Genomic DNA, 53706 nt, shown 5'->3' with positions numbered 1-53706 from the left:
GGCTCGCCGACCGGGTGTCCGTACTGGATGGCAGACTCTCCCTGTCCAGCCCCCGGGGCGGGCCGACCCTGCTACGTGTGGAGATCCCTTGCGAGTGGACCGAGCGCTCCGCGTAGTGCTGGCCGAGGACAGCGTCCTGCTGCGGGACGGGCTGACCGGCCTCCTCGACCGCTGCGGGCACGAGGTGGTGGCCGCCGTGGGCGACGCCGGCGCGCTGGTCACGGCCGTCGACGAGCACTCCCCCGACGTGGTGGTGACGGACGTCCGCATGCCGCCCGGATTCCAGGACGAGGGCCTGCGGGCCGCGGTGCTGCTGCGGCAGAAGCGGCCCACCCTGCCCGTCCTCGTCCTCAGTCAGTACGTGCAGCGCGCCTACGCCGCCGAGTTGCTGGACTCCGGCGACGGAACGGGCCTCGGATACCTGCTGAAGGACCGGGTCGGCCAGGTCGAGGAGTTCGTCGAGGCGCTGTGCGAGGTCGCCGCGGGCGGCACGGTCGTCGACCCCGAGGTCGTACGGCAGTTGCTGCGCCGCCGCCGCGATCCGCTGCAGCGGCTCACCCCGCGTGAACGGGAAGTGCTGGCGCTGGTCGCGGAGGGCAGGTCGAACGGCGCGATCGCGCGCCACCTTGTCGTCTCCGAGGCGGCCGTGGGCAAGCACATCGGCAGCATCCTCACCAAGCTCGACCTCCCCCCGGCCGACGAGACCCACCGCCGCGTCCTGGCCGTCCTGGCCTACCTGCGGGCCTGATCCATGCCGAACCCCCGCACCGGTCGCTCCGCGGGTCAGCCCGCCGCCGCATCGTGCCGCCGGCGGACCATCTCGGTGATCCAGACCGGCGCGAACGGGGACGTGCACCCCGGGGAGGTCGGGTAGTCCTTGAGCACCTCCAGGCGCTCGCCGATGTCGACGGCGCGGGCGCGGAGCTCGGGGTGCTCGATCCCGATCTGGGCCAGGCAGTGGTTCATCGCCCACTGCAGGCGGTCCGGGGCGTCCTTCATGTCCGCCTCGATGGCGTCGAGCAGCCCCGGGAGATCCAGGCCGTCGGGCTTCTTCGCCACGCGTTCGGTGGTCAGCGCCCATCCGGCGCTCGCCACCACGGGATCCGGGTCGGCCAGCCAGGCCACCCGCAGCTCTTCGGCGTGCGGGTTCTTCTTCACCACGTAGTTCACGAGCCAGTCGTGCACCTTGGGCGCGCGCGCCTCGCGCAGCATGACGTCCAGCTCGCCGCGCCCGAACGCCTTGGGGCGGCAGATCAGGGTCGCCAGCAGTCGCGCCGCGGTGTCGTCCCTCTCCCAGAGCCCGCACGCGAGTTCCTGCTGCGTCTTCAGCCGCTTCGCGAGGGCGCGCAGCTTGCCGAGGTTCACACCGTGGTCGTCGCCGTGCCTCTCGTTCACCGCGCGGGTCTTGGGGTCCTCCAGCGCGGCCAGCTCGGCCATCACCTCGGCCGGCGTCGTCTCGGCCACCTCGGTCTCCTGTCCCTCGCGAGCGGGGTTCAGCTTACGACGGTGCCACAGCCGGCCGGAGGCCGCGGCGGCCGGTCCCTACGCGGCTGAGGCGGCCACGTCCAGTTCGGCCCAGACGACCTTGCCGTCCACCGCCGAGCGGGATCCCCAGCGACGGGACATCTGGGCGACCAGGAAGAGGCCGCGGCCGTTCTCGTCCATGGAGTCCGCGCTGCGCAGGCGCGGGGCGCAGACGTCGGTGTCCGACACCTCGCAGGTCAGGGCCTGGTGCCGGATCAGGCGCAGGCCGATCGGGCCGGCGCCGTGGCGCACGGCGTTGGTGACCAGCTCGCTCACGAGGAGCTTCGTGGAGTGTTCGAGCCCGTCCAGGCCCCAGGCGGTCAGCTGGCCGGCGGCCAGCTTCCGGGCGCGGCGCACGGCGGTCTCGTCGGCGGGCAGCGTCCAGGAGGCGATGTGGGCCGAGTTGAGCGACCGGGTCCTGACCAGGAGCAGGGTGACGTCGTCGCACGGTACCTGCGCGGGGAGGGACTCCGTCGCGCGGGTGCAGAGCTCCTCCAGGGACCGGCCAGGTTCCCCGAGGGCGGCGCCCAGGCGGTCCATCCCTTCCTCGATGTCGCCGCCGCGGCTCTCGATCAGGCCGTCGGTGTAGAGGGCGATCAGGCTTCCCACGGGCAGTTCCAGCTCCACGGCCTCGAAGGGGTCCCCGAGGCCGATGCCCAGGGGCGCTCCGGTGGGCAGGTCGGGGAAGGTGACCCGGCCCTCGTGGTCGACGAGGGCGGGCGGGGGGTGCCCGGCCCGGGCCATGGTGCACACGCGGGTGGCCGGGTCGTAGACGGCGTACAGGCAGGTGGCGCCCACGACGGCGGGTGTCTGGTCCGCGGGGTCGGTGTCCTCCTCGACCAGTCTCTGGACCGTGTCGTCGAGGCGGGTCAGCAGTTCGGCGGGGGGCAGTTCCATGTCGGCCAGCGTGCGGACGGCGGCGCGGAGCGTGCCCATGGTCGCCGCGGCGTGCAGACCGTGACCGACGACGTCACCGACGACGAGGGCGACCCGGGCGCCCGACAGCGGGATGACGTCGAACCAGTCGCCACCCACCCCGTGGTCCATGTCGGCGGGCAGGTAGCGCGATGCCGCGTCGACGGCCATGCCGCCCCTCAGCCGGTGCGGGAGCAGGTTGCGCTGGAGGGTGAGGGCCGCGGTGTGCTCGCGTGCGTACTGGCGCGCGTTGTCCAGTGCCACGGCGGCACGCCCGACGAGTTCCTCGGCCAGCAGCAGGTCGACGTCCTGGAACGGCTCGGGGTCCGCGGTGCGGATGAACAGCGCCACACCCAGCAGTGCGCGCCGGGCGCGAATGGGGACGACCATCAGCGAGTGGACCCCGTTCTTGCGGATCCTCGCGGCCAGGGCCGGGTCCTGGTCGATCCAGATCCCCGGGGCGATGTCCAGGATCGGCTCCAGGTGGGACCTGCCCGTGCTCAGGACGTGGGCGAACGGTGAGCCGGGCGGCACGGTGACCGGTTCGCCGCGCACCCACGCGGATTCCGGGGCTCCCTGGTGGATCGTGGCCAGACCCGCACGTCGCAGAACGGGGAGGCGTTCGCCCGTCGGGTCGATGCGCACCGGCGGTCCCTCGCTGAACGGCACGGACTGCTCCAGGTCCACGGCGACGTAGTCCGCGAGCAGCGGCACGGCGAGCTCGGCCAGTTCCTGGCTGGTCTGCATCACGTCCAAGGTGCTGCCCAGACGCGTACTGGCCTCGCCGACGGCGGCGAGGCGCTCGCGCGCGAGCCGGCTCTCGACGACGTCGGCGCTGATGACGCAGACCCCCAGCGATTCCCCGTCGGCGCCCTGGAGGCAGTGGAACGACGCCGCGAACGGATGCTCCCGGCCCTTGCTCACCGGCAGCCAGGTCCGGTACTCGTGCACCTTGGTGGTGCCGCTCTTCAGGACCTGCCGCATCACGGCCTCGAGGGCGCCCGCCTTGGCGCCGGCCAGCACGTCGACGAACCGTCGTCCGAGTCGCTCGTCGCCGGGGATGCCGTCGTGGTCCTCCATGACGTCGTTGACGAAGACGCACCGCAGCTGCGGGTCGCGGATGACCACTCCGATGGGCGCGCGCGCGAGGAGCGGCCCCCACACCGATCCGCTCAGCGCGTCCCCGGACAGGACGCCGGTGTCGGTCAGGGTCGCGAGCCAGCGTGTCGTGCCGTTCCGGCCCCGCAGCATCGTGATCCGCAGGGTGACGTCGATCGTGCGCCCGTCCTGGTGGGACACGGCCGTCGTGCCCGGCCAGCCGTTCTCGGCACGGCACTGCTTGACGAAGTCCGACATCGACGGGGTCTCCACGAAGGACGGCAGCACCAGCGCGGCGGGCAGTCCGACCACGGCTCCGGCGGAATATCCGACCAGGCGCTCGGCGGCCGGCGTCCACGCGACGACCGTTCCCCGCTCGTCGAAGAGCGCGAACGCCGAGTCGGATATCCCGGGCGTGTTCACGTGCTTACCGAGTGTCACCGCGTCCGTGCAGGTCATCGAAGTCTCGTCCTCAGGCAGGCAGGGTGGGCGGAATGCCCGATTTGCGTCTTCCGGGGTTGTGACCGGACAGCATCCGGATCTGTGACAGACAGCCCCGCACCCGGCACTCCCCCGGCGCCGTCCGCGGCGCCGGCTCACCGCGCGCCGGCGTCGGTGGACGCCTCCGCGGCGGCTATGTCGCCGGTCTCCGCCCAGACGGTCGTCACGCCCTCCTCGTGCAGGGTGTGGAGGGGGACGGAGGTGTGCGACAGGATCGCGGGGATCTTCTCGTCGCCGGGCAGGACGAGGCCGTAGACCTCCTTCCACCCGGCGCCGACGGCACGGTGCCCGAGGTCGCGCAGCAGACGGCTGCCGAGCCCGCTGTTCTGCCACGCGTCCTCGACGAGCAGCGCCGCCTCCGCGTTCCCGCGGTCCGGCATCAGGTGGCCCACGGCCACGATGTCGCCGGCCGGCTGCTGCACGGCCAGGTGCACGGCTCCGGGCCTGGACAGCAGGGTGTGCAGGTAGGAACGAGGATCGCCCATCGCGCGGTGGTACCGGCTCCACAGGGTGCGGGCCGAGCACCTGAGGTGCATGGCCACGGTGCGTTCGAGGTCCTGGGGGCCGACCTCGACCACGTCGGGCCCCTGCCGCGCGGGCCTTGCGTTCCGCAGCCGGTCGCGAGCGAAGGGAATCACCGGCCCTCGCCTCCCGGGGCCGTCACGACGGGAACCACAGGTCGGCCTCCTCGGCCTCCTCCTTGCCGATGGCGAAGAGGGCGATGTCCTTCTTGCGGGACCGCTGCGGCGGCAACCGGGCCACGAAGGCGTGGTCCCCGTCGCCGACCAGCGGCCTGCCATGCCCACCGGAGCCCGAAGTGGGCCGGAAGTACTCGGCGTTGACCTCCCTGTAGCGCGCCCACTCCTGCGGGAGGTCGTCCTCGCGGAAGATCGCCTCGACCGGGCACACGGGCTCGCACGCACGGCAGTCCACGCACTCCACGGGGTTGATGTAGAGCGTCCGGCCGCCCTCGTAGATGCAGTCCACCGGACACTCGGCGACGCAGGCCCGGTCCTTGACGTCGACGCAGGGCTGCGCGATGACGTAGGCCACCTTCTGCTCCTCGGTCGCTACGGGGACGGACCGGTGGGCCGGCTGCCCCGGGCGTCCTTCGATCAGCTGTATGACCGGCACACCCCTGACGTCGTGACATGGCGCCCGCCCGGAGGCCGGGCGACACGACCGGCTGTGTCACACGACGGAGCGGCGAGCGGTCTGGTGGTTGACTCTCCGTACACGGTTCGCAGCATGCGACATCCGAGATGAGGTGCATTGTGTCCCCTGAGAACACTTTCGTGATCGTCGGAGGCGGTCTGGCCGCGGGCAAGGCGGCGGAGGCTCTGCGGGAGAACGGCTACGACGGCCGGCTCCTCCTCATCGGCGACGAACGGGACAGGCCCTACGTCCGCCCGCCGCTCTCGAAGGGCTATCTGCTCGGCAAGGAGACGCGCGACTCGATCTTCGTGCATCCCGACGAGTGGTACGACAAGCACGACGTCGACCTGATGCTCGGCACGACGGTGACCGGCCTCGACGCCGGCGCCAAGGAGGTGGAGCTCGACGGCGGGCGCCGCATGCCCTGGACGAAGCTGCTCCTGGCCACCGGTTCGACCCCGCGGCGCCTGCCCGTCCCCGGGGCGGAGCTGGACAACGTGCTCTACCTGCGCCGTGTGGGCGACAGCGAGCGGCTCAAGGAGGCGTTCACCGCGGGCGCGCGGATCGTCGTCATCGGCGCCGGGTGGATCGGCCTGGAGACCGCCGCCGCCGCCAAGCAGGCCGGGGCGGAGGTGACGGTGCTGGAGCACGAGGAGCTGCCGCTGCTCAGGGTCCTGGGGCGCGAGGCCGCCGAGGTCTTCGCGGGCCTGCACACCGAGCACGGCGTCGTGCTGCGCCACGGCGTGACGGTGGAACGCATCACCGGCACCGGCGGCCGCGCCGACGGGGTGCAGCTCGCCGACGGCACCCGCCTCCCCGCGGACGCCGTGGTCGTGGGCGTCGGCATCACCCCCAACGTCCAGCTCGCCGAGGCGGCCGGGCTGGAGGTGCGCAACGGCGTCGTCACCGACGCGCACCTGCGGACCTCGTCACCGGACGTCTTCGCCGCGGGCGACGTCGCCAACGCCTACCACCCGTTCCTCGACCGCCACATCCGCGTCGAGCACTGGGCCAACGCGCTCAACCAGCCGGCCACCGCCGCGCAGGCCATGCTCGGCAAGGACGCCGTCTACGACCGGCTGCCGTACTTCTACACCGACCAGTACGACCTGGGCATGGAGTACACCGGCTACGTGGAGCCCGGCGGCTACGACCGCGTCGTCTTCCGCGGGGACCGGGCGGCTCGGGAGTTCATCGCCTTCTGGATGTCGGGGAACCGCATCCTGGCCGGCATGAACGTCAACGTGTGGGACGTCGTCGAGCCGGTCCGCGACCTGATCACCTCGCGCGCCGCGGTCGACGACGCGCGCCTGGCCGACCCGGACGTGCCCCTGGACCGCGTCGTCGCCTGACGACCGGTCCCGTGGGCGTGGGACGGCCGGGTGATCCGGTCGTCCCACGCCCTTCCGGACGCCCCGCCACGCGGTCCGGGGGCGGGGACCGCTGTCACAGATGGCTTGACCGCCCGGTCGTATGGGGTGACAACCAAGTCGATCGGAGCAGACCGTGGCCCTCACTGAACGACACATTTCCACCATGGTGCTGGTGATCGGTACCGGAGGAGCAGGACTGCGAGCGGCGATCGAACTTGCGGAGGCCGGAGTCGACGTCCTCGCGGTCGGCAAGCGGCCCAAGGACGACGCCCACACGGCCCTGGCGGCCGGAGGCATCAACGCCGCGCTCGCCACGATGGACCCCGAGGACAGCTGGCAGCAGCACGCCGCGGACACGCTCAAGGAGAGCTACCTGCTGGCCGACCCCCGCACCGTGGAGATCGTCACCCAGGGTGCGGCCCTGGGCATCGACGACCTGGAGCGGTACGGCATGGCCTTCGCCAGGGAGGAGGACGGCCGGATCTCGCAGCGCTTCTTCGGCGCGCACAAATACCGCCGCACCGCCTTCGCCGGGGACTACACCGGCCTGGAGATCCAGCGCACGCTCGTGCGGCGGGCCGAGCAGCTCGACATCCCGGTGCTCGACGGCGTCTACATCACCCGCATCCTCGAGCACGACGGCGCCGTGTTCGGCGCGTACGGCTTCGACCTCACCGACGGCACGCGCTACCTCATCCACGCCGACGCCGTCATCCTCGCAGCCGGCGGCCACACCCGGATCTGGCGGCGCACCTCCTCCCGGCGCGACGAGAACACCGGTGACTCGTTCCGTCTGGCCGTGGAGGCCGGCGCGCGGCTGCGCGACGCCGAGCTCGTGCAGTTCCACCCCTCCGGCATCATCGAGCCGGAGAACGCGGCCGGCACGCTCGTCAGCGAGGCCGCCCGCGGTGAGGGCGGCATCCTGCGCAACGCCCTCGGGGAGCGGTTCATGAGCCGCTACGACCCCGAGCGGATGGAGCTGTCCACCCGCGACCGCGTCGCCCTCGCCTCGTACACGGAGATCAAGGAGGGCCGCGGCACCCCCAAGGGAGCCGTGTGGCTGGACGTCTCCCACCTGCCGCGGCAGACCATCATGAACCGGCTCCCCCGCGTCTACCAGACGCTGCTCGACCTGCAGATGCTGGACATCACCCGCGACCCGATCGAGATCGCGCCCACCGCGCACTACTCGATGGGCGGCGTCTGGGTGCGGCCCGAGGACCACAGCACCGACGTCCGCGGCCTGTACGCCATCGGCGAGGCGTCCAGCGGCCTGCACGGCGCGAACCGCCTGGGCGGCAACAGCCTCATCGAGCTGCTGGTCTTCGGTCGCATCACGGGTCAGGCGGCCGCCGCCTACTCGCTGGGACTGACCTCGCAGCCGCGGTCGGCGGCGGCGGTGGCGCAGGCCCGCGCCGAGGTCGACGACCTGGTGGCGGCGGACGGGCCCGAGAACGTCCGCGCCCTGCAGCGCGCCATCCGCAACACCATGACCGAGCACGCGGGCGTGGTGCGCGACGAGGAGGGCCTGCGGGCCGGTCTGACCGAACTCGACCTCATCGAGAAGCGGATGGAGTCCGTCGGTGTCCACCCCGACATCGCCGGCTTCCAGGACCTCGCGCACGCCTTCGACCTCAAGTCGGCGGCCCTGGCGGCGCGTGCCACGCTGGAATCGGCGCTGGAGCGGCGTGAGACCCGCGGCTGCCACAACCGCAGCGACTACCCTGAGCAGGATCCCGCGCTGCGGGTCAACCTCGTCTGGTCCCCCAAGACCGGCGTCACCCGGGAGAGCATCCCGGACATCCCCGAGGAGATCACCGCCCTGATGCAGGAGGTCTCCACCGAGGGCAAGCTCGTCGAGTGAGGACGCTCGCGTCCTGTGAGGGATCCGGGGGCCCGCCGAATCGGGCCCCTGTCACAAACGGCTCCGCTGCCCGGTCTTCCCAGCGAAGAGACACCGGCCGGTGCCGGTGGGGCGCCCCACCGCCCCTTGCGCGTCACGCACGAGAACATCCGAGAGGACTCCATCATGAAGGTCGTAGTCATCGGCGGAACCGGGCTGATCGGCTCGAAGGTCGTCAGCAAGCTCAACGAGCACGGGCACGAGGCCGTCGCGGCCTCCCCCAACACCGGCGTCAACACCCTGACCGGCGAGGGCCTCGCCGAGGTGCTGCAGGGCGCGCAGGTCGTGGTCGACGTCTCCAACTCGCCCTCGTGGGAGGACGAGGCCGTGATGAACTTCTTCCGCACCTGCACCGGCAACCTCATGGAGGCGAACGCCAAGGCGGGTGTCGTCCACCACGTCGCGCTCTCCATCGTCGGCACCGACCGGCTCCCGGACAACGGCTACTTCCGCGCCAAGCTGGCCCAGGAGGAGCTGATCAAGGCGTCGGGCATGCCCTACTCCATCGTGCACGCCACGCAGTTCTTCGAGTTCGTGAACGGTATCGCGGACGCGGGGACCGAGGGCGACACGGTGCGCATCGCGCCCGTGAAGTTCCAGCCCATCTACTCCGACGACGTGGCCACGGCCGTCGCCCGCACCGCGGCCGGCACGCCCCTGGGCGGCGTGGTGGAGATCGCCGGCCCGGACGTGTTCCGGTTCGACGAGCTGGTCCGTGACGTGCTCGCCGCCCAGAACGACCCCCGCAAGGTCGTCGCGGACCCGCAGGCCCCGTACTACGGGTCCGTGCTGCAGGAAGACTCGCTCGTCCCCGGCGCCGGCGCGCAGCTCGCCGCGACCCGCTTCGCCGACTGGTTCGCCCAGCAGCAGCGGTAACCCCCGCGGGTGGCCCCTGCCCCCGGTGGGGGCCACCGCGCCGTCCCCGACCCACCCGTACGAAGAGGTCGACCCGCCATGCCCAGGAATTGCGCGGAAACCACCGTCCCCGGCTCCCGTCCGCAGGAGGAACTGACCGGTGCGTACGTCATCGACCCGGTCCACAGCGCGGTCGGCTTCTCCGTCCGGCACGCCATGGTCGCCAACGTACGGGGCAGATTCACCGCGTTCGAGGGGTTCCTCCGGCTCGACGCGCTTCACCCGGCCCGTTCGGAGGCCCACGTGAGCGTGCAGACCGGCAGCCTGGACACCGGCGTCCGGGCGCGGGACTCCCACATCACCGGCCCCGACTTCCTGGACTCGGCGACGTTCCCCCTCATGGTCTTCCGCTCCACCGCGGTCGTCCCCCTGGACGAGGACCGCTTCCGCATGACGGGGAACCTCAGGATCAAGGACGTCGAGCTGCCGCTGCACATCGACCTCGACTACGGCGGCACCGCCCGCGACACCGACGGGCAGCGGCGGGTCGGCTTCGAGGGCTCGGCCGTCCTCCGGCGTTCGGACTGGGGCCTGAACTGGAACGTCCCCCTGGAGACCGGAGGCGTGCTGCTCAGCGACAAGGCGCGGCTCGAACTCAGCGTCTCCGCGCTGCAACTCGGCCCGGAGGCCCTGTGATGACCCGATCCGCCGACCACCAACCCGACACTTCGGCCACCGCCGCGGCACTCACCGCCCAGGCCGTGGCGCTGGAGCGGCGCGTCATGGAACTGCGCCGCGAACTTGCGGACGTCGCCGATCGCATGACCGCCGTCGCCGAGGCCCTGAGCGGCCTCCGCAGCTCCGGTCTCCTCCCCGACCAGGCCACGGGCGACGACCGCTGAGGGGCCCCGCGGTCAGGCGGGCTGCCACAGCTCGATGCGGTTGCCCTCGGGATCGGTGACCCAGCCGAACCGGCCGACGCCGTCCATGTCCTGCGTCTCCTCGGCCACGTCGGCGCCCTTGGCCCGCAGTTGCGCGAGCATGGCGTCCAGGTCGCGGACCCGGAAGTTGAGCATGGTCTGCTGGGTGCGGGACCCGAAGTAGTCGGTCCCGGACTCGAAGGTCGCGAACACCGTCGGCCCCGCCTCCTGACGCCACAGGCCGTGCTCATCGGCGTCCAGGCCCAGGCAGTCCCGGTACCACGCGTTCAGAGCCGCGGGGTCGGCCGCCCGCAGGAAGTAACCACCGATTCCCAGCACACGTTCCATGCCGCCCATCCTGCCAGGACGGCGATCAGGACGCGCGGCACCACACCATCGCCCGACGGGCCCCCGGGGCGGCACCCGGGGACTGTCTTCAGCGTCGGCCCCGCAGGACCGCTCCCAGGGCCAGACCGGTACCCAGGCCGATCAGGGTGCCGGACACGGCCCACCGCCGGCGCGGTCCCCGGGGAGCAGGGACGCCGGGCACCCGCGGGGTGCGCGCCGGGGGCCCGGCGGCGACGGCCCGGGCGAGTTCCTCGCCTACGACGCCCAGGAAACGACGGCCCGCACGGCTCCCGGACGAGCGGGCGATCCACGAGGCGCCGGCCCTGCTCCAGTAGTCGCGCCCCGCTTCCCCGGTGAACATCCCGGCCAGCATGTCCCGCAGCAGGCCCTCGGGGATCGTCCCGATCTCGTAGCCCATCCACGCGTAGTTCATCATCAGGTCGGCGTAGACGTGCCGTCTCCGTCCGTCCTGATCGGCGATGTCCGTCGCACCCCAGACGGGCTGGAACAGTGCCATGTCGTCGAGCTCCAGCCGGGCCAGCTCCAGGTAGTAGCCGCGGATCCCCTGGATCTGCTCGGCCCTGGCCTGCCGGTTCTGGACGATCAGCGACACCGCGACACCGGCCAGCGCGAGTGCCGAGACGATCGCCGACGTGAAGCCGTACGCGGCACCGACCTGGCCCAGCCGGTCCCAGTCCACCCCCCGCGAGCCGGAGATCCCCTCCAGCACGAACGGGGACAGCAGGACCGCCGCCAGCACGACCGCCGCGGCCGCCAGCAGCCCCAGGAACCCGGTGACACGTCGGGCCAATGAGCGCCTCCCCACCGGACGATGACGGACCATCACAGCGCACCCTCCCCCAAGCCGGGCCCTCCCGGTTGCCACGGGCTGATTGTGCCGTGCCGGCGCGGGGGCCGGGGTGTGACCCCGCTCGTAGGAGGCTGCGCTTACCAGTTGGGAGGGACGGGCTCGTGGAGCGGGCCGTCGCTTTTCTGAAACACTCGGCGCGCCGGACGACTCCGATCATGAAGGAATGCTGGACATGAGCCATCCATCGCCCGTGGACACGGTCCGGAGTTTCTGTGCGGAATTCGGACCCACCTACGACGATGCCGCGGCCACCTGTCACCGGTTCCTCCATCCCGACGTCAACTGGCAGTCCGTCATCATCAACGACCATCCCGTGGACGGCCTGGACGCTCTCCTCGACGACCTGCGCCGTGCCCTGGAGACCTTCCGCGCGAGCGGCTTCCGTATGGATGTACGTGACATCCAGGCCGACGGAGACGTCGTTTCCGTGCGCCGGACCGACGAACTCCTGGATGGGGAGGGACATTCCATGGAGGCACACGACATCGTGTCGACCGTCTGTCTCGAGGACGGCAAGATCCGGTGCGCGAGGGACCGCTTCTTCGATTCGAGCAGGTCCGCAGACGCGTGGGGCGACTGACGGCGGCGTCAACTCCTGGACCACCGCCGCGGTCTGCAGGCGAGCCGCGTCCTGGCCGGGCGGGGCGCCGAACATGCGGCGGTACTCGCGGCAGAACTGCGAGGGGCTGTCGTACCCGACGGCGTGACCGACCGCGGCGACGTCGTCCGGTGCCGCGATGAGCCGCAGCATGACGGCACGGGGCCGGGGCGTGATCGCCCCGGCCCCCGCCGCGCGTCAGGCGCCGACGTAGGAGGCCAGGTGCCGGCCGGTGAGGGTGGAGCGGGCGGCGACGAGGTCCGCCGGGGTGCCCTCGAAGACGATCTGCCCACCGTCGTGGCCTGCGCCGGGGCCGAGGTCGATGATCCAGTCGGCGTGCGCCATGACCGCCTGGTGGTGCTCGACGACGATGACGGACTTGCCGGAGTCGACGAGACGGTCCAGCAGACCGAGCAGTTGCTCGACGTCGGCGAGGTGCAGGCCGGCGGTCGGCTCGTCGAGGACGTAGACGCCGCCCTTGTCGCCCATGTGCGTGGCCAGCTTCAGCCGCTGCCGCTCACCGCCGGACAGCGTGGTGAGCGGCTGGCCGAGGCTGAGGTAGCCGAGTCCGACGTCGGCGAGCCGGCCGAGGATGCGGTGCGCGGCGGGCGTGTGCGCCTCACCGCCGCCGAAGAATTCCTCGGCGTCGGTGACCGACATCGCGAGCACCTCGCTGATGTCGCGGCCGCCGAGGTGGTACTCCAGCACCGAGGCCTGGAACCGCTTGCCCTCGCACTCCTCGCAGGTGCTGGCGACGCCCGCCATCATGGCCAGGTCCGTGTAGACCACGCCGGCTCCGTTGCAGGTGGGGCAGGCACCCTCGGAGTTGGCGCTGAACAGCGCGGGCTTCACGTCGTTGGCTTTGGCGAACGCCTTGCGGATCGGGTCGAGCAGTCCGGTGTACGTCGCCGGGTTGCTGCGGCGCGAGCCGCGGATGGGGCTCTGGTCGACGGACACGACCCCGGCACCGGCGGGGATCGACCCGTGCACGAGGGAGCTCTTGCCCGAGCCCGCGACGCCGGTGATGACGGTGAGCACCCCGAGCGGGACGTCGACGTCGACGTCGCGCAGGTTGTGCGCCGTGGCGCCGCGGACCTCCAGGTTGCCGGTGGGCTTGCGCACCGTCTCCTTCAGGGACGCGCGGTCGTCGAAGTGGCGCCCGGTGATGGTGCCGCTGCTCCGCAGCCCCTCGATGTCGCCCTCGAAGCAGACGGTGCCGCCGGCCGTGCCGGCGCCGGGGCCGAGGTCGACGACGTGGTCGGCGATGGCGATCGTCTCCGGTTTGTGCTCCACGACGAGCACCGTGTTGCCCTTGTCCCGCAGGCGCAGCAGCAGGCCGTTCATCCGCTGGATGTCGTGCGGGTGCAGACCGGTGGTGGGCTCGTCGAAGACGTAGGTGGTGTCGGTGAGCGAGGAGCCGAGGTGGCGGATCATCTTGACGCGCTGCGCCTCGCCGCCCGAGAGCGTGCCCGACGGCCGTTCGAGCGAGAGGTAGCCGAGTCCGATCTCCACGAACGACTCGAGGGTGTGCTGCAGCTTCGTGAGCAGCGGCGCGACCGAGGGCTCGTCCAGGGCGCGCACCCATGCGACCAGGTCGCTGATCTGCATCGCGCAGGCGTCGGCGATGCTGATCCCGGCGATCTTCGACTCCCGGGCGCCTTCGCTGAGCCGCGTGCCGTCGCACTCGGGGCAGGTGGTGAAGGCGACGGCGCGGTCCACGAACTCGCGGATGTGCGGCTGCATCGCCTCCTTGTCCTTGGCGAGCATCGACTTCTGGACCCGCGGGACCAGTCCCTCGTAGGTCATGTTGATGCCCGCGATCTTCATGCGGGTCGGCTCGCGGTGCAGGAAGTCGTGCAGTTCCTGCTTGGTGAAGGTGCGGACCGGCTTGTCGGGGTCGAAGAAGCCGGACTCGGCGTAGAGCCGGGCGTTCCAGCCGCCGCCCTTGTAGCCGGGGACGGTGATCGCACCCTCGTTGAGCGACTTGGAGTCGTCGAAGAGCTGGCTCAGGTCGATGTCGGAGACCGTGCCCCGGCCCTCGCAGCGCGGGCACATGCCGCCGGTGCGGGTGAAGGTGACCTTCTCGGCCTTGCTCGCGCCGCGCTCGACGGTGATCGCGCCGCTGGCCCGGACGGAGGGGACGTTGAAGGCGTAGGCGCTGGGCGGGCCGATGTGCGGGGTGCCGAGCCGGCTGAAGAGGATGCGCAGCATGGCGTTGGCGTCGGTGACGGTGCCGACGGTGGAGCGGGGGTCCGCCCCCAGCCGCTGCTGGTCGACGGTGATCGCGGTCGTCAGCCCGTCCAGGACGTCGACCTCGGGGCGGGCCAGTGTCGGCATGAAGCCCTGGACGAAGGCGCTGTAGGTCTCGTTGATCAGCCGCTGCGACTCCGCGGCGATCGTGTTGAAGACCAGGGAGCTCTTGCCCGAGCCGGAGACTCCGGTGAACACCGTGAGCCGGCGCTTCGGGATCTCGATGCTGACGTCCTTCAGGTTGTTCTCACGTGCACCGTGCACGCGGATCAGATCGTGGCTGTCGGCAACGTGCGGCGCAGGCGACTGCGCGTCCGCCTTCTTGGCCATGTGTGTCGTCTCTCCATCTGGTGCGTGCTGGGCCGCCTTGGCGGTCTCCGTCGGCGTCGCCTGGTTCGATCTGACCGGCTTCGGTCAAGTATGTCCGGTCCCCCCGCGTCGGTGGGGCGCGGCCACGGTAACCGTCCACCCGGCCGCCCCGCTCCCCCTTCGGACCGGTCCCCGTCGAACGGACCGTGTGGTGGCCGGGTTCCCGCCGGGGGGGCGGCGCGGGAGCGGGGGTCACGGGGCGGTCAGCGGACCTCGTTGAAGCGGATCGTGTTGCCCGCGGGGTCTCGGAAAGCGCAGTCGCGGATCCCGTACGGCTGCTCGGTCGGTTCCTGGACGACCTCGGCGCCGCCCGCCACGAGCCGCTCGAAGACGCCGTCGAGGTCGGGCGTGCCCAGGGTGAGGCGGGCGTAGGTGCCCTTGGTCATCATCTCGGTGATGGTGCGGCGCTCGTCCTCGGTGATGGCCGGGTCGGCGGCCGGCGGCTCCAGGACGATCGACGTGCCGGGCTGGTCGGCGGGGCCGACGGTGATCCAGCGCATGTCGCCGTAGCCGACGTCGTTGCGGACCTTGAAGCCGAGGGTGTCGCGGTAGAAGGCCAGCGAGGCCTCGGGGTCGGTGTGCGGGAGGAAGGTCCAGTGAATGGTGATGTCCATGGCCGTCACGCTAGCCGCGGCCCGCTCGCGGGGGCTTCTCCATTCCTGACCGATCCTCCGCGCACGGTGACCCCCGCACTCAGAGCGCGCGACCCGGCAGGGACGCACACCACTGGTCCGCGGTCATCCGCCAGACGACCTCGATCCCCACGTCGCCGGGGGCGGACGGGCCTTCCGGTTCCGGTACGCGTGCGATCTCGGTGAAGCCGAGGCGGCGGGCGACGGCTCCGCTGGCGGCGTTGGCGGCGTCGTGGTGGATCTCCAGCCGGTCGATGCCGGTCAGGCCGAATCCCTGGCCGACGAGTGCGGCGGCGGCCGCCGTGGCGAGTCCCCGTCCGGTCCACCGGGGGTGGAGCCAGTACCCGATCTCCAGGCCGCCCGCACCGATGCGGCGGTGGAGTCCGCAGCTGCCGATCACCACGTCCTCCGACGTGATCGCGTAGGCGTACGCCTCCCCGCTCCCCCACTCGTCCTGGCTGCGGGCCAGGAAGCCGGCGGTGTCCCGTCTTCCGTGGCCCGCAGCCCAGGGCATCCAGGGCGCCAAGTGGTCAAGGGACTCGGCGATGGCGTGGTCCAGGGCGTCGACGTCGCCGGTGCGCCAGCGGCGCAGTTCGACCTGGTCGGAGCGGAGGATCTCGGCGGGCTCGTCCATTCCCGGATGCTCTCGCAGCCTCCCGGAACCCGACAACGGGATTTCGCCTGGCAGCGGCGGTGGGGGCGGGGGGGCCGTGCGGCCCGTCGAGTCCGCTCTGATATCCCTACCAGAATGACTGCACATGCCGCCGCCCTGGTCGATGTCTGCGAGTAGGCCGCCGCGTGCCGCGGGCGTACCGGGGACCTCCTGGCCGGTCTCGGTCATGCTCCCGATCTCCTGCGGACGGACCCGGGGACCGCGGCACACGTCCTCGACGCGCGCCTGGCCCAGGAGATCCCCGCTCTCCTCGACCGGGACGAGTGGGTCGAGCTCCACACGCTGCTGGTGGCCTGTCTCGCGGAGTTCCTGATCAGCGCGCACGGCGCACGCTGGGCATGGTGCGAGGACTCGGGCTCACCCGTGGGCGGCCGCTGGGTCGTCACCCGGTTCACGCACCCGCTGGGCGGGCGGACCTCGGCGGTCGACGTGGGCGCGCTCGCGGGCGACGCGCTGGCGTCCGCGCCGGCCGTCAGCCTCACCGCGCTGATCGACCGCGCGGAGCTGGCGGCCGGCCTCCGCCCCGTACGCGGCTGAAGGTTCCCGCCCTCAGTTCGCCCTCGGCTCCGCACGCGCCGGCTGTCCCTTCCGCGTCCGCAGGAGACGCAGGCCCGCGAGGCTCTGGAGGGTCATCGCGGCGGCTGCCGCGGTGGTGATCGCGAAGCCGCCACGTGCCCCGGACGAGTCGACCGCCCAGCCGGAGACCGCCGCCGCGGCGGCCGAGCCCGCAGCGCTGGCGGAGCCGAGCCAGGAGAACGCCTGGGTCAGGACGGCCCGGTGGACGGTCGACTCGGTGAGCACGGAGAAGAGCACCAGAAGGGGCTGGATCGTGGCACCGGTCAGGAGGACGACCAAGCCGAGTCCGAACGGTGAGCCGACCGTGGGCAGCAGCAGCGTGCCGAGCAGGAGCGCACTGGTCGCCGCCAGCAGTTGCACCGGGGGCGTGGCGCCCCACCGGCGCGCCCCGTACACCCAACCGGCCAGCAGACCGCTGCAACTGGAGACGGTGAAGACCACGGCTGCGGCGCCCGGTGCGCCGTGCTCCACCGCGAAGGCGGTCACCGACACCTGCATGGCGCCGAAGAAGACACCGAGGGCGAGGTTGAGCCCCATCAGTACGAAGACCGCCCCGCACAACAACGACCGGCCCGCACGCGCGTGCACGGCGCTGCCGGCCGCCGGTGGGGGCGCGCTGCCGCGCTGCGCCGCGAGGACCAGGCCGCCGGCCACCGACAAGGAGGCGGCGAGCACCACGCCGGCCGCGGGATGTCCGGCCGCGGCGAGCGCGCTGACCAGCGCCGGGCCCACGAGGTAGGCCACCGCGTTGCCGATCGACTCCAGCGCGAAGGCGGTGGGCAGTTCCGCGGCCCGGTCGGTGCGCAGCAGTGCCGCCCAGCGTGCCGCGGACATCGCGCTGAGCTGGGGAAGGCTGGCCCCGACCAGCGCACCGCCCAGGGTCATGAGGGCGTCGCAGGCGCCGGCGGCGACCAGGGACACCAGGACGGCTACCGCGAGGGCGTGGGCGAGCAGTGCGGGCGGCAGGACCCGGGTCTGCCCGAACCGGTCGACGAGCCAGGCCAGTTGGGGCGCCACGAGCGCGTCGGTCACCGCGAATCCGCCGCCGACGAGGCCGGCCGCGGCGAAGGTGCCGGTATGGCTGTGCACGAGCCAGACGATGCTGAGGCCGGTCATCGCGATGCCGACGCGTCCGAGCGATGCGGGCAGGAAGAAGGCCGCGGCGCCGGGGGTACGCAGCAGGGAACGGTAGTTCGCCGAGGGCACGGCGATTCCCTTTCGCTGCCCGGCGGGACGGCCCACCTGGGACGTCGGTGCCCGGATGTGCCGTCCCGTGGAAGCCGCCTGAAACCGTCCAGTGGTGGCGCGGAGAGGGGGCACGCGCCCCGCACCGACTCCATCACCGGGCAGAAATCTTGTCGTGTCGTGGGTGGCCATCTTCGACGCCCGCGCCGGTGATGTCCATGCCCCGCGCACCGGCCGCCCGGTGCGCGGAGCTGTCGGCGCCGCGGCCCTAGGCCGTGTGATCCGCGGCGGCGTCGTGCGAAGGCGGTGGGGTGGCGATGACGAAGAAGGTGAAGTCTCCGCGTGCCTTCGCGTCGACGGCCAGGGGCAGGCGTAGCCGCCCGCAGGCCACCATGGCTCTCACGGCGGACCGGCTCAGGCCGAGCCCGGTCATGAGCAGCTTCTCGACCCGGATGGGCGCAGGGAGGTCGAAACCGACGACGACCTCGAACGATGCCGGATCGTCCTGCTCGATGTCGTAGAACGGCGTGTCGGTCTCCAGCTCCCACGTGCCGGTCCAGTCGAGCCGGTACCCGGCCCTTCCGGCCAGCGCCCCGTCCATCGTCAGATGCCGCACCATGCCCGGATCGTTGTTCTCGAACATCAGCAGCCGCTCGTGGTCGAGTGCCTGTACGTGGACGCGCTCGTGGACGGGGATCTTCGACGTACGGCCGCACAGCTCGCAGCAGATCAGCATCCAGACGTCGAGGAGCTTGCCGCTCGCGTTCACGCGGAACTTGCCGCTGGGACGGTGGCGCGTGGACCTGCACGACACGCATGCCGTGACGATGGCGGGCAGAGCGAGCTCCCTGACCACCCACAGTGCTTTCCGGTCGACGTCGGAACCGCCGCCTTCAGCGGACACACGGATACTGCGGACCTCGTTCATGGCTTCGCGAACTCCAGGGCTGACGGAGGAGGCGTCAGGGAGCGCGTCGCGGCGCTGTGAACTCCCCCGGATCCAGTGGCGTGAGGCCGGCGTCCGAGAGCGGAGCACACCGGCCGGCGCGACGTGGCACATCACGTCGCGTGAAGGAAGCCCGCCCCGATCACGAGGTGCGGGCTTCGAACGGCACGCCGGAACCGGACGGGGAGTGACTCGAACCCGTCTTCATTCCGCACGTGCGCCACTGGTTACAGATCCATGGCCGAGATGATGTTCGACCAGCGGGCCGTCAGGCAACCGAATTTCCCGGAGGCCACGAACGGCGGGCGGGGCGGCGCATCGTGCGCCGCCCCGCCCGCGGGGTCACCGGGCCGGCGGTCAGCGGACCGAGCGCGCGGCTTCCTCGATGATGCGCGCGGACTCCTTCGGGTGGGACACGCTCACCGCGTGGGACGCGCGGACCTCCTCCACGTGGGACTTGGCGCGCTCGGCCATGAAGACCTGGAGCTCGCGGGGGATGTTCCGGTCGTTGGAGGCCACCAGGGTCCAGGAGGGGATGGTCTTCCACGCGGGCTCGCCGGAGGGCTCGTACAGCGCGCCGCCGGACACGGGGCGCTGGGTGGCCGCCATGATCTCCGCGGTGTGCGCGGGGACGTCCGCGGCGAACTGGTGGTGGAACTTGGCCTGGTCGATGTAGAGGTCGACGCCCTTGGAACCGTCGGGCATCGTGACCGGCACCTGCTTCAGCGCGTCGCCGAGCGTGCTGCCCTCGAACTTCAGCGACAGGTCGAAGGCGTTCTCGCCCTTGTCGGGCATGAAGGCGGCCAGGTAGACGAGGGCCTTGACCTTGTCGGAGCCGTAGGCGGCGTTGGAGATCACGGCGCCGCCGTAGGAGTGGGCGGCCAGGACCACGGGCCCGTCGATGCTGTCCACCAGCTCCCGGACGTACGCGGCGTCGCTGGCCAGCCCGCGCAGCGGGTTGGCCGCGGCCACCACGGGGTAGCCGTCGTGCTTCAGCTTCTTGACGACGTCGTTCCAGCTGGAGGAGTCGGCGAACGCGCCGTGGACCAGGACCACGGTCGGCTTGCGGTGGTGCGAGGGGGCGCCGTGCCCGCCCTTGGTGGCGCTGGCGGGGGCCATGGTCGCGGCGAGCAGACCGGCGGCGACGGTCACCGTCGCCATGACGGTGAGCGGGGTGCGGAGGGTCCGGTAACGGGCATGACGGTTCACAGGAAGGCCCTTTCGAGGCGGGAGATGGTTGTGCGATCCGGGCCCCGGGAACGAGGTCCGGCGGAGGGTGCGGCGGATTGCCGCCGCACGTCTGCGAGAGGTGGCTCGCGGCCGGCAACCGGGGACGTCCGGGTCCGGGACCACCAGGAATCACCGGTGCGGGCGCTTCTCGGGGAGGCCCGCGGGCAGGGGGCGGCCCAGTGGCCCGGCCCCGCGTCCGGCGGTGGGGTGACTCAGTTGGTGTGCAGCGCGGTGTGCAGCGCGCGGGTGGCCTGCTCCATGGCGGCGGTGGTCGCCTGCGTGGAACGGACGGGGTTGAGCATCATGAAGTCGTGCAGCGTGCCGTTGTAGCGGACGCTGGTGGTCGGGACGCCGGCCTGCGTGAGCCTGCGGGCGTAGGCCTCGCCCTCGTCGCGCAGCACGTCGTTCTCGTCGGTGATGACCAGCGCGGGCGGCAGGCCCTCGAGGTCCTCCAGGCTCGCCCGCAGCGGCGAGGCGGTGATCTCCGCCCGCTCGGCCGGGTCGGTGGTGTAGCAGTCCCAGAACCAGGCCATGGCCTTCGCGGTCAGGTACGGGCCGTCTGCGAACTCCCGGTAGCTGCCGGTGTCCTGGGCCGCGTCGGTCACGGGGTAGTAGAGCGACTGGTGGACGAAGGTCACGTCGCCGCGCCGCTTCGCCATGATCGTCAGCGCCGCGGTCATGTTGCCGCCGACGGAGTCGCCGGCGACGGCCATGCGCGAGGCGTCCAATCCCTCGTCCGCGCCCTTCCCGGTGACCCAACGGGCCGTCGCGTAGGCCTGCTCGATGGCCACCGGGTACCGGACCTCGGGCGAGCGGTCGTACTCGACGAACACCACCGCGGCGTGCGCCATGACGGCCAGTTCGCGCACGAGACGGTCGTGCGTACCCGCGTTGCCGAGCACCCACCCGCCACCGTGCACGTACAGCACGACGGGCAGGACCTCCTCCGCCCCCACGGGCTTGACGATGCGCACGCGCACGTCACCCACCTCGGCCGGCACGGTGATCCACTTTTCCCGGACGTCGTACTTCTCGACCGGCGCCGCCTGCAGGTCGTCGAGGACCTTACGGGCGCCTTCCGCACCGAGCTCGTAGAGGAATGGCGGCGTCGCCGTGGCGTCCGCGATTTCCTGAGCCGCAGGCTCGAGGACGGGCTTGCTCATTGTCGAACTCCCAAGTTCGGCACTCTCGTGCACTTCCTTCGCTCTTATGACAAAGGACCGGCTGAATATGTGACACCTCAGTGGATAATGTTCTTCTCACCGTGGTCGTGGGTGATCTCCTCGAATTCCTGCACGGTGGGCTTGGGAATCTGCGTCCCCTTCCCGTACAGGCCCCGGCTGAGCAGGGCCCGCAGTCGCTCCACCCGGCCGGCCCTGCCGTCCGGGGAGAGGCGGATGGGCGCGTACTGCTCGTGCTGCGTGAGGAGGTGGAGTTGCTCGCGGCCGAGCTGCTGGTGGACTTCGACGTACTCGCCGTCCGGCAGGCGCTTGATGATCCCGGTCTCGCGGCCGTGCAGCACCTTGTCGCGGTCGCTGCGCTGGAGGGCGAGCGCCCAGCGCTTGGTCACGCCGTACACCACGAAGGGCACGACGAACAGGCCGATGCGGACGGCCCACGTCACGGAGTTGACCGACATGTGCAGGCGGATGGAGATCACGTCGTTCGCCGCGCCCAGCAGCGCCACCGCGTACACGCTGACCCACGCCGCGCCCAGGGCGGTGCGCACCGGCCGGTTGCGGGGCCGGTCGAGGAGATGGTGGTCGCGGTTGCCGTCCTTGGTGACCCATGCCTCGACGAACGGGTAGGCGCCCAGGGCGAGGAAGAGCCCGGCGCCCGCCAGCAGGGGCACGAGGTTGTCCAGCGCCAGGGTGTGGCCCCAGAGGACGACCTCCCAGCCGGGCATGACGCGCAGCAGGCCGTCGAGCACGCCCATGTACCAGTCGGGCTGTGAACCGGCGGTGACCTGGTCGGGCCGGTAGGGGCCGTACAGCCAGATGGGGTTGATCTGCGTGGTCGAGGCGATGATGAGGACGACCCCGCTGACCAGGAGGAAGTACGCCCCCGACTTCACGGCGTAGACCCGGAAGGGCAGGCCGACCACGTTCCGCTCGGTACGCCCGGGCCCCGGGTACTGCGCGCGCCGGTGACGGCGCGCCAGGACCAGGTGGGCGACGAGGACGCCGGCCATGAGGGCGGGGATCACCACGACGTGGAGCGTGTTGAAGTGCGCGATCAGGTCCTTGCCCGGGTACTCGCCCCCGAAGAGGTACATCGACAGGTAGGTCCCGACGACCGGTATCGAGAGGATGGTGCCGTTCACGACCATGAGTCCGGTCCCGGAGAGCAGGTCGTCCGGGAGGTCGTAGCCCGTCAGTCCCTCGAACATGCCCAGGACCAGCAGGGAGAAGCCGAGCACCCAGTTGAGCTCGCGCGGCTTGCGGAACGCACCGGTGAAGAACACCCGGAGCATGTGGGCGAACATGCTGGCGACGAAGATCAGCGCCGCCCAGTGGTGGGCCTGGCGGATCAGCAGGCCGCCGCGCACCTCGAAGGAGATGCGCATCGTCGAGTCGAAGGCCTCGGACACCATTTGGCCCTGCAGCGGTGCGTAACTGCCGTGGTATTCCACCGGCGTCATCGACGGATGGAAGTACAGCGACAGGTACACCCCCGTCAGGACGAGGATGAAGAAGCTGTAGAGGGATATCTCCCCCAGCATGAAGGACCAGTGGCTGGGGAATGCCTTCCGCATCCCGGACGATCTGGTACGTCTGTCAATACCCAGTCGTTCGCCGACCCATTCGGCGACTTTCACCCCCTGGTCCGGCGGTCGTTCCGAATCGGCGGGCCGGCTGTCACCGTCCATGTTCCTGTCACCATTCATGATTCACCCATGGCGGGTCGCGGGTCGGCACTCTCGTGCACCTTCCGGCAATACGACCGATCACGCGGCGAAAGTGTGACGTGCGCCGTCTGCGCGCCAATGCGGAAGGAGGTTTCGCGCCCTGTTCACGGGGGAGGGGTGGACCCGCACGGGGACAGCTCCGCCGGCGGCCGGCGCGTGGGCTCAATGTCACAAGGTCCGCACGGACCTGGTCTCACCACTAGGACCGGAATTCGGTGCCATGTCGGTGTGGTGGGCGAGGGAGGTCGGGGGTCATGGATTTCTCCGGTGACGCGGTGCCGATCGCGGAGCTGCTGGACGAACGTCGGCACTTGCTGGACGTGGCGTTGTGGATGGTGGGCGGCACGGCGGAGGCCGAGGCGGTCGTCGACGAGGCCTACCGCCGGTGGTACGAGCTGCCGGAGGCGGCCCGCCGGTCGATCGATCCGCCCGGGGCGTGGCTCGTGAAGACGGTCGGCGCGATCTGTCTGGCGCGGCTGGCCGCGTCCGCCGGGGGAACCGTCCCGGCCGCGGCGGACACGGAACGGCCGGGCGTGGGGGCCGAGCTGGAACAGGAGATCGGTGAGGTCCTGCTGACGGCCCTGGCCGCGCTGTCGCCCGTGGAGCGGGCGGCGTTCGTGCTCAACGACTGCTTCGGGATGGCGCTGGGCGCCGTGGCGGACGTGGTGGGGCGGTCGGAGCCGGAGTGCGCCGAGCTCGCCGATCGTGCGCGGCTGGCGATCCGCGCCTGCCGGTCGCATCCGGTGACGCCGAAGGAGCAGGACGCGGTGGCGCGCGCGGTGCGCGCGGCCTGCGCGGGCGGCGACGTGGTGCGGCTGACGTCGCTGATGTGTCCGGACGCCACGGCGTTCTTCGACGGTGGCGGGAAGATCCGGGCGCTGGTCCGGCCGGTGCACGGCGCCCGGGCGGTCGCGCGCAGTCTGCTGACCTTGCTCTCGCACCACCAGCGGGTGGCCCTGTCCGCCCACTCCGTGAACGGCCGCACCGGTCTGGTGGCCCGCTACGAGGGCCAGGTGGTGGCGGTCATCAGCCTGGACGTCGCCGACCACCGCGTCTCGCAAGCCTGGATCGTCCTCAACCCCGACAAGCTCCGGCCCTGGAACCATCCGGCCCGCCCCGTGGGCACCCTCGGACCCTGACGGCTCCGCGAGCCCTTCATGCGCCGGCGTCCGTCGTCCGCGTCGGACCGGCGGCGCAGACCCCGTCGCGGACCGCAGGGGCCGCTCCGTGCGGGCCGCCGCGTCCGGCCAGACGGTCCGCGACGTCCGCGGCGAGGAGCGCTTCCAGCGGGGCGAGGTTCCCCGTCCGGGCCGCCGAGACGAAGGTCTCCAGGAGGCGCTGGTGCTCCGCGGCGTCGACGGTCTCGCGGGGCTTGTCCACCACGTGCTTGCGGGCCCGGCTGACGATCTTGCGGACGTTGACGATGCTGAGCTGGAGTATCTCGGCGATCTCCGGATAGGCGTAGTCGAACGCCTCACGCAGGACGTAGGCCGCGCGTTCCGTGGGGTTCAGCCGCTCCAGGACCAGCAGCAGGGCGAACTCCACGGCCTCCGTCCGCTGGACGCCCGCCTCGGGATCCGCGCTCGTGTCCACGGGCTCGGGCAGCCAGGGTCCGATGTAGGTCTCCCGGCGCACCCGGGCGGATTGTGCGACGTTGATGGCGAGCCGGGTCGTCGTGGTCGAGAGGAAGGCGGCCGGGCTGAGCACCGCGGAGCGGTCGGTCCGTTGCCAGCGCAGCCACACCTCCTGCACCACGTCCTCGGCCTCGACGGCGCTGCCGAGCACGCGGTACGCGATGCCGAACAGGCGTGGCTGGAGTTCGACGAAGGCGGAGGCCGCCACGTCGAGGCTTGGTGCGGAGGGGGACGGCTCGGCGTCCGCGTTCCGCCGGTCAGAGGTCATTTACGGGCAGCCCCCGGCCGTGTGACACAAAGGTGTCACACGATGTATTGCATGGGTGGCCACTACACGGTCTCCGATCACCGAGCGTCACGAACTCTCCATTCACGTCCGCTGAATAGACCGGAAGGGGCCCGATCATGTGACAGAAAAAGGCGGGAGAAAGTCGTCGTCGGCACCGGAACAGCAGACTTGCGGGGAGCGCATGGTGTGTTCCATGAGCCCACAACCCACCGTTGCCTCACATCATACGCTGGACAAACGACACAAAAGGGATGTCGAATCCGACATTTCGCCAAAAACCGCACAGATTCAACCCTCTGTTGCCAGAGAAAGAGTGACACGTTATTCATCCGTGGTGGAAAGTTCCGCATGTACGAAGGTCGATGTGACGGAAAGTGACCGGCCGACCGGGACGTCCGCTATCTCCAGGGGCTACGAGAGCCCCTGGAGGTAGCGGATCAGGTCGGCGTCGGCGTCCTCCGCGCGGAGGCCGGACACGACGTCGTGGACGGCGCGCTCCAGGAGCGGCACCCCGAGCCGCAGCACGTCCTGCGCGACCGGGGTGAGGTGCACGTCCACGCTCCGCCGGTCGTACGCCGAGGTGCGCGTGGTGATCAATCCCCGGTCGCGCAGCCGGGTCACCAGCCGGCTGGTCGCGGACTGGGTCAGGCCGATCGCGTCGGCCAGTTCGTCGAAGTGGAGCTGGCCCTCGGCATCGCGGATGCTCTCCTGGAGGGCTCGCAGGGCATGGAACTCCCGTGCGCTCACGCCCAGTTGCCCGTGCAGCGCCCGCTCGACGCGGTTCTCGATGCGGCGGTGGAGCCGGTCGAGCGCGCTCCACCGCCCGCTCAGCGTCATCTTCCCGGCGTTCACACTCCGGCGTGGTCGCCCGCCCGCGGCTCCGCGGGACGCCGGGGGGTGGCGCTCGTGACGAACGCGTCCCGCGGGTGCTGCACGGAGGCGAGGGAGACGAGGTCCCGGCCGAACAGGGCCGCGGTGAGCCAGACGGTGAGCACCCGGACCTTCCGCTCCCACGTGGGCACCGCGAGCACGTGGTAGCCGCGGTGCATCAGCCAGGCCGGGAACCCCTTGACGACGATGGCCTTGTACTGGAAGATGCCGCGTCCCAGGCCCAGCGTGGCGACCACGCCGAGGCTGCTGTGGCGGTAGTCCCGGACCCTGCCGCCACGCAGGCTCGCGACGATGTTCTTGGCCAGGCGCTTGCCCTGCCGGACCGCGTGCTGGGCGTTCGGCACCGTGTGCGCCCCCGGCACGGGCGAGGCCAGGTCGGGCACGGCCGCGTCGTCCCCGGCCGCCCACACGTCCGGCACCGGCTCGGCCTCCGTACCCACCCGGAGGTCCGGCCGCACGATGAGCAGGCCGCGCTCGTCGACCGGCAGGTCGGTGTGGTTGTGCACCACGGGGTTCGAGGCGTTGCCGGCGGTCCAGACGATGAGTTCCGAGTCGAACTCCTCCCCGCTGGACAGCACGACGTGCCCGTCCTCGGCGGAGACCAGTTGGGTGTTCAGGTGCACATGCCCGCCGCGGCGCTCCAGGTGGCGCACGACCCAGGCCCCGGGCCCGTCGGTCACCTCGGGCAGGATGCGGCCCCGCGCCTCCACCAGGTGGAACGACAGCTCCTCCAGGCTCAGTTCCGGATAGGACTTGAGCATCGCGGTCGCCAGCGACAGCAGCTCACCGAAGCCCTCGACACCGGAGAACCCACCGCCCACGAAGGTGACGGTGAGCAGCTTCCGCCGCTCGGGCCCCGGGGGCAGCGAGGCGGCCTGGTCGAACGCCGTCAGCAGCCGGTCGCGGATGGCGACCGCCTCCTCGACGTGCTTCAGGCCGATGGCGTGCCGGGCCAGGCCCGGGATGGGGAAGGTACGGGTCACGGCTCCCGCGGTGACGACGAGGGTGTCGTACCGGAGTTCGTACTCCTCCCCCTTCACGGGCCGGACGGTCACCGTGCGGTCGGCGTGGCGGATCCCGGTCACGCTGCCCGCGACCAGCCGGGACTTGTGCAGGTGCCGCCGCATCGACACGGCGGCGTGACGTGCCTCCACCGAACCGGCCGTCACCTCCGGCAGGAACGGCTGGTACGTCATGTAGGGACGCGGGTCGACGACGGTGACCCGCGCCTCCCCGGGCCGCAGCGTCTTCTCGAGGCCCCAGGCCGTGTAGAAGCCCGCGTAGCCGCCGCCGACGATCAGGATCTCGCGCATGATTCCCTCTGTTTCTCTCCGTCACCAAGAAGACAGCGCAGGCCCTGTCGGTGTGACAGAGCATGTCCGCTCAGTGGTGAACACTGTGATCACGGCAGGGATGTATCGGGGGATTTCTCACCAGAGCGACCGTTGGGGGGCCTTCCGCAGCCCCTCCGCTCGCCGCACGGATCAACACTGTCTGCTACGTTCCTGAGGACTCGACGTCAGCCGGCCCGGGCTGACGTCCACGGCGACGCCACGCGCGCCCCCCACCTTCGCCTTCCTTCTCCTGGAGTTCCACGTGCGCACAGCACTCCTGTCCGCCGTACTCGTCAGCACCGTCGCGCTCGCGCCGTTCGCCACGGCGTGCACGGACGACCCTCCCCCGGACGACGCCCACACCTCGCCGCCCGCGACGGCCCTGCGCGGGGGTGCCGTCTGCTCCGCCCACTTCAGCTTCGCCACCGACGTCTCCTGCGGCCTGACCGACTTCGGCGACGTGCGCTTCCACTGCGCCGACGAGCTCACCGGTACGTGTCCGAGGACCCGCTCCGTTACGCTGGAGAACATCGGCAGGACGCCGGTCAGGCTCGTGGCCGTCAGCGGATCGGAGCCCGGCGAGAGACACGAGACGGTCACCGGCACCCTGCCCGCCGGGGGCCGGCAGGTCCTGACGCCCCGCGCGGGCGACACCTACCTCTACGACATCCTCCTGCGCGCGGACAACGGCCTGGCCGCGGTGGGTGTCGTCGCCGTCTCCTGACGCCACGGAGCTGTCACACGCGCCCGGGCAACCCGGTCTACCCCCCGAGGGGCAGGTCATGGACGGCCGACCGGAGCGGCCGGCACCCGCCCCGCCGATGCGCCACGGCGCACACGACGCGAGCGAGGGATGGTAGGCATGTCATACCCAAAGCAGGTGTACTTCGGGGACAGCGGCGAGGTCAACGCCAACTTCCGCCCGGCGAGCGCCCCTCCGAACGTCGGCCAGGCCGGGGACGGCATCCACTACCTGGCGACCACGGACATGACGCGGGGCGAGTACGGGCTCTACCGCGTCATGATGAAGGCGAACGCGGGCGGTCCCAAGACGCACTTCCACCGGACCATCTCGGAGTCCTTCTTCATCCTCAACGGCACCGTCCGCCTCTACAACGGCGAGAAGTGGGTGGACGCTCAGGAAGGCGACTTCCTGCACGTCCCGCAGGGCGGGCTGCACGCCTTCCGCAACGACTCCGACGCCCCGGCGGAGATGCTGCTGCTCTTCACCCCGGGCGCACCGCGTGAGGAGTACTTCGAGCAGATCTCGCGGATGGGCAACGCCACGGCGGAGGAGCGCGCCGCGTTCCTGGACAAGCACGACTCGTACTTCGTCGACTGACCGGGCCGCTCCCCCGGCGCCGCGCCCCCTGGGCGGTGCCGGGGGTCCGTGCACTCACTTGTCCAGGACGGCGAGTTTTGTCGGGCTCATCATCCACATCACCCGGTCGATGCCCTCCGGTGTGACGCTCAACGTCAGGACGGCGTAGACCGTGCCGTCGCGGGACAGCTTCATGCCGGGCCCGCCGTTCACCTGGATGGGCTCCACGGTGGCGCCGACCCAGAACCGGTCGGCGAAGGCGTGGATGTACTTGGCCACCCGCTGACGGCCCACGACGGGGAACTTCGAGGCACGGACCTCACCTCCGCCGTCGGAGTACGAGACGACGTCCTCGGCGAACATGTCCTCCAGCACGCCCACTTCCCCGGCCTTCGCGGCCGCCACGAACGCCGTCAGGAAGCGCTGCCGGTCGGCGGTCACGACACCGGCCCGCTTCTCCGCCGCCAGGTGCTTGCGCGCCCGGCTCACCAGTTGGCGCGCGTTGGCGTTGGACTGTCCGATGATCTCCGCGATCTGCGCGTAGGGGTACTCGAAGGCCTCCCGGAGCACGTAGGCGGCGCGCTCCGCGGGCGTGAGCTTCTCCAGGAGCATCAGCACCGCGACCTCCAGCGCCTCCCCGTTCACGGCTCCCAGCGCGGGGTCGCTCTCGGTGTCCACCGGCTCCGGCAGCCAGGGTCCGACGTAGGTCTCACGCCGGGCCCTGGCCGACTGCAGCACGTTGATGGCGAGCCTGGTGACCGTCGTCGCGAGGAACGCCGGAGGGTTCTCCACTTTGGAGCGGTCGTAGGTCTGCCAGCGGATCCACGCCTCCTGCAGGATGTCCTCGGCCTCGCTCACGCTGCCCAGCATCCGGTAGGCGATGCCGAACAGGCTGCCACGGGCGGCCTGGAACTCCTCCTGTGCCTTCTGGAGGTCGTAGGCGTCATCCACTGCGTCGTCCTCGGTCGGCGTCGTCCGCGGTCCGGACGCGCCCGTCGGTCAGGACAGCCAGTCCCGGTAGTGGGTGGGGGCGATGCGAGCGGCTTGCCCACCCACGAGGACGTCGCCCTGGGGGACGGCGAACATGCCCGCAGTGTCGTCGACGACGACGGAACGCCCGTCGCCCTTGGCGGCGATGGTGATCCGGCCGATCTCGTCGAGGGAGAAGACATCGGGCCCGGCGATGTCCACGGTCCCGTTGAGCGGGGGACCCGAGGCGACCTCGGCGACCATCCGCGCGACGTCGGCGGCGGCGATCGGCTGGAGCGGGGTGTGCGGCAGCCGAACGGTGTCGCCGTCGGTGGTCCAGGACATCGTCGCGTCCATGAACTCCATGAACTGCGTGGCGCGGACGATGGAGTACGGGATGGAACTCGCCTTGAGGATGTCCTCCTGCAGCACCTTCGCCCGGTAGTAGTCCAGCTCCGGCACCTGGTCCACGCCCACGATGGAGAGGATGACCATGTGACCGACGCCGCCCTTCTCACAGGCGGCGATCAGGTTGTCCATCGACGTCTGGAAGAACGCGGGCGAGGCCTCGTCGAAGGTCGGCGAGTTCGTGAGGTTGACGACGACGTCCGCGCCCGCGACGGCCTCCACGACGCCGTCGCCGCTCAGGAGGTCCACGCCGGTGGACAGCGAGTGCGGCACGGCCTCCTGGCCGGCCGCGTTGAGGTCCTTCACGACCTGCGAGCCGATGAGCCCGGTTCCGCCGATGACTGCGATTTTCATGGCTTTGCCCATCTCCCGATGCCTGTGACCGGTTAATGCCCCTACCTGCTTAACGTACCTTCGCGGCACTCGACGCGCCTGGTCTGCCACGGAGGCCGCCCGAGGGCACGCCGGACCGCGCCGCACGGTGTGACGGGCCGGCGGGTGTCAGGGCGTGCAGGCCGCCATCACCCCGATGGGGCGGCGGACGGGAACTCCCGGCCGCGTCCGGCGGCGGCCCGCCCGGAACCCGCCCGGCCGCCACCCCGGGGGCGGTCGCCTGCGCGGGAACGGGAACCCGCTGGAGGGCGACGATGGCGACGTCGTCGCTCAGCGTGCCCCGGAGGTGCCGGCACAGGTCTTCCCGTACGTGCCGCACGAGGCCACCGGGCTCGTCGCCCGCCCAGGAGGCGACCCGGTCCTGGAGGGGGTAGAAGGTGCCCGCCGGGTCCCGGGCCTCGGTGACGCCGTCGGTGTAGAGCAGGAGGACGTCCCCGGGGGCGAAGGGGAAGGTGTCCTCGTGGTGGTCGTGGGGGGCCAGGCCGCCCAGGCCGAGGGGCGGCCCGCAGCGGCGGGGTGCCAGGAGGGTGACGCGCCCGCCGCCGGAGACGAGGGGCGCGGGGTGGCCGCAGTTGACCGCGCGGATGACCCGCCGGTCGTCGGGTATCTCCAACACCAGCGCGGTGACGAAGCGTTCGGCGGCGTCGTCGTGGCCCTCCTCGAACTCCTCCAGGTGGGTGCGCATGCTGCACTCCAGGTGTGCGGCCACTTCGGACAGGGTGGCGCAGCGGGGTGCCGCCTCCCTGAACGCGCCGACGGCGGCCGCCACTTCGTGGATCCCTTGCAGGCCCTTGCCGCGGACGTCGCCGATCAGCATCCGCGTCGCTCCGGGGACGCGGGCGGCCGCGTAGAGGTCGCCGCCGACGGTGGCGTGGGCGTCGGAGGCCTGGTAGGCGGCGGCGACGCGCAGCGGGCCGATCCGGTCGGGGAGCGGGCGCAGGACGACTCGCTGCGTGATCTCGGAGACCGACCGTACGGCGGTCAGTTCCAGTTGGTGGTGCTCCTGGCGGACGCAGAACACGACGGCAACCACGGACAGCACGAGCACGACGGCGTCCTGCGAGGTGGTGACCGGCGGAACCCCGGTGGGGCTGACGACCAGGCCGATCCCGGCCGCGGCGACGATCAGGACGGCTCCTGCGGTCAGCGAGGCGCCGGCGAACGCCGCCGCCGCCGAGGCGGCCACGAGCGTCGTCGCCCAGCCGACGGCCGGTGGGCACAGCCCGTCCAGGACGCTCATGGCGGCGAGGAGGAGGAGCCCGACGGCGGGCCGTGTCCCCGGACCCCGCGAGCGGGGGGCGGGGCGGTTGCGGAGCGGAAGGGAGGGGATCATGCGCTGCCTTTCCGTGCGGGGGCATTGCGTGGCCGCGCGGTCGCGCCCGTGTGCGGCGCTGCGCCACCGTTCCGGCTTTCCGGGTACGACAGGACATCCACCGCATATGTGACATGGATCCCATCTGCCCCCGCCGCGCCATCCGTTCCCGGCCTATATTGTTCGACATATGACGAACATCGGACAAGGGAAGCCATGAGCGTCCGACCCGGATCAGACGGTGGCCTGCCGCGTCTTCCGCCAGCGCTCGACGTAGTCGCGGCGCTGCATCCTCCGCCGTTCGTCCTCCGTGGTGCCGCCCCAGATTCCGTCGAGACGACCGGCCGACAGCGCCGACCGCAGGCACTGCGCCGTGACGGGGCACCGCAGGCACACGGCCTTGGCTTCCTGGATCTGCGCCATTCCCGGACCGCTGCCGCTGATGGGGAAGAACAGCTCCGGATCCTCCTCGCGGCACGCAGCGTCGTAACGCCAATTCATGAAGACCTCCTGGTGGGACGGGCCGGGACTCTTCATGGAGACCAGTGGATCGACGTGGCTGTGACGCCCGATATGCCGCGCTTGGGTGCCCGGCGGACGACCCGGGCGTCAATCGCTCCGGCCCGCGGGCGAGTTCACCTGGGCGCGAGGCGTTGTCACACGTTGATCAGCTGATTGGTCGGAGTCGGTGATCGGGTCCGGGCCTCTCCCGGGATGACGAAGGGCGGACCATGCAGACCACAGTCATACGCGACGGAAAGGCGCCCGCACCGTGCGGGAGCCGGCTCCGAAGAGGGGCACCACGGTGAGCGAGCCGACCCAGTGGCCCGGGCTGTCCACGGCGAAGGACTACGACGGCACGGCCTTCTCCCCCATCTACACGACGTCCGTGACCGTCAGCGGCGGCGAGGTGAGCCACGGACGGGCATCGGGACGGGCCCGGTCGTCCGACGGGATGCTCGACCTCGTCCTGCGGCTGCCCCCCGAACTCGGCGGGGAGAGCGGCGGCACGAATCCGGAACAGCTGTTCGCCGCCGGGCTCGCGGCCTGCTTCCACGGCGCCCTCAGCCTGGTCGCCCGGCAGGCCGGCCGGAACCCCGCGGCGATCGCGGTGGAGGCCTCCGTGGCCTTCGGCCGGGACCCCCTGGACGGCGGCTACCTGGTGCGGGCGGACCTGGTGATCACCTGGCCCGGGACGGACGCGGCGACCGCCGCTCCCCTGCTGCGGCGGGCGGACTCGCTGTGTCCCTACACCAAGATGCTGGCGCGGGGGACGCCGGCGACGCTCACGCTGGCCCCCTGAGCCTCACACGTAGTGCACGTCGCTGACGTCGATCGAGACGAGCAACGTGTCGCGCCGCGGGCTGCCGTCCTCGGCGCGGAGGTGCACCCGGCGCTTCGAGGGCATCCGCAGCCCCTGGGCCTCAACGTAGTCGTAGACGTACTGCGCGCACGCGAAGCCGCCCGCGATCTCCACGTGGTAGTCGTAGCGGCGCAGCCGGAGGGCGTCGTCGAAGTAGAAGTCCTGCTCACGGGAGTGCGTGGCCACGTCCGCGGGGAACGTGGCGCGCAGGCCCCGCCACGTCTCGTCGTCCTCTCGCCACGCCCCGATGCCGGACACGGTGACCCCCGGGCCGGCGAGCAGGAAGGGGGTGGTCAGGTAGGTCCACAGGGCGTAGCCGTTGAAGTAGGCGCGGTCCAGCGCGTCCCAGCGGGTGGTCATCGTGTGCCCCGCGAAGTGGGACCGGGGGTCGCCGCGCTCGGCGACGACCGTGCCGTCGGCCTTCTCGATCGCGACACGGCCGGGGGTGAAGTCGGTCGACTGGTCGGGCGCGCCATAGGGGCGCAGGGACGCCCGCTCCTCGTGGAGCCACACGGTCATGTTGCGGGGCGCCGGGTCCTGCGGCACGCCCTTCAGCCTCCACAGCTCGCCGCCGGTGACGATCGTCGCGCGGACCTCGCCGAACCGCGCGTAGCGGTCACCGCCGCCGTGCGCCCGGAGGATCTCCGCCAGGTACCGGTCCATGGCCGTTCGCTTCCTTCGCATGGCCCCGAGTACGTGGGACGAGTCTTCCAGGGCCCCGCCCGCGGGGCATCACGGCACTGCCGGCCGCCCGACCACGGCCCCGTCGGGTCCTCACCGGAGTACGCTTGAGGGACCAGGAGCATTTCGCACACGGGCCCTCATGCCGGTGTCGTTCCCGGCGAACGACCATCTCGGGCAAGCGGGAACGCTCCCCGGAGTCAGGTCCGTGTCATGAACATCGTCCTCGATCGCCCATTCGTCGCTGATGGGCAGGACTCTTCACCACCGATACCGCCGCCTCGGCTGGCACTCAAGCCGGCCAGTGCCGGCACCCGGGGACTGCTGGACGGAGCCTGGTGGCCTCGTTCTCGCGACCTCACGCGTGAACTCCCGGCCCTGATCGACACGCTGGACCGCTGCTGGGCGCGCGTGACCCGGGTCGCGGTGCACCCCTCGCTCTGGCCTGTGATCCCACGCAAAGTGCCCGTCTCGGGACATGTCGTCCACGTCGGCTGGTTCACCGAACAGGACGCGAACAAACTGCTGTTGCTCTCCTACACCACCGGCCGCCTCGACTTGCTGGTCATTCCGCCGGAATGTGATCTGGCCGCAGCGACCCGGCTGATGGCAGCCGCGGCCGACCCCCGGAGCCGGAGCACCGCGAGCGGCATCATGGCGGACGAAGAAGCCCTCCGGGCCAGGGGAACCGACCGCGGAGACGAAGCGGACTGGGAGTCGGAAGGCGGAGCCGCGCCGGCGGCCGGCGCGGCCGCGGGGCCGGTCCGCGCTGAGGGGATGTGGACGTCATGACCATCCTCGTCAGCCTGGCCGTGCTCCTCGCGATGATCGCCGTGGGCACCTTCCTGATCCATGCGCTCAACGACCGCCACGACCAGCGGATCGCCGCCTTCCGTTACGGCGATCTCCTTCCGTACCGTCGCCGCCGGACCGTCGCCGTCCCGGAGGAAAGCGCGGGCGATCCCGCGAACCCACCGGCCGGGACGACGCAGGAAGAGCCGCGAGGCGGAAGCCGTCGACTGCTGCGATCCACAGGTTCGACGGCAGCGAGTGCGCGGCGACCCGAACGGCTGCTGGCCTCGCCTGGTCGGGTCACCGTTGCGGACCGCCCGCCGTCGGCGGCGCACACCGGGCAGACGGCCACGCCGCCTCGGACCGCGCTCGCCGAGGTCCGCATCATCGCCGCGTCCCCCGAGGCCGCCCGCCGGGTCGCCGAAACGCTCCGGAGGCACTTCGCGGGGACGGAACAGCGCAGCTACCCGGCGAATCCCGAAGGCGGCACCCGCCTGCACCTCACGGTCGACACCACGCAGGGCCCCGGAGCCGTGGAGTCGTTCCAGTCCGGAGCGGGCACGGGACACCCGGCCCCCACCGGCCGTCCGCACGAGGGAGAGATTCCGGCTCGGACGGAGTCGGGCCGCGATGACACGGGCGAAGCGGCGCAGACCCGCAAGCGAGCGGACACCGCCCGGGCCCGCCGGGCCGACTGGCCGCCGGCAACCGCCTGGGGGTGATGTACCGGCCCGTACCCGATCGGGCCGGCAGGCGGCTGGGGCGGGCGAACCCGTCCCGCCCGGCTTCACCGCGGGGCCCGGACCGGCGAAAGACCGCCGGTGCGGGCCCCGTTGGGGGCTTCCCCCCCCTGGCGTCCGCGACGGCACCCTCGTCCGCGGGACATGGCTCTCCCCGGTATCTGTGTCTCAGCGTCGAGCGTCCGGCAGCAGTACCATGGACAGTGAACTGGCGCACTCTCACGTGCGGCAGTTTGGAAGGGCGGCCCTGGCGTGTGAATGCGCCGGGGCCGTTGTGTTGGCGGTTGCGCGAGGCTCCCGTGCCAGGGTGCGGGAGCGCGGGTCGTCGCGCATGGGGCGGAGGGGACGCGCCGCTTCGCCGGGACCCCCGTCACGGTCCGCGGGGAGGGGTGCCCGTGTCGATGAGGATCTGTTCGGCCCCCTGGACGTTGCCGGCCGCCACCGCCTTGGCCATCGCCGCGCGTGCCGCATCGGGGGTCGCCTGTGGCGGAACCACCAGCAGGGAGAAGTGGTCCCGCTCGCCGCGGGTGATCAGGACCGTGTCGTCACCGACGGCGAAGGAGTCGATGTGCACGACCCGGTCGTCGATGGTCAGGCGCGTGGGGAGTACGTCCCAGGCGCTCGCGTCCAGGCCGACGCGCGTGATGGGACCCAGGTGGCGGACCAACTCGGTGATCAGGCTGGGAAGCTCCGCGACGATGTCGCGGGAACGCGGCCACCACGCACCGTCGAGGATGCCCTGGCGGTCGGGGGTCGTCTCCAGCCTCAGCACTGCCGTCCCGGGTTTCACTTCTCGCTGGATCTCATCCGCAAGGAGTCCGGGAGGGTGGGGGGTGTCGGAGTCGGCCATGGTGTTCTCGCTCGTCTTGTCGTCTTCAACGTACTCCCCGCGCCGGCCTGCCGTCCGCCGTTCCAGGGCGCCCATCGCGTGCCGGGCCCGCCAGGCGACCACACCCGGCAGAAGGGTGCGCACCGCTTGGACACCGCGCAGCCAGGGCTGTACGTAGACGGCGGGCGCGCGGCGTTCGATGCCCCGCACGAGCCGCTCCGCCGTGTCCTCCGCGGGGTAGGTACGGCTCGCGGGCCAGGGCATGAGGGCCCTCAGTTCGCGCAGGGGCGCGTCGTACCGGGCATCGCGGATCATCTCGGTGTCCGTCCAGCTCAGGTAGGCGACGCCCACGGCGACGCCACGGTGGGCCACCTCGGCACGCAGGGAGTGCGTGAAGGCCTCGACCCCTGACTTGGAGGCGCAGTAGGCGGACATCAACGGGGCGGCGCCGATCGCCGCGAGCGAGGAGACCTGCAGGTAGTAGCCGCGGGTGGCCAGCAGTTGCGGGAGGAAGGCCCGGGCGGTCAGAGCACTTCCGACGAGGTTGACCTCGACGATCCTGCGCCAGGTCGCCATGGAGGACTCGCCGAAGGGGCCAGCGGAGGCGATCCCGGCGTTCGCGACGACCACGGAGGCCGGCCCGAACTGCTCCGTCACCTCGTCGGCAGTGCGGCGCAGGGCGGCCTCGTCCGTGACATCGAGCTGCCAGGCCCGCGCCGGACCGGGCACGCCGGCGGCCGCCGACTCCAATTCCTCCGGTTCCAGTCCGAGCAGCGCGACACGGGCGCCGCGGGCCGCGAGGGCGTGCGCCACCGCCCGCCCGATGCCCCGGGCGGCGCCGGTGACCACGGCCGTACGGCCCAGCAAAGGCAGGGAGCCCGTCACCTTGCTCCTCCCGCTGCGACGAGGAAACTCCGCAAACACGCCTATAACGACCGTAACCGAGGGCAGAAGAACGGGCGTGCGGTGAACACGAAGGTCACCGGAGGTACTCATGGCAGTTCGGCACAGGCTCGTCGGCGGCGCGCCGGAAGACGTATGGGCCGTGCTGGCCGACGGCACGCGTTACGGGGACTGGGTCGTGGGTCCGTCGTCGTCCCGGCGCGGCGAAGGCGACTGGCCGGCGGTCGGCTCCAGCATCGAGTACACCGTTCCGCTGGGTCCGGTGAAGCTGACCGGCGAGACGATCGTACGGATCTGCCGGCCCCCGCGGCAGCTGGAACTGGAGGCCTTCAGCGGATGGCTCGGCTCCGCGCGGATCGCCATCGACCTGCGCCCGTGGGGCAAGGACACGCTGGTCATCGTCGACGAGCATCCGCTGCGCGGCCCCGGCGGCCTGTTCCACAATGCCGCGCTGGACGCGCTGCTCCAGGTCCGGCACCGCAGCATGCTCAGCCGGCTGGCCGACGCCGTGGAGGCCGACGCGGCATGCGAAGGCACGGACGGCGGCTGAACGGCGCCGACGACGGGAGGCACCCATGGCGGACGCGGTCGTGATCGGCGCGGGCCCCAACGGCCTGGTCGCCGCCAACCTGCTGGCCGACGCGGGATGGAGCGTGGAGGTGCTCGAGGCCCAGGACGAGCCCGGCGGCGGAGTCCGCTCCGGGCGGGACGTCCATCCCGAGTACATCCACGACCTGTTCAGCTCCTTCTACCCTCTCACGGCCGCCTCGCCGGTCATCCGCGGGCTCGACCTGCACCGTGAAGGCCTGCGCTGGAGCCACGCGCCGGCCGTCGTCGCCCATCCGCTGCTCGACGGCCGCTGCGCGGTGCTGCACCGGCGTGCCGTCGACACGGCCGCGGTCCTCGACGCGGAGACCGCCGGCGACGGCGCGGCATGGCACCGGCTGTGCACGATCTGGGGGCGCCTCGGCGACGACCTCGTCGATGCCCTGTTCACGCCCTTCCCTCCGGTGCGTCCGGGCCTGCGGCTCGCGGCACGGCTGCGCGCGGGCGGTGGGCTGCGCATGGCACGCACCCTGGTGCTTCCCGTGCGCCGTCTGGGCGAGGAGGAGTTCCGGGGCGAGTTGGGCCCCTTGCTGCTGGCCGGCTGCGCGCTCCACGCCGATCTCGCCCCGGAGGCCGCGGGGAGCGGAGGATTCGGCTGGCTCATGGCCATGCTGGGGCAGACGTACGGTTTCCCCGTGCCCGTCGGCGGCGCCGGAGCGCTCACGGCCGCCCTCGTCGGGCGGCTCCGCAGACGCGGCGGGACGCTGCGGTGCGGAGCGCGGGTGACGGAGGTCGTGGTGCGCTCCGGCCGGGCGGTGGGGGTCCGTACGGCCGACGGCGACGCGGTGCCGGCACGCCGCGCCGTGCTGGCCGACGTGTCCGTGCCCGCGCTGTACGGGCAGCTGGTCGACCGGGACGACCTCCCGGACCGGGTCCTGGAGGATCTGCGCCGCTTCCAGTGGGACTTCGCGACCTTCAAGGTGGACTGGGCCCTGAAGGGCGCGGTGCCGTGGTCGTCGTCCGCGGCAGCGCAGGCGGGCACCGTGCACCTGGCGGAAGGTGTCGACGAACTGACGCGGTTCGCCGCGCAGATCGCCATGGGGCAGGTGCCCGAGCGGCCCTTCCTCCTGTTCGGGCAGATGACCACGGCGGACGGGTCGCGTTCCCCGTCCGGTACGCAATCCGCGTGGGCGTACACCCACCTCCCCCACCGTGTCCGCGGCGACGCCGGCGGGGCGGGCATCACCGGCACCTGGACCCGCACCGACCAGGAGCTGATGGCCGACCGGGTCGAAGCGCAGGTCGAGCGGTACGCACCCGGCTTCCGCTCACTCGTCGCCGCCCGCCGTGTACTCGCCCCGCCCCAGCTCGAGGCGAACGACGCCAACCTCCACGGCGGCGCCATCAACGGCGGCACCGCGGGCATGCACCAGCAATTGGTCTTCCGCCCCCTCCCGGGAACGGGACGTCCGGAGACGCCGATCGCGGGACTCTTCCTGGCGTCCGCGGGGGCCCATCCGGGCGGCGGCGTGCACGGCGCCCCGGGCGCCAACGCCGCTCATGCCGCGCTGCGATCCCGTTCCCCGAGCCGCCTGCTGAGCAGGGCGCAGCGTGCCCTCACCCGCCGCGGCCGCACGGGGCGCTCCACCTGATCCGCCGTGTCCTTCAGGCCTTGGTGAGGCAGACGCAGGCCGGATTCGCCGTTTCCCGGGAACCGGTTTCCCCGCCCTTGCGGAACTCGCTGCCGCCGGCTTCTACAGAGAGATCATCACCCGGGCAGCGGCGCGGTCGCTGGCGTGGCCTTCGAGCGCCGCCCATTCCGCGACGTCCAGGGGCCACAGTGAGTCGCAATACCCGATGACGACGTCGGCCCCGTCCTGCTTCACGGTGTGCTGCGGGTCACCGGGGCAACTGCCTACCGCCACCACGGCGGCAGCCGCTTCAGGACTGCGGCATGCAAGGCGCATCTCGGGCATGGTCAACGCTCCTGTCGTGGCTGAATCCCTATCGACGGAGCGTACTCGCGGTGAAGATCGATCACAGTTGAGTGATGCATTCGGGTCAATCGCAATGGCTAAAATGTGGAGCTTTCAAGCAGAATTGCCGCACTCGATAGGATGGGGAAATGGCGAAGGGCAAGAGCGACGAATGGCTGACCGCTGACGAGCAGCGCGCCTGGCGCACCTATCTGGAGGTCGGCACGCTGCTGCTCCACCAGCTCGGACGCGACCTGGAGCCGTTCGACCTCACCATCAACGACTACGAGATCCTGGTGAACCTCTCGGAGTCGCCCCAGCACCGCATGCGGATGAGCGACCTGGCCCGCGCCACCCTGCAGTCCAAGAGCCGGCTGTCCCACCAGATCAGCCGCATGGAGAACGCCGGCCTGGTCCGCCGCGAGAACTGCGAGTCCGACCGGCGCGGGCTGTTCGCCGTCCTCACGGACGAGGGCTGGGAGACCATGCGCAACGTCGCCCCGCACCACGTCGCCGCCGTCCGGGAGCACTTCATCGACCTGCTCCCCGCCGAGGACCAGGCGGCCCTCCGCAAAGCCCTCACCCCGGTCGTCGAGCACTTGCGCGCGGAGCACGGTACGGCCTGAGGTGCCACTGGCGTCATACGTGACGAATGCCCACACACATGGCGTTTTGGATACCGGTGCCAGGGCAGGCGTCAGCCTGAGGGGGGTTCCCGTAAGTGCTAGGGAGTCGACCCCATGTCAACAGGGACACTTCTGGCGATCATCATCCCCGTGGTGGTGATACTCGCCCTGATCGCGGTGGCGTCCACCCTCTTCATGCGCCACCGGCGCCTGAAGGAACGGTTCGGCCCGGAGTACGACCGGACGGTGGAAGGCGCCGACAGCCGCAAGGACGCCGAGCGGGACCTCGCCGCACGCACCAAGCGTCACGACTCGCTGGACATCAAGCCGCTGCCGAGCGGTGTGCGTGACCGCTACGCGCGGGAGTGGACCAGCGTCCAGGAGGAGTTCGTCGACCGGCCCGAGGACGCCGTCCACGACGCCGACAGCCTGGTGGGCTCCCTGATGCGCGACCGCGGCTACCCGACCGAGAACTTCGACCAGCAGGTCAAGGACCTTTCGGTGGAGCACGGCCGGACCCTGGACCACTACCGGGCGGCCCACGAGGTCAACGACCTCAGCACCCGGCACGAGGCCACGACCGAACAGCTGCGCGGCGCGATGGTCCACTACCGCGCCCTGTTCGACGAACTGCTCACCGACGGCGGTGGGCGGCGCCACGCCCGGGCCTGAGCGAAGGGCCCGTCCCGGAACACCCCATCTGGAGAGGCGGAGAACCATGGAACGCGAGCGTGCCTCCCGCGGAAGCGGTCTGGCCACCGAAGACCTCGCAGAGACCCACGCACCCGCCGGCCTCGAGCCGGACCGCCCGGAAGCGGCCTCCCGGGCACCGGAGTACCCAGGCGAGAGCAGCGGAACCCGGGGCGGACCGCCCCCGGAGGACATGGCGGGCACTCCTGTCCAGGAGACCGCATCGGATGAGGCCCCGCAGTTGCTGGGTTCTCAGGACCAGGAGCACTTCCGCGACCGCTGGCAGCAGATCCAGAGCGAGTTCGTCGACGACCCCCGCGATGCCGTGCACGCCGCCGACGAGTTGGTGGCCGACGTCATGCAGAAGCTGGCATCGACGTTCGCCCAGCACAAGGGGGACCTGGAAGGCCAGTGGACCCGTGGCGAGCAGGTGAACACGGAGGACCTGCGCACGGCGCTCCGGCGCTACCGGTCCTTCTTCAACCGCCTGCTGTCCACCTGAGTCCGGCGCGGCGGGGCGCTGCCCAGGCGGCGTCCCGCCCACCGCTGTGCGGGTGCCGGGAGGACGACCTAGAAATCTTCCAGGCCGGTTCCCCGACGCTTCTCGTGCGGTGGAATCTTCAACTGCTCCGAGCCCCGCTCCTCTTCATCCGGTTCATCCGGTGCATCCGGTGCATCCGGTGCATCCGGTGCATCCGAGGACGGCGTTCCCGATTCCCGGGTCGCCTCCTCCCCCGGGTCTCGGTCCGGGGCCCGGCGGGTCTCCTCCTCCGGCTGCTCCATGGGCTGACTCCTCCCTTCTCGGACAGTGGCGTCTCAGCATCATCACGTATAAACCCGATGATAAGTACGCGAAAGATCGGCAGAGCAGCCTCCGCGACATGACGCGAGGCGGTGAAACGGCGAAGCCGACGTCGCGGCGCCACGTTCAGGCCTTCACGAACCGGCTCTCGACGCCGGGGAACCCCTTGTCCCACCAGTGTCCGTAGCGCCGGTAGACGGCCGGGTCGCGGTCGGCGAGCAGAGCCCACAGCTTCGCCGCCTCCTCCACCAGCCCCTGCCAGGCGGCCTTGCCGAGCTTGCGGAAGGCGGTCAGCTCCAGGCCGTCGCCGGTCGCGCGCCACACGCCGGCGACCTGCCCGTCGACGAGCAGGCACGGCAGCGTGTCGCCGTTCCGCCGCGCGATCACCGGCCGGTACTCCCCTGGCACGACCCGCCCCGCGCCGGCGTGGGCCAGCAGGATGCTGTCCCACATGGGGAGCAGCCTCGGCGGCGCCGGCGTGTCCTCATCGGGGACGGTGGCGTCGGCGAGGTCGTACAGGGCGGCGCGGCCCGGTCCCGCCACCTGCACCACCTGGTCGCCGAGCCCGTCCAGCGCCCGGGTGATGACGGAGCGCTGCAGCAGCGTGAAGCGAGCGAAGTCCTGGGCCGAGGCGGGCCCGAACGCACCCAGGTAGGCGAGCAGCAGTCGCCGCACCCCGGCGTCGGTCTGCTCGGGCTCGGGCGCGGGGACCGCCGCGGAGGCGCGGTAGGTGTTCGGCAGGGTGAACGACCAGGGGCCGCCGGCCGGCGCGTGATGCACGGGGGCGTACGTGCGCAGCGCCCACCACACGCGGTGGGCGTGCTCGCCGAAACGTCCCGCGACCTCGTTCTCCACCTCGGCGCCGGTGCGGGGCCGGTCGAGGAACCCGGCGAGTTCGGGAAGCAGCGCGTCGGCGTCGGCGGGGTCCAGCCCGGTCGAGGTGAAGCGGCGGTCGTACAGCCGTGACGCCCGCAGCGTGCCCACCATCGCGGCGTGGTAGGCGGCATGGTCCTCGGCGTGGACGGCGTGCAGCGTGATCCGCATCAGGGTCGCCTTGATTATCCGCCGGTCCGCGAACGCCGCGTCGAGGTCCTCGGGCGCGAAGTCCCGAACCCTGTTCCACAGCGCCAGGTACGGGGAGGCCGGGGTCTGTGCCTGCAGCGCGCAGACCCGGCGGACCGCCTCGGCCACGTCGAGGCGCCTGCGCTCGAGCAGGAGCTGACGGTCCAGGGTGGCGAGGGTGAGTTGCCGCGCGGTGAGGCTCATGGCCGGATTATGCCGCCCCGGTCCGACAGTCCTTCCGGTGGACGCCGCGGCCCGGTGGTGCATGGTCACGGAACACCAGGGCAGACGCGGGGTCAGGAGGTTGACGACATGGTTCCCTTGCTTCTTGTCCTGCTGCTCGCCCTGATCCTCTTCGGTGCGGGCTTCGCCCTCAAGGCCCTGTGGTGGATCGCCATCATCGTGCTGGTGGTGTGGCTGCTCGGCTTCGTGTTCCGGGCCGCCGAAGGCGGTGGGCGCCGCCGTTGGTACCGATGGTGACCTCTCGCCCGCAGCACGCCGGGGCCCGCCGCGCATCGCGGCGGGCCCCCGTCCGTCGTCCGCCACCGGTCGTATCAGGTCATTCCTGCCGCGGCGGCGGTCCCTGCCGCACAACGGGGTACACGCGGGGCAGAGATGGCCGGAGCAGCCCGGCCCACGCCTCCAGGAGATGCTGATGAGGGAGGACTGCCGGCTCACCGTCCGGGAACGCATGGCTCTCGACGGAATCGAGCGTTTGCTCCGCCGTGAGGACCGGGCGCTCGCCCGGCGACTGCGCACCATGCGCGTGCGTACCCCCCTGCGGGAGATCGCGGCGCGGTTCGCGCGGTGGCCACGCGCCCTGCTGGTGACCTTCCTCGCCGGCACCACCCTGGCACTGCTGCTGTCGGCGACGCTGACCAAGGAGACCCCGCTGGTGTGGGTCGGCGCGGCCTCGTGGGCCGTCACCTTGCTCGCCGCCGCGTGGCCGACCTCGCCCAGGCGGCGCATCGGTCGGCGCAGGCAGGTCGTGTAACGGACCCTCAGCCGGCGGACGGTGAGCGCGGCGAGGGCCACGGCCGCGGTCACCTCGTCACGCCAGGGGCGTCGTGCACAGCGAGCCCCCCGAGCCCGGCATCATGCCGCCCCGTGGCAAGCTCGCCGCTGGAAAACTCCCGCTCAGGGCTGGGCGGCGGCGACCTCCTCGGCCACGTGGCGGTCGAGCGCCGCCCGCACCAGGGCGGCCGCGAAGACCGCGTGGGCGGCCTTGGGCACCAGGGCCGCCAGCTCTTCCGGCCGAGCCGGAAGGCCGAGCCGCTTGGCGCCCTGCAGGGCCTTGTCGTCGAACAGGGGGCCCGTCTCCGGCCAGACCGCCTGTACCTCCCGCAGGAAGATCTCCACGCCGACCGGCCCGAGCCCGGGAACCTGGCGCAGTGCGCGCCGGATCTCGTCCGGGTCGCCGTCCGCCTCGTCCCGCAACCGGCGCAGGTCGCCGCCGTAGCGGTCAAGGAGCAGCTCCGCCCCGTCCCCCAGCTGCGTCGCCGTCCGTTCGTCGTAGCGCCGGTAGTGTCCCCTGCCCAGCGCGTCGACCCGCTGCTGCCAGGTGGCGTCGCGCATCCGGCGCGGGTCGCGCATGCCCGCGGCGAAGAGCTCGTGAGCCGCGTCAGTGGCCACGGACGCCTTGATCCGGGCACTGAGCAGGCAGGCTGCCACCAGCGCCTGGTAGAGCGGCTGCGGGGTGTTCTTCAGCTTGATGCCGGCGTCCTCGGCATAGGTGTGCCCCTCGCTGTCCAGCAAGGCCTCGACCGTCGCCTTGTCCTTCGCACGGTCCCGGGGTCCGGTGGTCCCGGCCATCACACATCACCTTCTCCGGAAGCGGATCACCGCCTCAGTGCAGGCTGCTACCCGGCCACCCGCGCCCTACACGGCGTAGCGATCGATCCCGGCATCCACGTGGTGGCGGCCTGGGCCGAAGATCGTCGTCCGGATGGCCGACAAAGGGGGCGTGTCCTCCGTGGGACCGGGAAGCAGCCCGGGAGAAGACCGTCGACCGCACGCCGACCCGGAAGGGAGTCATGTGATGGGACACGGCGGAAACGTGATCGCAGAGCTCACGGCCGACCACCGCGAGGTGGAGGAGTACTTCGCCCGTCTGCGGGCCCTGCCCGCGGGTGACAAGGAACGCCGGAACGTGCTCGACGAGGTCACCATCGAGCTCGTACGCCACTCGGTGGCCGAGGAGATGTACCTCTACCCGGCCGTCAGGAAGCACCTGCCCGGCGGGGACGCCCTGGCCGACAAGGAGATCCAGGAACACGCCGAGGTCGAACAGGTCCTCAAGGACCTGGAGGACGTCGACATCGACGACGCCCGGTTCGACGAAATGGTGGGAAAGTTGATCACCGATGTCACCGAGCACGTCAGGGAGGAGGAGCAGCAGCTCTTCCCGGGCCTGGCGCAGGCATGCTCGCCCGAGCAGCTCTACGAGCTCGGGGACCAGGTCCGCCGGGCCAAGAAGGTCGCCCCGACCCGCCCGCACCCCAGCGCCCCGGACACCCCGCCCGGCAACAAGCTCCTGGCGCCGGGGACCGGGCTGGTGGACCGGGCACGCGACTTCGTCACCGGCCGCGGCCGTTCCTGACGCGAGCCGGCCTCCCTGGGCCGTTGCGGCGGGCGACCGCCGGAACGGCACAGGGGCCTGACACGGCGGTGACCGGGGTTCCACGAGCATCTCGTGGCGGACGTCCGCGGCGGGCCATCCGCCGCCCACCACGTGTTCGTTGAGGTCCTCCCCGAGCCCAGCGAAGCCGGCCTCCAGCCGCGTGTCGCACCGCGAATCCGGGGCATCCGGATTCTGCGGTGAGGCAGCCGCATGGTGGGTGAATGCCCCGGACGCCGGGTCCCCCCTCCCGGCGTCCGGGATCACCTCGTGCCCCCCGGTCGGCGCGATCGTCAGTCGGGGGGTTCTTGCGGTGGAAGGTCGCGCGGCGCGTCGGGAACGTCGGTGTCCGGTCGTCCCCGTTCCGCCGTGTCGGGATCGCGCCCGCGGTGCCCGCGGGCCTGCTGGAGATCCTGCTGGTCCTTAGGCGGCGGGGCGGTGTGCTCCGCACCTTCGGGCGTCTCGTCGCGCTTCACGTGTGTCTCCTTTCGGGTGCCCGGTATCGACGGACGCGGGGTGGCATCCGCCGCGGACGGCGGGCATCGCATGGAGCCCTGGCCGAGGCCGCCCTCGTTGCCCACGGCTCACCCGTCCTTGCCCAGTGCCCCCGGCTTGTGGACCGCCGAGCGCCCGGACTTGTCGCTCTCGACCTCGTACTGCGGTTCCTCACTCGAGGCGTCGACGGTGCGGTCCGCCGCCCGGGTCCGTTTGGTGACCTTCTTCTTGACCTTGCCGGTCACCTTCTGGCCGTGGCTCTTCCACGACACCTCGTCGCCCTTGCTCAGGTCGCGCTCGGCCATGGATTCCTCCTCGCGCAGGCGTTCGTATGTCCGGGTGCCCCTGCGCCGTAGCTAGGAGGAGAGTGCGACGATCATGGCGATCACTCCCGCGAGGAAGATCGCGACGACGCAGAAGATCAACACCAGCGGCGCGAATCCCCACGCCTTGCGAAGTTCCGGCCGCTCGGGGAGGGAGATTCCGTGGGTGGTGCTGCTTTCCGCCGGGGGTGTCTCCGTGGGGGGCACCTTGCGTTCGGCACTGCTGCTCGGGGCGGAACGGTCGGCTGCATGCGGCGTGCTCATGGCACACCTCCCAGAGGGACGCGGTCAGTGCATCTGCTGAGCATCTGCCCGTGACCCGGCCCGGGAAACGGAATCGGATCGTCCGAGGGCGTCGGCCACCACGCGCAGGTCCGCCACCAGTCCGGCGTACATCTCCTCGCGGTTCTCGCCGGCGCGCAGTACGGCGGAGGGGTGGACGGTGGCGAGGACGTGCGCCCCGTCGAGGGGCACGCCCGGCGTCAGGAGCTTCCCGCGCTGCCGGGTGACCCGGAACTCCGGGCCCATCAGGGCCTTCGCGGCGGTCGCGCCGAGGGCGACCACGATCCACGGGGCGATCCGTTCCAGCTCGGCCTCCAGCCAGGGCTTGCAGGCGGCGACCTCGCGGAGCGTGGGCTGCTTGTGGATCCTCCGCCTGCCATGCTCCGGGACGGTGAACTTGAAGTGCTTCACGGCGTTGGTGACGTAGGCGTCGGCCGGATCGATCCCGGACTCGTCCAGCGCCCTGCGCAGCACCTTCCCGGCAGGGCCGACGAAGGGAAGGCCCTGCCGGTCCTCCTGGTCCCCGGGCTGCTCGCCCACCAGTACGAGCCTCGCGGACGGCTCCCCGTGCCCGAAGACGGTCTGGGTGGCATCCGCGTACAGCGGGCACCCCCGGCACCCCGCGGCCGCGCTGCTCAGCGCCGCCAGGTCCGCGTCCTCGGGGACGTAGGGCGAGGCGTCATAGTCCGCCATGGGGGGTGCCTACCCCGCAGCCTTGGTGGGAAGCCGGTCAGGACAGACCTGGGTGTCGCGTCACCACGGCCGTGGCCGCGCGCGGCCGCCATGGCGGTCGCGCGCGGCCTCCGGACTGGCTGACGACCGGACCCGCGCCGCCTACCAGTAGTGCTTGCGCCCGCCGACGCTGTGCCCCACGGCGCCCAGCACCCAGAGCACGAGGCCGATGACCACGAGGATGATCCCGATGGTCCACAGGATCGAGATCCCGGTGAGGAAGCCGATGATCAGCAGGATGATGCCGAGGATGAGCATGATGTCCTCCGCTGGTTGACCCGCGTGCGCTCAGCTGTCGCCGAGGGCGCGTTGGAGTTCGGCCTTGTTCATGTGGGAGCGACCGTCGACGTTGCGGCGCTTGGCCTCCGCGTAGAGCTGGTCGCGAGTGGGTCCCTGGGAACCCTTGCCGGAGCGCTGTCCGCCGCGTTTGCCCGAGGACATGTCCTCGATGGAGGAGCGGCTGGCGGTCTTGGACTCACCCGCCCGGGCGCGTTCCTTGTTGACCGTACGGGCGGCGATCTCCTTGGCCCGCTTCTCGCTCTCGCCCCGGTTCTCGGCGCTCTCCTTGATGTGCTCGTACTGCCGCTCCCGCTTGCGACTCGACCCTGCGGGCATGTGATTCACCCCATTTGCTCATCTTGGTCTTGAGTCACGGCTACCCCGAAACGGAGGATCATCACACTTTTCACCCGAACGGCCTGACGGCGGAAGACGCCACAGGCGTTGCCACGGAGCGCGCGACGGCACGCCGTTGCGGGCCGGGCGGCGGCCGGGATCACCCGAGGCCGGCGCCGACGGCTTCGCGGCGTACGGTCTCCACCGTGTCGATCTGCTCCTGCGCGCGGTCCACGAGGGTGCGCAGCCGGTCCTCGTCCAGATCCTTCTTCGGTGTGAGCGACAGGAGCGACTGCCACAGCAGGCTCTTCCCCTCGATGCCCAGGCGCAGCGCCTCCAGTTCGATGACCGTGCTCAGGCCGGAACGGCGGACGACACGGCCGTTGAGCTTGAGCAGGCGCGCCTTCTCGGCGAGCCATCCCGCGTAGACCTTGTGACGTCGCGCCGGGACGTCGAGCGCGGCCATCAGGTCGAGGAGGCTCTGCCGGTCCTCGGCGATCTCGTCGGCCACACGCCGCAGTTCGTCGCCGTGCGGCGTGGAGCGGTGGTGGTCGGCGAGGTGACGTGAGATCAACTGCCCGGTGGTGGAGCCCGCCAGGTGGTCGTTCATGTAGATCTCGAGAGCCTGCTGACTCATGGCAGTTCCTCCTCGTGGCTCAGGGTGGCCCAGGGTGGCTCAGGACCGCGCGAGCCGGACCTCGACCTGCCCGTCGGCGGCTATCCGGCACTCGAAGCGGGGCTGCGGCGCGGTCGCCGGCCCCTGGACGTTCGCACCGTCCGACAGGCGGAACTGGCTGCCGTGCCAGGGACATTCGAGGCAGCCCTCGATGACCTTGCCCTCGTGCAGGGGGCCGTCCATGTGATTGCAGCGGTCGGCCAGGGCGTGGAACCGCCCGTCGTCCGCGCGCACCACGACCACGGCCGCCTCGTCGGCCATCCGCCGCACCGGCTCGCCGAACGGGAAGTCCTGCGGCACGCCGACGCGATGCCAGCCCGGCTCCACCAGCACCGGCACCGCCTCGGCGTGGTTCACGCCGGCGCCCTGCCGGTAGGCGAGGTGGCCGCCGAGCACCCCGCCCACCGTGGCCACGGTCATGCCGCCGAAGCCGAGGGCCCGGCCGAGGACCGGGCGGCCCTTGATCCGGGCCGCCAGTGAGCAGGCGTACGCGGTGACGGCGACGGCGTTGGCGGTCGCGTGGACCAGGCCCACGCGGGCCTGCCGGGGACGCTGCTCCGCCCAGTCCACCCATCCGGCGAGGGCCGCGGGCACCGCGGAGACCAGGCCCAGCGCCACCAGACGGCGGGCGGCACGGCTCTCGCCGGGGAGCAGGTCGAGCACCCCGGCGGAGGTCCAGGCACCGATCGGCACCTGGACGAGTACCGGGTGCACGGGGTGGCCGAGCCACAGCCCGCGCAGCGCGTCGCGCCCTCGGCCCAGGGGCAGGGCGCGCACGGCCTTGCGGACGACGGCGGCAAGCCCGTCGAGCCACTCCTGCCCTTCGAGGGTGTCCATCGCCGCAGGAAGGGCGGCGTTCGGGGACCCTTGCTTTTCGCTCGTAAGCCTCATAAGCCTCATGTGGAGCGGCTTTCCTCCTCACTCCACGACAAACCCGGCATCCGGCCGTGCGGCAACCGTGGCCTTCTACGCACGCCAGTCCAGGCACACGATCGAGGCGTCGTCCTCCAGGTGGCCGTGGCAGGCGACGGACACGGCGGACGTCATCATCTCGACCACTTCGCGGGGGTGCTCGGCGGCGGAGTCGCGGAGCATGACGGCCAGGTCCACGCCGCGGGCCCGGCGCTCCTGCATGCCGTCTGTGTAGAGCACGAGCCGGTCCCCGGCGCGCACGTCGAGGTCTTGAACCCGGTGGGGAGCCGGGGAAGGGACTCCGAAGGGAAGGTCGACGGCGAGGCGCAGTTCCTCGACCGTTCCGTCGCGCAGGCGCAGGGGCCATGGGTGCCCCGCGTTGACCAATTGAAAGCCGGTTCCGTCCAGGGCGACACGGACCAGCTGCCCGGTGGCCAGCCCGTGACTGCCGTGCTGCTGGATCGCCTCGTGCATCTGGCGGGCCTGCTCCGCCAGGTCGCACCCGGCACGGCGGGCGCGGCGGGAGGCGTTCACCAGGACGGTGGCCAGCATCGCCGACCTGATGTCGTGGCCCATCGCGTCGGTGATCGACAGGTGCAGCGTGTCGTAGTCCAGGGTGAAGTCGTAGGTGTCACCGCCGATGGAATCCGCGGGCACCAGCGCCCCGGCGACGGTGAACCCGTTCACCGTGCAGCAGGAGGCCGTGGGCAGCAGCTGCCGCTGGATCTCGGCCGCCAAGGTCATCGGCGTCGTGCGCTTGCCCCACTGGTAGACGTCGGTGAAGCGGCGATCGGTCACGACGATGTACGCCAGCGCGAGCGCCGCCTCGGCAACCTGTCCCAGCACGTCGTCGGTGGCGTCGGGCAGGGTCAGCTCCAGCACCCCGATCGTGTCGCCCCGGTTGGTGACGGGCGCGATCACCCGCTCACCCGTCCCGTCGCCGGGTACCCGCGTCACCTGCTGGCTGCGCAGCACGTCGTGGTAGACGCTGCCGTGCAGCGGAACCTGATCGGCGCTCCTGACCTGCTGCGAGTCCGCGTCCTCGCTGACCCGCACCATCTTCTGGCCGATGACGTCGGGGAGCAGCAACGACACCGAGCGGGCCCCGAACCGCTCCCTCAGGTTGCGCGCCACCACGTCCAGCGAGTTCACCGGCGAGGCTGCCTCCGCTGCCGTGAGTACGTCGTCGAGCCCGAGCTGGTCATGCGACACGGCGACCTCCCTTGCTCCCTGCACTTCTTCCCACCTTGGCCGCTTCACTCACAGGACCGCATCCGAGGGCGGCCGGCCCGGTCCTACGGGGCGGCGGGTGTGCGCAGAGCGAGGAAGGCGACGTCGTCGTCGTTGTCCTGGGGGCGGACCTGGCTCAGCAGCGAGTCGCTGAACGAGTCCAGGGGGCGCCGGGCCAGGGAAGCGGCGTGCTGGCGGAGCCGGTCGAGGCCGACGTCGATGGAGTGCCTGGTCGACTCGACCAACCCGTCGGTGTACAGCACGAGGGTGGCCTGCGGGGGCAGGGTGACGACGGCGTCCTGGCGCGGCTTGTCGGTGCCCGTGCCGAGCAGGATGCCGTGGCCCTCGGTGAGGAAGCTGGTCTGCCCGTCGTGGGTCACCAGGAGCGGCGGCGGATGGCCGGCGTTGGTCCACTCCAGTCGCCACAGCCTGTCATCGGCGCTGGTGAGCCGCGCGAAGATCATGGTCGCCATGGGCACTTCGGCGGTGTGCATGACGGCCTGGTCGAGGCGCGTGACGACGGCGCTGGGCGACTCGGGATCCGACCAGGCGAAGGCGCGCAGCATGTTCCGGACCTGTGCCATGCCGCCGGCGGCGTCCAGGTCGTGTCCGACGACGTCGCCTATGGCCAGTGCGGTGGCGCCGTCGACGAGAGGGAACGCGTCGTACCAGTCACCGCCGACCTGCGAGGCCTGCGGGGCCGGGACGTACCTGGCGGTCATCTGCAGGCCGGGGATCGTGGGCATCTGGGGCAGCAGGTGACGCTGCATCGTCTCGGAGACCTTGCGCTGCCTCTGGTAGAGGCGGGCGTTGTCCAGCGCCAGTCCCGCGCGGCGGGTCACGTCCTCCAGCAGCGGCAGGTCACCGGCGGTGAAGCCGTCCGGGCGTTCCGAGCGGCCCAGGGTGAGCGCCCCGAGCACGTCCCGCAGCCCACGGATCGGGGCGATGGCCGCGGAGTGCATGCCCGTCCTCTCGAAGAGCCGGTGCTGCTCGACCGCGATCCCGGAGTCCGGAGGGCCGTGGTACGTCGAGGCGGTGGCGATGGTCGACGCGGCGCCGCGCAAGGCGCGGGACAGCGGCATCGGGGATTCCTGCGGCACCGGCGGCATGGGCCCTTGCAGGTCCGCGCGCTCGATCAGGAGACCGTCCTTGTTCTGGACCACCAGGGCGCGCCGCACCTCCTCGTTCTCGGTGAGGAGGTCGACGACCGCCCAGTCCGCCAGCAGCGGCACGGTCAGGGCGGCCAGGCGGTGCAGCGCCTCGTTCACGTCGAGTGTCGAGGTGAGCTGGGTGGTGGTCTCCGCGAGGAGGGCGAGACGGTCGAGCTCCGTCAGCGGCGTCGAGAGCCCCGCTGCCGGCTCCTGGTCGGTCGTTGCCGCCTCCTGCCGCTGGTAGAGCATGACCAGGGCCCCCGGCCTTCCGGGCCCCAGGCCGTACGGCGTCAGGAACCAGGACAGCCCGAGCAGGCTGCCGTCCCCCCGGGCGAACCACCCGACGTCGCCGTGCCGGGTGCGTTCCGTGAGCAGGGCGTCACGCATCTCGCAACGGGAGCGCGGCAGGGTGTGACCGTGGCTGTCACGGTGGAGCAGGTCATGTGCGTCCTGACCGAGGAGATCCGCGGTGGACCTCTGCAGGAGGGTCCCTGCCGCCTCGTTGGCCGCGATGATCGACCCCTCGCCGTCCACCACGTAGGCGGGCGCCATGACGCCGTCCAGCAGGCTGTCGGGCATGCCCACACGCAGGGCCCGCGATCCCTCCAGGAAGGGCGGTCCGGTGTCCGGTACGACGGCGTCCATGTTCCCCTGTCCTCCGGTGCAACCCAGCTTTCCCGGCTTACCCGCGCACCAGGATCCCATGCGGTCGGCTCACGCTCTCGCCGACGAAGGGGCGCGACGACAGCGCCCGGCACGGGGGCGCAGAACCTGGAGGAGGCCGCCCACACGGAGCGACCGGTCCCGTACCTTGCCCTCAAGTTCATGATAGTTCCGGTGCCGCGGGGTAGTCGTGCCCTATGTGGCTTTTGTCCCCGCCAGGGGTGTACCGCCCCCAGGACGACACGCTCCTCCTCGAAGAGGCGCTGAAGCGGGAGCCTCTCGCCGACGGCACCGAAGTCCTCGATCTGGGGACGGGCAGCGGCGCGCTGGCCCTGACCGCCGCCGAGCGCGGCGCCGCGCAGGTGACCGCCGTGGACGCATCCCTGGGCGCGGTGTGCACCACCTGGCTCAACGCCCGCCTCAACGGCCTGCGCGTCAAAGTCCTGCGCGGCGACCTCACCGCACCCGTGACGGGCCACCGCTTCGACCTCATCACGGCCAATCCGCCGTACGTTCCGTCGCCGCAGGCGGACCTACCGACCCGCGGTCGCGCCCTGGCGTGGGATGCCGGGTCCGACGGCCGGGCGCTGCTGGACCGCATCTGCTCCGACGTGCCGCCGCTGCTCGCCCCGGGAGGCGTCCTGCTCCTGGTCCACTCGGCTCTCTGCTGTGTCGAGCGCACCCTGGGCCGGCTACGTCACGCCGGACTGCGGGCCGCGGTCACCGAGCGCCGGTACATCCCCTTCGGTCCCGTGCTGCGCGACCGGTCGGCGTGGCTGCAGGCCCAAGGGCTGATAGCCGCGGGGGAAGACAAGGAAGAGCTGGTGGTGATCCGTGCCGAACGTGAACGGTGAACCGGCGCCGACGCGCGTGACGATCACCAGGGACGGCCCGATCCTGATCGAGGGCCCCGTCGAGGTGGTCCTGGACGACGGCCGTGTCGTGCGTTCCGACCGCTTCGTCGTGGCTGTCTGCGCCTGCCGCCGCAGCCGCACCTACCCGTGGTGCGACACCAGCCATCGCCGGCGCGCCCGGCCTGCCCCGGCTCCCGCGGATTAGGTGGCCGGAACGGCGGTTGCCCGGCTCGCGGCGGAGAGGACGGCATGCGGGCCTTTTGTAGCGTCCTCCAGCGTCGGAAGCCGGACCTCAGCGGCAATGGTCGGCCACGGTCCGCGCCTCGGAATCGGTGCTCGGGGGACGCACGGTGAGCAGCCCGCGGGCGCACAGCTCCCGCACGACTTGCAGCAGCACGTCGCTCTGGCCCAAGCCACGTGCCCAGCCCGCTCCCGGGGCGGGCAGAGCTTCAACGGAGGGTACGTCCCGGGGCCGCGGGACGCAGGGAGCCTGTCGACCGGATTCCTCAGCGCACTACCGCGGTATCGGCACCGCGGCATCCGCCTTGATGGGACAACCGGGTGAACTCAGCCGCCCGCCAGGGCCCCCGCGGCATGGCACACGGACCCCTCTCGACGTGGGGAGGCTTGCGGAATGCCCGGTGGGTTCCCCGGCGGGATCGTCCCTCACGGGTGCATGAGGACCTTGATGGCACCGTCGGCCTTCTTCTGGAACATGTCGTAGGCCTGCGGGGCCTCCTCCAGCGAGACGTGGTGTGTGGCGAA

60 protein-coding genes and 4 pseudogenes (1 of these 64 only partly in view) are annotated in these 53706 nt (G+C 71.5%); 25 read left to right on the top strand and 39 right to left on the bottom strand.

The window, feature by feature from the left end; translation table 11 throughout:
* On the top strand, positions 1–116 hold the 3' portion of the coding sequence (locus PV410_RS11665) for a sensor histidine kinase (RefSeq protein WP_500324013.1). Its footprint begins 1174 nt before the window's first position; the window shows 116 of its 1290 coding nt (coding positions 1175–1290); the start codon falls outside the window, past its left edge; its stop codon occupies positions 114–116.
* A complete protein-coding gene (locus PV410_RS11660; RefSeq protein WP_500324240.1) occupies positions 116–748 on the top strand; it encodes a response regulator in 633 nt (210 codons plus the stop codon). Before PV410_RS11665 ends, PV410_RS11660 begins: the two co-directional genes overlap by 1 nt.
* Before the next feature lie 35 nt (positions 749–783).
* Here PV410_RS11660 and PV410_RS11655 read toward each other — a convergent pair whose 3' ends face one another.
* The 4 genes and pseudogenes from PV410_RS11655 to fdxA all read right to left on the bottom strand — a co-directional run.
* Positions 784–1437, bottom strand: coding sequence for a DNA alkylation repair protein (locus PV410_RS11655; protein WP_500324239.1), 654 nt, complete (start codon positions 1435–1437; stop codon positions 784–786).
* 105 nt (positions 1438–1542) lie between these two features.
* The gene (locus PV410_RS11650) at positions 1543–3996 is read right to left on the bottom strand and encodes a SpoIIE family protein phosphatase (protein ID WP_500324012.1); all 2454 of its coding nucleotides are present in this window, start codon (positions 3994–3996) and stop codon (positions 1543–1545) included.
* 137 nt (positions 3997–4133) lie between these two features.
* Positions 4134–4676: a GNAT family N-acetyltransferase gene (locus tag PV410_RS11645; RefSeq protein WP_500324011.1), complete on the bottom strand. Its 543-nt coding sequence runs from the start codon at positions 4674–4676 to the stop codon at positions 4134–4136.
* 103 nt (positions 4677–4779) lie between these two features.
* Positions 4780–5091 (bottom strand): annotated as a pseudogene (fdxA, locus tag PV410_RS11640) (ferredoxin); the annotation flags it as partial.
* A gap of 209 nt (positions 5092–5300) precedes the next feature.
* Between fdxA and PV410_RS11635 the strand changes: the two are divergent.
* The 5 genes from PV410_RS11635 to PV410_RS11615 all read left to right on the top strand — a co-directional run bounded on the left by PV410_RS11635 (position 5301) and on the right by PV410_RS11615 (position 10226).
* Positions 5301–6545, top strand: coding sequence for an NAD(P)/FAD-dependent oxidoreductase (locus PV410_RS11635; protein WP_500324010.1), 1245 nt, complete (start codon positions 5301–5303; stop codon positions 6543–6545).
* A 184-nt stretch (positions 6546–6729) separates the two neighbouring features.
* Positions 6730–8430 carry an L-aspartate oxidase gene (locus tag PV410_RS11630; protein WP_500324009.1) on the top strand — a complete coding sequence of 567 codons (1701 nt, stop codon included), beginning with the start codon at positions 6730–6732 and terminating at the stop codon, positions 8428–8430.
* A 165-nt stretch (positions 8431–8595) separates the two neighbouring features.
* Complete coding sequence (locus tag PV410_RS11625) at positions 8596–9345, top strand: SDR family oxidoreductase (protein ID WP_500324008.1); 750 nt, start codon at positions 8596–8598, stop codon at positions 9343–9345.
* 78 nt (positions 9346–9423) lie between these two features.
* Complete coding sequence (locus PV410_RS11620) at positions 9424–10020, top strand: YceI family protein (protein ID WP_500324007.1); 597 nt, start codon at positions 9424–9426, stop codon at positions 10018–10020.
* Positions 10020–10226, top strand: a complete 207-nt coding sequence (locus PV410_RS11615) for a hypothetical protein (RefSeq protein ID WP_500324006.1) — start codon at positions 10020–10022, stop codon at positions 10224–10226. Before PV410_RS11620 ends, PV410_RS11615 begins: the two co-directional genes overlap by 1 nt.
* A gap of 12 nt (positions 10227–10238) precedes the next feature.
* On the opposite strand, the gene PV410_RS11610 is transcribed toward PV410_RS11615, so the two are convergent.
* Positions 10239–10592, bottom strand: a complete 354-nt coding sequence (locus PV410_RS11610; RefSeq protein WP_500324005.1) for a VOC family protein — start codon at positions 10590–10592, stop codon at positions 10239–10241.
* Between the two features lie 88 nt (positions 10593–10680).
* Complete coding sequence (locus PV410_RS11605; protein WP_500324004.1) at positions 10681–11403, bottom strand: DUF6082 family protein; 723 nt, start codon at positions 11401–11403, stop codon at positions 10681–10683.
* A 223-nt stretch (positions 11404–11626) separates the two neighbouring features.
* Here PV410_RS11605 and PV410_RS11600 point away from each other — a divergent pair, with 223 nt between their 5' ends.
* Positions 11627–12043: a nuclear transport factor 2 family protein gene (locus tag PV410_RS11600; protein ID WP_500324003.1), complete on the top strand. Its 417-nt coding sequence runs from the start codon at positions 11627–11629 to the stop codon at positions 12041–12043.
* 18 nt (positions 12044–12061) lie between these two features.
* On the opposite strand, the pseudogene PV410_RS11595 reads toward PV410_RS11600, so the two are convergent.
* The 4 genes and pseudogenes from PV410_RS11595 to PV410_RS11580 all read right to left on the bottom strand — a co-directional run.
* Positions 12062–12205 (bottom strand): annotated as a pseudogene (locus PV410_RS11595) (helix-turn-helix transcriptional regulator); the annotation flags it as partial.
* A gap of 54 nt (positions 12206–12259) precedes the next feature.
* Entirely contained in the window at positions 12260–14641 is a 2382-nt protein-coding gene (locus tag PV410_RS11590) for an ATP-binding cassette domain-containing protein (RefSeq protein ID WP_500324002.1), read from the bottom strand.
* A gap of 242 nt (positions 14642–14883) precedes the next feature.
* Positions 14884–15294 (bottom strand): VOC family protein, encoded by a 411-nt coding sequence (locus PV410_RS11585; protein WP_500324001.1) that lies wholly within the window; start codon positions 15292–15294, stop codon positions 14884–14886.
* Positions 15295–15373: 79 nt separating this feature from the next.
* Entirely contained in the window at positions 15374–15946 is a 573-nt protein-coding gene (locus PV410_RS11580) for a GNAT family N-acetyltransferase (protein ID WP_500324000.1), read from the bottom strand.
* Between the two features lie 327 nt (positions 15947–16273).
* On the opposite strand from PV410_RS11580, the gene PV410_RS11575 reads away from it, so the two are divergent.
* On the top strand, positions 16274–16522 hold the full coding sequence (locus PV410_RS11575; protein WP_500323999.1) for a hypothetical protein: 249 nt from the start codon (positions 16274–16276) through the stop codon (positions 16520–16522).
* A 12-nt stretch (positions 16523–16534) separates the two neighbouring features.
* Here PV410_RS11575 and PV410_RS11570 read toward each other — a convergent pair whose 3' ends face one another.
* The 5 genes from PV410_RS11570 to qcrB all read right to left on the bottom strand — a co-directional run bounded on the left by PV410_RS11570 (position 16535) and on the right by qcrB (position 22791).
* Positions 16535–17767, bottom strand: a complete 1233-nt coding sequence (locus tag PV410_RS11570) for an MFS transporter (protein WP_500323998.1) — start codon at positions 17765–17767, stop codon at positions 16535–16537.
* 247 nt (positions 17768–18014) lie between these two features.
* Positions 18015–18650 carry a DUF1062 domain-containing protein gene (locus PV410_RS11565; RefSeq protein WP_500323997.1) on the bottom strand — a complete coding sequence of 212 codons (636 nt, stop codon included), beginning with the start codon at positions 18648–18650 and terminating at the stop codon, positions 18015–18017.
* A 399-nt stretch (positions 18651–19049) separates the two neighbouring features.
* Positions 19050–19901, bottom strand: coding sequence for an alpha/beta fold hydrolase (locus PV410_RS11560; protein ID WP_500323996.1), 852 nt, complete (start codon positions 19899–19901; stop codon positions 19050–19052).
* 233 nt (positions 19902–20134) lie between these two features.
* On the bottom strand, positions 20135–21085 hold the full coding sequence (locus PV410_RS11555) for an alpha/beta hydrolase (protein WP_500323995.1): 951 nt from the start codon (positions 21083–21085) through the stop codon (positions 20135–20137).
* A gap of 77 nt (positions 21086–21162) precedes the next feature.
* On the bottom strand, positions 21163–22791 hold the full coding sequence (gene qcrB / locus PV410_RS11550) for a cytochrome bc1 complex cytochrome b subunit (protein ID WP_500323994.1): 1629 nt from the start codon (positions 22789–22791) through the stop codon (positions 21163–21165).
* A 293-nt stretch (positions 22792–23084) separates the two neighbouring features.
* Here qcrB and PV410_RS11545 point away from each other — a divergent pair, with 293 nt between their 5' ends.
* Positions 23085–23969 (top strand): sigma-70 family RNA polymerase sigma factor family protein, encoded by an 885-nt coding sequence (locus PV410_RS11545; protein WP_500323993.1) that lies wholly within the window; start codon positions 23085–23087, stop codon positions 23967–23969.
* A 79-nt stretch (positions 23970–24048) separates the two neighbouring features.
* Here PV410_RS11545 and PV410_RS11540 read toward each other — a convergent pair.
* The 3 genes and pseudogenes from PV410_RS11540 to PV410_RS11530 all read right to left on the bottom strand — a co-directional run.
* Positions 24049–24732, bottom strand: a pseudogene (locus PV410_RS11540) (sigma-70 family RNA polymerase sigma factor); the annotation flags it as partial.
* A 432-nt stretch (positions 24733–25164) separates the two neighbouring features.
* Positions 25165–25590: a MarR family winged helix-turn-helix transcriptional regulator gene (locus tag PV410_RS11535; protein WP_500323992.1), complete on the bottom strand. Its 426-nt coding sequence runs from the start codon at positions 25588–25590 to the stop codon at positions 25165–25167.
* Between the two features lie 11 nt (positions 25591–25601).
* A complete protein-coding gene (locus PV410_RS11530; RefSeq protein WP_500323991.1) occupies positions 25602–26957 on the bottom strand; it encodes an NAD(P)/FAD-dependent oxidoreductase in 1356 nt (451 codons plus the stop codon).
* 283 nt (positions 26958–27240) lie between these two features.
* On the opposite strand from PV410_RS11530, the gene PV410_RS11525 reads away from it, so the two are divergent.
* Both PV410_RS11525 and PV410_RS11520 read left to right on the top strand, forming a co-directional pair.
* The gene (locus PV410_RS11525; RefSeq protein WP_500323990.1) at positions 27241–27702 is read left to right on the top strand and encodes a hypothetical protein; all 462 of its coding nucleotides are present in this window, start codon (positions 27241–27243) and stop codon (positions 27700–27702) included.
* 138 nt (positions 27703–27840) lie between these two features.
* The gene (locus tag PV410_RS11520; RefSeq protein WP_500323989.1) at positions 27841–28320 is read left to right on the top strand and encodes a cupin domain-containing protein; all 480 of its coding nucleotides are present in this window, start codon (positions 27841–27843) and stop codon (positions 28318–28320) included.
* Positions 28321–28374: 54 nt separating this feature from the next.
* On the opposite strand, the gene PV410_RS11515 is transcribed toward PV410_RS11520, so the two are convergent.
* The 4 genes from PV410_RS11515 to PV410_RS11500 all read right to left on the bottom strand — a co-directional run bounded on the left by PV410_RS11515 (position 28375) and on the right by PV410_RS11500 (position 31882).
* A complete protein-coding gene (locus PV410_RS11515) occupies positions 28375–29250 on the bottom strand; it encodes an RNA polymerase sigma-70 factor (protein ID WP_500323988.1) in 876 nt (291 codons plus the stop codon).
* 48 nt (positions 29251–29298) lie between these two features.
* The gene (locus PV410_RS11510) at positions 29299–30030 is read right to left on the bottom strand and encodes an SDR family oxidoreductase (protein WP_500323987.1); all 732 of its coding nucleotides are present in this window, start codon (positions 30028–30030) and stop codon (positions 29299–29301) included.
* A 49-nt stretch (positions 30031–30079) separates the two neighbouring features.
* Complete coding sequence (locus tag PV410_RS11505) at positions 30080–31402, bottom strand: PP2C family protein-serine/threonine phosphatase (RefSeq protein WP_500323986.1); 1323 nt, start codon at positions 31400–31402, stop codon at positions 30080–30082.
* Between the two features lie 213 nt (positions 31403–31615).
* Complete coding sequence (locus tag PV410_RS11500) at positions 31616–31882, bottom strand: WhiB family transcriptional regulator (RefSeq protein WP_500324238.1); 267 nt, start codon at positions 31880–31882, stop codon at positions 31616–31618.
* 304 nt (positions 31883–32186) lie between these two features.
* Here PV410_RS11500 and PV410_RS11495 point away from each other — a divergent pair, with 304 nt between their 5' ends.
* On the top strand, positions 32187–32684 hold the full coding sequence (locus PV410_RS11495) for an Ohr family peroxiredoxin (protein ID WP_500323985.1): 498 nt from the start codon (positions 32187–32189) through the stop codon (positions 32682–32684).
* 3 nt (positions 32685–32687) lie between these two features.
* Here PV410_RS11495 and PV410_RS11490 read toward each other — a convergent pair whose 3' ends face one another.
* A complete protein-coding gene (locus PV410_RS11490) occupies positions 32688–33407 on the bottom strand; it encodes a hypothetical protein (RefSeq protein ID WP_500323984.1) in 720 nt (239 codons plus the stop codon).
* 231 nt (positions 33408–33638) lie between these two features.
* Here PV410_RS11490 and PV410_RS11485 point away from each other — a divergent pair, with 231 nt between their 5' ends.
* Positions 33639–34217, top strand: coding sequence for a DUF5994 family protein (locus PV410_RS11485; RefSeq protein ID WP_500323983.1), 579 nt, complete (start codon positions 33639–33641; stop codon positions 34215–34217).
* A complete protein-coding gene (locus tag PV410_RS11480) occupies positions 34214–34939 on the top strand; it encodes a hypothetical protein (protein WP_500324250.1) in 726 nt (241 codons plus the stop codon). The genes PV410_RS11485 and PV410_RS11480 overlap by 4 nt, the downstream gene beginning before the upstream one ends.
* Positions 34940–35327: 388 nt before the next feature.
* On the opposite strand, the gene PV410_RS11475 is transcribed toward PV410_RS11480, so the two are convergent.
* On the bottom strand, positions 35328–35807 hold the full coding sequence (locus PV410_RS11475; protein WP_500324237.1) for a DUF5994 family protein: 480 nt from the start codon (positions 35805–35807) through the stop codon (positions 35328–35330).
* Positions 35793–36671, bottom strand: a pseudogene (locus PV410_RS11470) (SDR family oxidoreductase); the annotation flags it as partial. The gene PV410_RS11475 and the pseudogene PV410_RS11470, both read right to left, overlap by 15 nt.
* Positions 36672–36780: 109 nt before the next feature.
* Here PV410_RS11470 and PV410_RS11465 point away from each other — a divergent pair.
* Together PV410_RS11465 and PV410_RS11460 are read left to right on the top strand one after the other, a co-directional pair.
* Positions 36781–37239 (top strand): SRPBCC family protein, encoded by a 459-nt coding sequence (locus PV410_RS11465; protein WP_500323982.1) that lies wholly within the window; start codon positions 36781–36783, stop codon positions 37237–37239.
* Positions 37240–37264: 25 nt separating this feature from the next.
* Positions 37265–38887 (top strand): phytoene desaturase family protein, encoded by a 1623-nt coding sequence (locus tag PV410_RS11460; protein WP_500323981.1) that lies wholly within the window; start codon positions 37265–37267, stop codon positions 38885–38887.
* 102 nt (positions 38888–38989) lie between these two features.
* On the opposite strand, the gene PV410_RS11455 is transcribed toward PV410_RS11460, so the two are convergent.
* Entirely contained in the window at positions 38990–39211 is a 222-nt protein-coding gene (locus PV410_RS11455) for a hypothetical protein (RefSeq protein ID WP_500323980.1), read from the bottom strand.
* 149 nt (positions 39212–39360) lie between these two features.
* Here PV410_RS11455 and PV410_RS11450 point away from each other — a divergent pair, with 149 nt between their 5' ends.
* The 3 genes from PV410_RS11450 (at position 39361) to PV410_RS11440 (ending at position 41029) form a co-directional block, all read left to right on the top strand.
* Positions 39361–39837 (top strand): MarR family winged helix-turn-helix transcriptional regulator, encoded by a 477-nt coding sequence (locus PV410_RS11450; protein ID WP_500323979.1) that lies wholly within the window; start codon positions 39361–39363, stop codon positions 39835–39837.
* Between the two features lie 114 nt (positions 39838–39951).
* Positions 39952–40509, top strand: a complete 558-nt coding sequence (locus PV410_RS11445) for a hypothetical protein (protein WP_500323978.1) — start codon at positions 39952–39954, stop codon at positions 40507–40509.
* A gap of 46 nt (positions 40510–40555) precedes the next feature.
* On the top strand, positions 40556–41029 hold the full coding sequence (locus PV410_RS11440) for a hypothetical protein (protein WP_500323977.1): 474 nt from the start codon (positions 40556–40558) through the stop codon (positions 41027–41029).
* A 68-nt stretch (positions 41030–41097) separates the two neighbouring features.
* Here the strand turns inward: PV410_RS11440 and PV410_RS11435 are convergent, their stop codons facing one another.
* Entirely contained in the window at positions 41098–41310 is a 213-nt protein-coding gene (locus PV410_RS11435) for a hypothetical protein (RefSeq protein WP_500323976.1), read from the bottom strand.
* 145 nt (positions 41311–41455) lie between these two features.
* Positions 41456–42595 (bottom strand): winged helix DNA-binding domain-containing protein, encoded by a 1140-nt coding sequence (locus PV410_RS11430; RefSeq protein ID WP_500323975.1) that lies wholly within the window; start codon positions 42593–42595, stop codon positions 41456–41458.
* Between the two features lie 108 nt (positions 42596–42703).
* On the opposite strand from PV410_RS11430, the gene PV410_RS11425 reads away from it, so the two are divergent.
* Positions 42704–42871 (top strand): DUF5670 family protein, encoded by a 168-nt coding sequence (locus PV410_RS11425; RefSeq protein WP_018561957.1) that lies wholly within the window; start codon positions 42704–42706, stop codon positions 42869–42871.
* A gap of 175 nt (positions 42872–43046) precedes the next feature.
* Positions 43047–43385, top strand: coding sequence for a DUF3040 domain-containing protein (locus PV410_RS11420; protein ID WP_500323974.1), 339 nt, complete (start codon positions 43047–43049; stop codon positions 43383–43385).
* 143 nt (positions 43386–43528) lie between these two features.
* Here PV410_RS11420 and PV410_RS11415 read toward each other — a convergent pair whose 3' ends face one another.
* Entirely contained in the window at positions 43529–44203 is a 675-nt protein-coding gene (locus tag PV410_RS11415) for an HhH-GDP family DNA glycosylase (protein WP_500323973.1), read from the bottom strand.
* A 226-nt stretch (positions 44204–44429) separates the two neighbouring features.
* On the opposite strand from PV410_RS11415, the gene PV410_RS11410 reads away from it, so the two are divergent.
* On the top strand, positions 44430–44990 hold the full coding sequence (locus PV410_RS11410; protein WP_500323972.1) for a hemerythrin domain-containing protein: 561 nt from the start codon (positions 44430–44432) through the stop codon (positions 44988–44990).
* A gap of 311 nt (positions 44991–45301) precedes the next feature.
* Here PV410_RS11410 and PV410_RS11405 read toward each other — a convergent pair whose 3' ends face one another.
* From PV410_RS11405 to PV410_RS11360, 10 genes are all read right to left on the bottom strand, one after another.
* Complete coding sequence (locus tag PV410_RS11405) at positions 45302–45484, bottom strand: hypothetical protein (RefSeq protein WP_500323971.1); 183 nt, start codon at positions 45482–45484, stop codon at positions 45302–45304.
* A 108-nt stretch (positions 45485–45592) separates the two neighbouring features.
* A complete protein-coding gene (locus tag PV410_RS11400; RefSeq protein WP_500323970.1) occupies positions 45593–45808 on the bottom strand; it encodes a hypervirulence associated TUDOR domain-containing protein in 216 nt (71 codons plus the stop codon).
* 51 nt (positions 45809–45859) lie between these two features.
* Entirely contained in the window at positions 45860–46090 is a 231-nt protein-coding gene (locus PV410_RS11395; RefSeq protein ID WP_500323969.1) for a DUF6480 family protein, read from the bottom strand.
* Positions 46091–46114: 24 nt separating this feature from the next.
* Positions 46115–46801, bottom strand: a complete 687-nt coding sequence (locus tag PV410_RS11390; protein WP_500323968.1) for a UdgX family uracil-DNA binding protein — start codon at positions 46799–46801, stop codon at positions 46115–46117.
* A gap of 141 nt (positions 46802–46942) precedes the next feature.
* A complete protein-coding gene (locus tag PV410_RS11385) occupies positions 46943–47098 on the bottom strand; it encodes a DUF6131 family protein (protein WP_326579019.1) in 156 nt (51 codons plus the stop codon).
* A gap of 30 nt (positions 47099–47128) precedes the next feature.
* Positions 47129–47455, bottom strand: a complete 327-nt coding sequence (locus PV410_RS11380; RefSeq protein ID WP_500323967.1) for a plasmid stabilization protein — start codon at positions 47453–47455, stop codon at positions 47129–47131.
* Positions 47456–47615: 160 nt separating this feature from the next.
* Positions 47616–48092, bottom strand: coding sequence for a hypothetical protein (locus PV410_RS11375; protein ID WP_500323966.1), 477 nt, complete (start codon positions 48090–48092; stop codon positions 47616–47618).
* A gap of 39 nt (positions 48093–48131) precedes the next feature.
* Positions 48132–48968, bottom strand: a complete 837-nt coding sequence (locus tag PV410_RS11370) for a Rieske (2Fe-2S) protein (protein WP_500323965.1) — start codon at positions 48966–48968, stop codon at positions 48132–48134.
* Between the two features lie 129 nt (positions 48969–49097).
* On the bottom strand, positions 49098–50255 hold the full coding sequence (locus PV410_RS11365) for a PP2C family protein-serine/threonine phosphatase (RefSeq protein WP_500323964.1): 1158 nt from the start codon (positions 50253–50255) through the stop codon (positions 49098–49100).
* 83 nt (positions 50256–50338) lie between these two features.
* A complete protein-coding gene (locus PV410_RS11360) occupies positions 50339–52069 on the bottom strand; it encodes a PP2C family protein-serine/threonine phosphatase (protein WP_500323963.1) in 1731 nt (576 codons plus the stop codon).
* Between the two features lie 215 nt (positions 52070–52284).
* Here PV410_RS11360 and PV410_RS11355 point away from each other — a divergent pair, with 215 nt between their 5' ends.
* Positions 52285–52941 carry a HemK2/MTQ2 family protein methyltransferase gene (locus PV410_RS11355; RefSeq protein ID WP_500323962.1) on the top strand — a complete coding sequence of 219 codons (657 nt, stop codon included), beginning with the start codon at positions 52285–52287 and terminating at the stop codon, positions 52939–52941.
* Positions 52922–53146 (top strand): CDGSH iron-sulfur domain-containing protein, encoded by a 225-nt coding sequence (locus PV410_RS11350; RefSeq protein ID WP_500323961.1) that lies wholly within the window; start codon positions 52922–52924, stop codon positions 53144–53146. The genes PV410_RS11355 and PV410_RS11350 overlap by 20 nt, the downstream gene beginning before the upstream one ends.
* Positions 53147–53706 lie beyond the last annotated feature (560 nt).

Origin of the sequence: Streptomyces sp. PA03-5A (assembly GCF_033792725.1) — a bacterium.
Taxonomy (GTDB): domain Bacteria; phylum Actinomycetota; class Actinomycetes; order Streptomycetales; family Streptomycetaceae; genus Actinacidiphila.
The sequence above is the reverse complement of the archived record's forward strand: the minus strand, read 5'-3'. Positions and strand labels throughout refer to the sequence as shown.

Excerpts from the sequence above, each read along its gene's own strand:
- PV410_RS11655 (WP_500324239.1), bottom strand. The coding sequence starts at position 1,437 with ATGGCCGAGCTGGCCGCGCTGGAGGACCCCAAGACCCGCGCGGTGAAC.
- PV410_RS11650 (WP_500324012.1), bottom strand. The coding sequence starts at position 3,996 with ATGACCTGCACGGACGCGGTGACACTCGGTAAGCACGTGAACACGCCC.
- PV410_RS11635 (WP_500324010.1), top strand. The coding sequence starts at position 5,301 with ATGAGGTGCATTGTGTCCCCTGAGAACACTTTCGTGATCGTCGGAGGC.
- PV410_RS11630 (WP_500324009.1), top strand. The coding sequence starts at position 6,730 with ATGGTGCTGGTGATCGGTACCGGAGGAGCAGGACTGCGAGCGGCGATC.
- PV410_RS11625 (WP_500324008.1), top strand. The coding sequence starts at position 8,596 with ATGAAGGTCGTAGTCATCGGCGGAACCGGGCTGATCGGCTCGAAGGTC.
- PV410_RS11620 (WP_500324007.1), top strand. The coding sequence starts at position 9,424 with ATGCCCAGGAATTGCGCGGAAACCACCGTCCCCGGCTCCCGTCCGCAG.
- PV410_RS11615 (WP_500324006.1), top strand. The coding sequence starts at position 10,020 with ATGACCCGATCCGCCGACCACCAACCCGACACTTCGGCCACCGCCGCG.
- PV410_RS11610 (WP_500324005.1), bottom strand. The coding sequence starts at position 10,592 with ATGGAACGTGTGCTGGGAATCGGTGGTTACTTCCTGCGGGCGGCCGAC.
- PV410_RS11600 (WP_500324003.1), top strand. The coding sequence starts at position 11,627 with ATGCTGGACATGAGCCATCCATCGCCCGTGGACACGGTCCGGAGTTTC.
- PV410_RS11590 (WP_500324002.1), bottom strand. The coding sequence starts at position 14,641 with ATGGCCAAGAAGGCGGACGCGCAGTCGCCTGCGCCGCACGTTGCCGAC.
- PV410_RS11585 (WP_500324001.1), bottom strand. The coding sequence starts at position 15,294 with ATGGACATCACCATTCACTGGACCTTCCTCCCGCACACCGACCCCGAG.
- PV410_RS11580 (WP_500324000.1), bottom strand. The coding sequence starts at position 15,946 with ATGGACGAGCCCGCCGAGATCCTCCGCTCCGACCAGGTCGAACTGCGC.
- PV410_RS11555 (WP_500323995.1), bottom strand. The coding sequence starts at position 21,085 with ATGAGCAAGCCCGTCCTCGAGCCTGCGGCTCAGGAAATCGCGGACGCC.
- qcrB (WP_500323994.1), bottom strand. The coding sequence starts at position 22,791 with ATGGACGGTGACAGCCGGCCCGCCGATTCGGAACGACCGCCGGACCAG.
- PV410_RS11545 (WP_500323993.1), top strand. The coding sequence starts at position 23,085 with ATGGATTTCTCCGGTGACGCGGTGCCGATCGCGGAGCTGCTGGACGAA.
- PV410_RS11535 (WP_500323992.1), bottom strand. The coding sequence starts at position 25,590 with ATGACGCTGAGCGGGCGGTGGAGCGCGCTCGACCGGCTCCACCGCCGC.
- PV410_RS11530 (WP_500323991.1), bottom strand. The coding sequence starts at position 26,957 with ATGCGCGAGATCCTGATCGTCGGCGGCGGCTACGCGGGCTTCTACACG.
- PV410_RS11520 (WP_500323989.1), top strand. The coding sequence starts at position 27,841 with ATGTCATACCCAAAGCAGGTGTACTTCGGGGACAGCGGCGAGGTCAAC.
- PV410_RS11510 (WP_500323987.1), bottom strand. The coding sequence starts at position 30,030 with ATGAAAATCGCAGTCATCGGCGGAACCGGGCTCATCGGCTCGCAGGTC.
- PV410_RS11505 (WP_500323986.1), bottom strand. The coding sequence starts at position 31,402 with ATGATCCCCTCCCTTCCGCTCCGCAACCGCCCCGCCCCCCGCTCGCGG.
- PV410_RS11500 (WP_500324238.1), bottom strand. The coding sequence starts at position 31,882 with ATGAATTGGCGTTACGACGCTGCGTGCCGCGAGGAGGATCCGGAGCTG.
- PV410_RS11490 (WP_500323984.1), bottom strand. The coding sequence starts at position 33,407 with ATGGACCGGTACCTGGCGGAGATCCTCCGGGCGCACGGCGGCGGTGAC.
- PV410_RS11485 (WP_500323983.1), top strand. The coding sequence starts at position 33,639 with ATGAACATCGTCCTCGATCGCCCATTCGTCGCTGATGGGCAGGACTCT.
- PV410_RS11480 (WP_500324250.1), top strand. The coding sequence starts at position 34,214 with ATGACCATCCTCGTCAGCCTGGCCGTGCTCCTCGCGATGATCGCCGTG.
- PV410_RS11475 (WP_500324237.1), bottom strand. The coding sequence starts at position 35,807 with ATGGCCGACTCCGACACCCCCCACCCTCCCGGACTCCTTGCGGATGAG.
- PV410_RS11465 (WP_500323982.1), top strand. The coding sequence starts at position 36,781 with ATGGCAGTTCGGCACAGGCTCGTCGGCGGCGCGCCGGAAGACGTATGG.
- PV410_RS11460 (WP_500323981.1), top strand. The coding sequence starts at position 37,265 with ATGGCGGACGCGGTCGTGATCGGCGCGGGCCCCAACGGCCTGGTCGCC.
- PV410_RS11455 (WP_500323980.1), bottom strand. The coding sequence starts at position 39,211 with ATGCCCGAGATGCGCCTTGCATGCCGCAGTCCTGAAGCGGCTGCCGCC.
- PV410_RS11450 (WP_500323979.1), top strand. The coding sequence starts at position 39,361 with ATGGCGAAGGGCAAGAGCGACGAATGGCTGACCGCTGACGAGCAGCGC.
- PV410_RS11445 (WP_500323978.1), top strand. The coding sequence starts at position 39,952 with ATGTCAACAGGGACACTTCTGGCGATCATCATCCCCGTGGTGGTGATA.
- PV410_RS11440 (WP_500323977.1), top strand. The coding sequence starts at position 40,556 with ATGGAACGCGAGCGTGCCTCCCGCGGAAGCGGTCTGGCCACCGAAGAC.
- PV410_RS11435 (WP_500323976.1), bottom strand. The coding sequence starts at position 41,310 with ATGGAGCAGCCGGAGGAGGAGACCCGCCGGGCCCCGGACCGAGACCCG.
- PV410_RS11430 (WP_500323975.1), bottom strand. The coding sequence starts at position 42,595 with ATGAGCCTCACCGCGCGGCAACTCACCCTCGCCACCCTGGACCGTCAG.
- PV410_RS11425 (WP_018561957.1), top strand. The coding sequence starts at position 42,704 with ATGGTTCCCTTGCTTCTTGTCCTGCTGCTCGCCCTGATCCTCTTCGGT.
- PV410_RS11420 (WP_500323974.1), top strand. The coding sequence starts at position 43,047 with ATGAGGGAGGACTGCCGGCTCACCGTCCGGGAACGCATGGCTCTCGAC.
- PV410_RS11415 (WP_500323973.1), bottom strand. The coding sequence starts at position 44,203 with ATGGCCGGGACCACCGGACCCCGGGACCGTGCGAAGGACAAGGCGACG.
- PV410_RS11410 (WP_500323972.1), top strand. The coding sequence starts at position 44,430 with ATGGGACACGGCGGAAACGTGATCGCAGAGCTCACGGCCGACCACCGC.
- PV410_RS11400 (WP_500323970.1), bottom strand. The coding sequence starts at position 45,808 with ATGGCCGAGCGCGACCTGAGCAAGGGCGACGAGGTGTCGTGGAAGAGC.
- PV410_RS11395 (WP_500323969.1), bottom strand. The coding sequence starts at position 46,090 with ATGAGCACGCCGCATGCAGCCGACCGTTCCGCCCCGAGCAGCAGTGCC.
- PV410_RS11390 (WP_500323968.1), bottom strand. The coding sequence starts at position 46,801 with ATGGCGGACTATGACGCCTCGCCCTACGTCCCCGAGGACGCGGACCTG.
- PV410_RS11385 (WP_326579019.1), bottom strand. The coding sequence starts at position 47,098 with ATGCTCATCCTCGGCATCATCCTGCTGATCATCGGCTTCCTCACCGGG.
- PV410_RS11380 (WP_500323967.1), bottom strand. The coding sequence starts at position 47,455 with ATGCCCGCAGGGTCGAGTCGCAAGCGGGAGCGGCAGTACGAGCACATC.
- PV410_RS11375 (WP_500323966.1), bottom strand. The coding sequence starts at position 48,092 with ATGAGTCAGCAGGCTCTCGAGATCTACATGAACGACCACCTGGCGGGC.
- PV410_RS11370 (WP_500323965.1), bottom strand. The coding sequence starts at position 48,968 with ATGGACACCCTCGAAGGGCAGGAGTGGCTCGACGGGCTTGCCGCCGTC.
- PV410_RS11360 (WP_500323963.1), bottom strand. The coding sequence starts at position 52,069 with ATGGACGCCGTCGTACCGGACACCGGACCGCCCTTCCTGGAGGGATCG.
- PV410_RS11355 (WP_500323962.1), top strand. The coding sequence starts at position 52,285 with ATGTGGCTTTTGTCCCCGCCAGGGGTGTACCGCCCCCAGGACGACACG.